The following is a 56,355-nucleotide window of genomic DNA, read 5'->3' as shown; positions in this document are numbered from 1 at the left end:
TAATAAAGGCTTCTTTTTTTCAGAAGCCTTTACTGCGGCAAAAATCTTTTCATTTTAAACAAGTATTTTCTTCAATCTCTTATAAAGCATTATTGCGATTATGCCTCCGACAGATGTCTGCACAAAGTCACCGGCCAATTCCAATGGTACAGCACCTGAACCGTATAGCAATCCTGCAGCTGCAGCATACCCTGCCATCATGAGCACAGCTCCCGCCGATACCGCAAAATATGGTTTATATCTTTTTGATAGCATACCCACAACAAATCCTTCTGCACCCTTGATCGCAAAAGTAATCGGCGCCCACACCGGATAGCCGCCCAGAACATCCGATAATGCAGAACCCACGCCGCCTATAACGGCGCCTGCAGGTCCGCCGTATAAAAGAGCCACCAGGTATATAACCGCTTCACCCAGGTTGAAATAAAGATTAAATGTAGGCACAGGAAAACGAAACACCGAAGTGGCAATAACCAGCAAGGCCATAAACAGCCCTAAAAATGCGATTTTCTTTATTTTTCCGTCCATAAAAACTTCCTCCAAATACAGCATATTTCATCATATAGAGTATTATTCATAATTTGCAGCCCCATTGACACTACAAACTTAATATATGATAATTGTTTAAATATACTATATATTATTGATTTTTCTCAGGAAAGTAAGTAATGCAAAATTTATTGAGAGGTGAATAATATTATGGAAAGTGTATCGTTACACTGTACAAAATGCCATAAGCCCTTCAGAGCGGATCAGGCAGTTTTCCGCTGCGATGCCTGCAATGAGCCTTTAGAGGCAGAGGAGATAAGCAAAGGCAGGATCAGGGAAGGAAATATGCTCAACCAAACAATTTGGGAGCGCTATGGGGATTTCTTCCCTTTCCTGGAAAGCGGCTTTAAAATATCTCTGGGGGAAGGCTTTACTCCGCTTGCAGAATCCAGGGCGCTTGCAGAGAGCCTGGGCATGCAGGGCATATACTTTAAAAACGAGAGCCAGAACCCTACCTGGTCCTTTAAGGACAGGGGAACCTCAGCCGGTATAATGCATGCAAAAGGGCTGGGATATAAAAGGATAGGGACCGTATCCACCGGAAATATGGCGACCTCGGTGGCAGCCTATGGCACCGCCTCAGGCATGGAAACCTTCGTGCTCGTAAGCAAAGGCATTTCGCAGGAAAAGATCAATCCCATAGCAATTTATAATCCTCACTTAATAAAAGTTGACGGCGATTATGGAGAATTATATTTTGAGAGCTTGAGAATAGGAAAAGAAAATGACATATATTTTGTTAATTCAGATGCGCCAATGAGGGTTGAAGGCTCAAAGACAATAGCTTACGAAATATGCGAACAGCTGGGCTTTGATATGCCGGATTATGTGATCGTTCCCACAAGCGCAGGCGGAAACATAAGAGGGATTGAAAAGGGCTTCAGGGAATTCAGGGCATGCGGCTTGATCGACAGGGCCCCGAAGATCATATGTGCACAAGCACTGGGGTGCTCGCCTATTTATGCTGCATACAAAAACGGCAGCGAAGAAATATCAAGAGCAGAAGATCCGCATACCATAGCCCACGCCATCGAAAATCCGTATCCGCCGAGCGGGAACCGGGTGCTGAAGCTTCTGAGGCAAAATGGCGGAATATCTGCCGCCGTTTCTGATGAGGAAATATTGAAAGCCCAGGCCTTGATGGCAGGAGAAGGCATATTCGGACAGCCGGCATCGGCAGTACCCCTGGCCGTCGTCATCAAATTAAAGGCAGAGGGCATTTTAAAGGGAAATGAAAAAATAGTATGCATCGTAACGGGCAGCGGCCTGAAATATACGGCTGCTCTGGAAATGCACGAGCTTAAATCGTCGGAATGCAAGCTAAAGGAGCTTGGCAATTTCATAAAAAATCTGTAGAATAATGAAGCATGAGTTATTTCTTGATCAACAAATAACTCATGCTTTAGCTTCATTTATGAAAACCTAAAAAACTTCTATGAGGACATCCATCACTCCGCCGCACACCATGCCTTCGGATTCGGCGACTTCGCCCGTCATATCCACATGCTCAATCATAAAGCCCTTGTCAGGCATAATGCTCCTTGCGCTGGATATAACACCTGCCTCGCTGCAGCCTCCCCCTATGCTACCGATGGTTCTTCCATCCTGGTAAAGGACCATTTTGGTGCCTGCCTTTCTGGGCGTAGAGCCTTTGGAGGATAATATGGTTATAAGGGCTCTGGATACCGGCGATTCTTCGGATATTTTTTCCGCCACTTCCACATCGAATTCAGGAAATACGAAGTCTTTGCCAAATTTATTCAGAGCGCTTTTGTTCTTAAAGCTGATAAGCTGTGCTGCTATGGAAACAGCTATCTCATCAGGGGTAACGGCACCTATGTCGATGCCTATGGGAGAGTTCACCGAAGCAAGCTTGTCCTTATCAAAGCCTTCGTTCAGCAATTCCTCCATCATGGCACGGACCCTGCGTCTTGAGCCTATCATTCCTATATAGCTGAGATCATGCTTTAATACCTCACGCAGCACTATGCCGTCATGCCTGTGGCCTCTAGTCACTATTACCGCAAAATCGGTTTTTCTGAATCCTGTCAAGTCAAAAGATTTTTCAAAGCTTTCACAGATAACTCTCTCCGCTTCAGGAAAACGGCCAACATTTGCAAAGAAAGGCCTGTCATCTATAACGGTAACAGAAAATCCTACTCTGGCTCCAAGCTCTGATACAGGCTTGGCTACATGCCCTCCTCCATATATGATCAAACGCGGCTTGGGTATGAAGGGCTCGATCAAGACACCTTTATCCCCTTCCGTATTTATTATCTCAAGCTTTCCCATATCTAAAGAAAGTTTGAGTTTTTCATATAAATCATCGCTCAGAGGATATGATTTTCTTTCTATATCCTCATCGGTTAGGAGTATTTTTTCTTCGATAGAACCATTTTTTCCGTCAAGCATGCTCAGAAATGTTAATACAGCACATTTGCTTCCGCCATTTACTTTATCCAACAATTCTTTATACAATGCATTATACATCTTATCACCCTTTGCTTCTCATCATTCATCCCAAACAGAAATACTGTTAATATTATACACTATTATCGCCTGCAAATTATCATCTGGATAATATTTTTTTTATTTCTTCATTATTAATTATTTCCTCAATGGAATTGATACCTAAATGCTTTAATATTTTCATGACATTCAAATTATCAAAGGGTGTCATTATCAAAGAATCCTCACCAAATTCATTGACCATCATCGCAGCCTTATGTACATCAATGTTTGTCCTTGGCCCTCCTACACATCCTCCTGGGCATCCCATCCCCTCAATAAAGTTGGCATCCACTTTTTTTCCTTGATAGAGATCGTCCAATATCTCCTTGCAGTTTTTGACACCGTCTGTCTTTTTAGCCCTGAGCATGATGACCCTGCTTGGCTCCAGCCTGTTAACAACCGTTTTGACCGAAAAGCTTACCCCTCCTGTCCTCGCATATATCCTTCCCCCAAAGGAGGCCTGATCCTTATAATCCGGCTCAAGCTCGCTCAGGTTGATATTAAGAGCATTGAATATCTCCTTTAGCTCTCTGAAATTCAATACATAATCTATGGCCCCTTTGAGATCCTGCTCTATTGCCTCTGCCTTTTTTGCTATGCAGGGAGCAATAAAAACCACCCTGGCATCCTCATAGAGCTTTTTTAGTATCCTACCCGAGGCGATCATGGGCGATACAGAGGGAGACATATGCTCGAGGATGCCGGGATAATTTTTCTTTATCATATTGAACCACACCGGACAGCAGCAGCTTGTCAGAAAGAAATCTTCTTCGCTTTTTACCAGATTATCAAACTCAAAGGCTTCTTTTATGGTCAAAATATCGGCAAACAGCGCAACCTCAATCATATCCTTAAAGCCCATCAGCTTAAAGGCAGTCCTGAGCTTGCCCATACTGACATCATCCCCGAACTGTCCGGCTATAGCAGGGGCTACAGCAGCATAGACAGGCACTTTGCTATCCTTCAGCAAATCGATGACCGGCATGAACTCTATCTTGTCGGCTATTGCTCCAAAATCACAGGAGGAAACGCAATGGCCGCAATTCAGACACTTGTCGTTCACAATGACGGGGCCTTTTCTTCTATATATTGAGGTTTCGTACCTGCATATATCGCTGCATTCGCAATTCGGTTCTTCGCAATGCTCACAAGGTCCGTCAAGCTTCGCAACAATGGGATGGCTGATCTCTCCGGCATTTTTTATTATGGTCAGCTCATGGCCGAATGCCTCGTTTCCCTTAGGGTCCAATCCCATTGCCAGCCTTATATGGTCCTTAATAAAGGGTATTTCCGCATCAGCAAAACCATATTTATCCACAATGTCCCTGACCAGGTCATCTAAATCCTCTGCGCTTTTTAGGTCTCCATTCCAATATCGCCTGACGAGCTCACTAAAAATATACATCCTCTTCTCGTTAAAATTGATATACTTTTCTCTCATATCCATCCTCCATGATAATGGTACATAATCTATGCCGCGGAACTCAGCCTCCGGCTTCACTCAGCATCCTGATCTATCAGTATCTTTTCTCATCCTTTAAATTCTTAGTCAAGTTTTTCAAATATCATTCGACATGAAATAGGCATTAAGTCCTATATTTTCTTAAATATCTATTTATTCATAATGAAACTTATTGTATAATGAAAGTCATGCAATAGGAGTAATGTAAAAACCGGGGGTTATTTTGAATGTTAAAAAATTACATAACTAATGCAATAGTGTTGGTTGCCTTCATCAGCATTATTTATCAAATATTCAGGAGTACGGGCCTCAATCCTTCACTGGCAGTGAGATACAGGCTTTTATCCGGGAGTATTTGGGGATTGATGGGAGTCACATTAATAATTTTCGGTATAGACCTTCCAAATAATCTGGTTGTTGACTTCCGCAACCTGGCAATATTTTTATCTGCAATCAGCGGGGGCTGGGCTTCAGCTATCCTATCAGCTATAATTATTTCTGTTTTCAGGCTGCTGTATTTTGGCATAAACCCGCCCTCTATTGCTACAGGGATAACAATAATCATATTAGTGGTTGTTTTCTGTATCATCGCAGGGTTAAAAATAAAAAATAGGATGAAATGGCTGATCTCTATCGGCATATCAGAAATAATAAGCAGTATCGCTTTCATAACAATAATCGATGATGTCAATTTCCGTATAAATATTATACTGTCATACTGCATCAGCCTTTCTATCATGTCATTCATATTATACTACTATGTTATATATATAGAAGGGCTTATGGAGTCTTTTAGAAGTTATATGCAGGAGGCAAACAGAGATTTCCTCACAGGCCTGAGTAATGTACGCCACTTTGATAAGGTATACAACAGCATCTTCGATAATACAAAGTTCAGATATGAAGTTATATCGCTGTTGTACATAGATATTGATTATTTCAAAAATGTGAATGACACTTATGGACATAAGGAAGGAGACATAGTTCTTAAAAAAGTAAGCGAGATATTGACGGAAACATGCCGTAATACCGATATTGTCTCGCGGAATGGCGGAGAAGAATTTTCCGTTATTTTGGGGGATTGCCCTCCCCAAATAGCTATGGAAATAGCGGAAAGGATTCGGAAAACCGTTGAAGCCACACCCATAGAATTATCAAACCAGACCAAGATAAGCATTACGCTGTCGATCGGAGTTGCTTCATACCCTAACCCTGTCCGCGACTTCAACATGCTGATGGAAAGAGCAGATATGGCGTTATATAAAGCGAAGCATACGGGACGGAACAAAGTCGTCTTTTCAAGCTAAGAGGGAATACTATGTATTCCCTCCCTCTACACCTCTATCCTGCCGTATACTCCGCCGCCGCCTACATTGATGTCCAGTTTGCCCTCTCTGGCTAGAACTATATTCCTGGCCATATCTTCCTTAACGACCTTTGCAATCTCCTCGAAGCTTGCCTCATGAATGACCTTCATTTCACTGCCAAAATGCTCTATCAGCTTATCTATGGTTTTGGGCCCTACCTTGGGAAGAAACTCAAGAGGTATCTGATAGTTGTAGGTTGGCCTGCCGGTCATATCAGGCTCATCCCTGTCTTTGATGACCTCCAGCCTATCCCGGGCCCCTACCACCACTCTGTGCTTATCCGAGGCAGGGCACTTTAATACCGGAGGCTCCCCCTTAATGACCTTATCGCATATCTCGCAATAGCTGCGATGATATTTGCCCAGTTTGGGATTCAGCCCGTAATTAGCAACGATCCTTCTTCCGTCTTTATTCCAGAGAGCCTTTAAAACTTCTGTATAGCTCGCATCCTCCATCTCAAATATATTGTACTCTCTTCCCATCTTGGGCAATGAGTGAGCATCAGAGTTGCTGATAAAGGTCTTGCCATCCAATTCGCTGAGCTGGCTTGCCATCATCGAATCTGCACTCAAGCCCAATTCTACCGCCGGTATCCTTCCAAAGGATCTGTCGTCAAATATTTCATGCAGCGATTTGCAGCAGTTGCCGTAGAAGCTTTTGTGCGGAGTAAAGGCATGAGCCGGTATGTATACGCCCCCAAACTCATCGACGATATCGAATAGCTCCTGGCCCGTCAACCGGCTCATCAGGCTGAAAGATCTGATATTTTTGATATGCTTGCTCATTTCATCCGAAAAGTCCGTGATGTGCTTCAATGTGGGGAAAAAGCATAGTGAGTGGGAGCTGCAACCATGCTTTTCGTGGGTTTCGATTTCCGCCCCCAGCATAAGACTTTGCCTGCCTCTGTACTCCATGCCTCCCCCGTTCTTTTCCACCAATTCTCCTCTTGAAACAAGGCCGTTGATATCCTCCAGTATATATGGAGATATGCAGTCAACGACACCTATAACATCTATGCCTTTCCTGTAGGATTCATAAGCTATGTTCTCAAAGGTAAGGTTATTTGCCGTTGCTTTCTTTATTTCTTTCCCGCCGGACGAACGGCCTATATGTACATGCAAATCAACGAAGTATTTATTCATCCCTGCACCACCTAAAATATATAATCATTGTCTGATAATATCATAAAGCTTACCATCTTATTATCCCTTATTATTGCTATTTTAAAAACAGCTTATTTATTGCTTTTGATCCTTGCCCAAATGAAGCAAGGGCTCTCCAATTTATGTATTTGAAGTCATAAATATTGTAATATATATTAAACTATCATAAAATCAAGTTAATCGACAAATATCGTCTGTTTTCGCTAAAGGAGATGCGCATATGAAAGAAAATATAGATAATAAGATAGCAGTGCTTTTACCATATGATGAGCTTTTAAAATTTGCACAGGAGATCGCTGATGAAGCCGATATAGGCATTATTATAGAAAAGATCAGCTCAGCCAACGTGACAGAAGTAGCACGCAGCATGAAAAAAAAGGGTGTAGAAATAGTGATCTCCCGCGGCAATCTGGCAAAAGAGATCAGAAATACAATTGATGTTGAAGTGGTAAGCATCGCTTTAACAGGATATGAGTTTTTGGAAGTGCTATACAAATATAAAGATTTTAAGCAACCAATCGGTATTGTGGAGAGCAAAGATTTCATATATGGATGTCAAAGGATCAACAAAATGCTAAAGCTTGATTTTCATTATTATCAAGTAAATAACATGAATGAATTTTCTTATCAGACACAATGCGCTATTGAAGATGGCATGAAGCTTTTGATCGGCGGAAGCTGGGGAATTGAAATCACAAAATATCTGGAAGACTATAATATTCAATACGAGATGCTTCGTTCACAAAAGCCTTCTGTCAAGCAAGCAATGGATACTGCCCTTTCTTTGTTTTATGCTAAGAGGCGTGAAAAAAACAGGCATGAACTGCTTAAGACCGTGCTGGACTTTTCAAAAAGCGGCATAGTGGTGGTAAATCATGCAGACGAAATCATCAATGTTAACCCTACAGCAGAGCAGATTTTCCGAATAGATGAAAGATCATGCGTCGGCCAGAAAAGCTGCAAAATGCTTCCGCAGTTACAATTAAACAATATAATTAAAACTAAAAAAGCTGAGTTTGGAAGCACAGAAAACTATTTTGGGGACTCTGTAATAGTTGATCGCGTTCCTATGGTGGTAAACTCCGAGATTAAGGGTGCTATTGCTTTCATTCAAAAGGCTGCAGAAATTGTGACCATGGGAAGCAATCTGAGAAGAGATTTAGCACAAAGAGGACTAACTGCCAAATACAGGTTTGATGATATTATAGGGGAGAGCTCAGCTATCCGTTATGCCATTCAGCTAGCCAAAGCATACAGTCATATCGATTCTACCGTGCTGATTACAGGAGAGACCGGCACGGGTAAGGAATTATTTGCTCAGTCTATTCATAGTGAAAGCAGACGCAGAAATAATCCATTTGTGGCTATTAATTGTTCGGCATTATCATCCAGCCTGTTGGAAAGCGAACTATTTGGATATAAAGAAGGCGCTTTTACAGGAGCAAAAAAAGAAGGTAAAGTCGGGCTATTCGAACTTGCTCACAAGGGGACTATTTTTTTAGATGAAATCGGAGAGATCGATATAAATATGCAAACCAAGCTGCTGCGCGTTTTGCAAGAGCATGAGGTGATGCGGATCGGAGATAACCGGGTGATTCCGGTCGATGTAAGGGTCATAGCTGCAACCAATAAAGATCTATATAAGGAAATGCAGAAAGGCAATTATCGTCAGGACCTATATTACCGGCTGAATGTGCTGAATCTCGGCCTGCCCCCCTTAAGGAAAAGAGAAGGCGATATCAAGATCCTGATGGAAAAGCTGAGAGATAAGATGAATAAAAAATTGAACTGCCGGATAGAAGGATTTTCCCCGGGAGTCATTGAGTTGATGGAGAATTATAATTGGCCAGGCAATATCAGAGAACTGGAAAATATAATAGAAAAATTATCGGTGCTTACAGCAAGCGGAATTGTAGGTGATGAAATGATTCCATTTATTGAAGATTGTATGCATTACGATGAAGCTAAGGAAATAGGGAAAGCTGAACAGACACTATGCATGATGGAAATCGAGGCAATAAAGGCTGCGCTGCAGCAAAATAATGGCAATAGAACCCATGCAGCACAACAGCTTGGTATCGACAGAACGACATTGATCAGAAAAATTAAAGCATATGATCTGTAGCATTCAATATTCCAAATCAAATATGGCAATATGCGACAGTTTGTGTTGTATATTGCCATATTTGATTTGGATTCTATAAAAATATGTTTATATATTTAAGCATTTACTTTTCATTTATTTAAGCAGAGAATTTGCTATTTTTCTGACAAACCATATGATCATGTGATTTACCGGACACTGTTTTGTTTTCGATTGGCATGATAATTGCTCACAATGATTATGACCGGTCAAAGTATATTATCTTCAAAAAATAGGCTGCCTATCAAAAGATATGATTTGGAGGTTTTGGTTATTATGAAAATATTAGATAGTGTAAAAAAGGTTCCTGGAGGGCTCATGGTAGTTCCATTGCTTTTAGGAGCTGTGATCAACACATTTTTCCCGGAAATCATGGCCTTGGGCGGCTTGCACAGCGCATTCTTTTCTAAAGCAGCAGCAACTCCCGCCATTGCTTTCTTCTTGGTGTGCGTAGGTGCACAGATCGATTTTAGAAATGCTCCTGAAGCTATCAAACGCGGCGGCGTTTTGCTTTTAACAAAGTTCCTTGCAGGAGCCCTGTTCGGTTATGCGGTTGCCAAATTATGCGGACCTGCCGGCTTTCTTGGCATTTCTTCTTTAGCTATTATCAGCAGCGTAACAAACTCAAATGGCGGTCTCTTCATGGCTTTGGCAGGTGAGTTCGGCGATTCCATCGACATCGCTTCCCAGGCTGTCATGAATATAAACGATGGACCGTTCCTGACATTAATTGCATTAGGTGCTACAGGCATGGCAGATATCCCGTTTATGAGCTTGATGGCAGCAATTTCTCCTATTCTATTCGGATGTATCCTGGGAAACCTTGATCATAAAATAAAAGAATTCCTTGCTCCCGGCCTCGCCATTCTAATCCCTTTCTTTGCATTTGGACTGGGCGCAGGCATCAAGCTTACTAACGTTGTTTCTGCGGGATTCTCGGGTGTCCTGTTGGGAGTTTTAGTCGTTGTTGTTAGCGGCATTCCGATGTTTTTTGCCGACCGTTATATCAACCATCGTCCCGGATATGCTGCGGCAGCAGCCTCCAGCGCTGCGGGAAATTCTGTTGCCACACCGGCTGCTGTCGCTTTGGTTGCCCCTGCATATGCCTCACTCGTGGAGATAGCCACTACACAGATTGCTGCTGCGGTTATTGTAACCACAATTTTGACACCATTGGTCACCACATTTGCTGCCAAAAAGTTTGGGTCCCCCAAGACAGGGATGGAGGCATTTGAAGCTAAATTTGGCAAGGTCGAGAAAACAGCAGAAGCATAAATATATTTATAAATTCAGTTGAAGGAACCAAGCCTGATATATTGGTCATTACTGCTGAAAGATGCAGTGCGAAAGGAGAAAACGATGAAAGCAAATTCAATCATGCTAAACAGCAAGGATAATGTTGTTACAGTAACATGCGAAATCAAAAAAGGGCAGACTATTGCATATTTTAAAGATGAAAATATGCATACGATTACTGCTGCAGATGACATTCCGATATGGAACAAAGCAGCGGTTGCCCCCATAGCCCACAAGGAAGCTGTAATAAAATATGGAGAAATTATCGGAGCGGCAACCAAAAACATTGTTGCGGGAGCTTTTGTATCTCATTTGAATATTATGAGCCTTCCGAGAGATTATGCTACAGAAATGAAATAGGAGGAATTAGTTATGATTTTTATGGGATATAAAAGACCCGACGGAAAAGTCGGTATCAGAAACCATGTTCTTATACTCCCTACCTGCGCATGTGCCAGTGAAACCAGCAGGATCATCGCTTCTCAGGTAAAAGGAAGCGTAAATATTATAATGCAGGCCGGATGCGCTGAAGTAAAAGGGAATGAAGACATCACACAGAGGGTTATTACAGGCTTTGCAGCAAATCCTAACGTTTATGGTGTAGTTGTAATAGGCCTGGGATGCGAAAACCATTCACATAAAAGTGTAAAAGCTTCAATTGAAAAAATTACAAATAAACCTGTTGTCTCTTTTGGCATCCAGGATGAAGGCGGGACTGTCAACACCATCAATAAGGCGGTCAAAGTCGCTCGAGCCATGGCCGAAGATGCTTCCAAACTGACAAGGGAGCCGCATGATATCTCTGGACTCATGATGGGCATTGAGTGCGGCGGCTCCGATGCGACTTCCGGATTGTCTGCTAATCCTGCCGTTGGCAACCTGAGCGATCGTTTGGTTGATCTGGGCGCTTCTACTATGATGAGTGAAACTCCTGAGTTTGTAGGGGCAGAGCATATTCTTGCACGCAGGGCTGCAAGCAAAGAAATTCACGACCAGATAATCGCCATCTGCCGTGATTATGAAACCCATTTAGCAGGAGCCAATCAGGATCTGAGAACGGGTCAGCCTACCCCAGGCAATAAGGAAGGCGGTCTTTCCACTATTGAAGAAAAATCCTTAGGCTGTATTTATAAAGGAGGCACAAGACCCGTTGTAGAGGTTGTCAAATATGCTGAAATCCCTACAGAAACCGGAGCCATAATCATGGATACCCCCGGATATGATATCGCTTCAGTGACTGCCATGATTGCGGGAGGATGTCAAATAATCGTGTTTACCACCGGAAGAGGCACTCCTACCGGGAATGCATTGGCACCAGTCATTAAGGTTACAGGCAATGAAGCCACCTATCAAAATATGATCGATAATATGGATATTGATGTCAGCGCTATTATCAGCGGCGAAAAGTCCATTGAGGAAATGGGCGGTATTTTGCTGAATGAGCTGGTAGAAGTAGCCAACGGCAAGATAACCAAGGCAGAAGCTTTTGGCTTTTCCGATATCTGTATCGATAGAATTTGCAGATTTATTTAATCTGCTTGATATTTGATTTGGATAGCTGGTGCATGCCGGCTGTCCGCCCTACTAAACAAAATAAACACGGAGGAAGAAAAAATGGAAAAATATATATCTGATAAATGGTATACAAGCAGTTGGAACTTTTTGGACATTGTTAGAGAAAACTTGAAATTCAAGGATAAAATCAAGATCCATGACGTTACATTGCGCGACGGGGAACAGCAAGCCGGATTAGTTATGACTGCTGAACAGAAGATAAGGCTGGCGGAGAAAATGGCCGAGGTTGGCATCCATAGAATTGAAGCAGGCATGCCTGCCGTATCCAAGCAGGATTCTGACGCTATTAAGGAAATAGTAAAGAGAAATCTGGGTCCGGAGATTTTTGGCTTTGCAAGATGTATGGTCGAAGATGTCAAACGAGCTGCAGATTGCGGTGTAAAGGGGATTGTAATTGAAATCCCGTCTAATGAGCAGATGATTCGGGAGGCATATGGCTGGACGCTTGATAAAGCAGTTGACTTATCGATAAAAGCCACCCAAGCGGCACATGAGGCAGGACTGTATACTGTGTTCTTCCCCATCGACATGACGAGGGCCAATATAGATTGGGTATTAAGCCTGGTAGAAAAGGTCGCTGCCGACGGTTATATGGATGCGCTGGCTATAGTGGATACAATGGGCGGACTGGCTCCCCATACGGTACCTTTTCTTGTAGATATAGTAAAGGAGCGAATCAAAAAGCCTATTGAATTGCATTTCCATGACGATTTCGGCCTGGGAAGTGCAAATAGCATTATGGGCCTTGCAGCAGGTGCCGATGTTGTGCATACTACAATTTCAGCCGCCGGAGAGCGGGCAGGCAACGCTTCCTACGAGGATATAGCAATGGCATTGCTTACCATGTACGATGTGAATATCGGATTGAATTACTCACAGATTTATCCTCTCTCCAAATTGTTCAGGAGCATGGTAAACTTCCCTGTAAGGGCAAATCGCGGGATCATCGGAGAAAATATCTTTAAAATTGAATCGGGAATTGTTGCCGGCTGGTATGAAAATGTCAAGAATACCAATCCGCTCTTGGTAAGTCCATATTTGCCGGAACTGGTGGGGCATGATCCTACGGAAATCGTATTGGGCAAGCACAGCGGCTCTCCTTCCATCGATCATTGGCTTGAAAAATATCATGTTTCGTTAAACGAAGAACAAAAAAATGAACTGCTTAATAAAATTAAGCTTAAGGCTTATCAAAAATGCGGATTGCTGGATGAAAACGATTTCTCCGGATTATTAAAAGAATATCTATAATATGCTTCTATGCATTATACATCGTCGTATATTATAAGAAAATATTCAACTAATACCTTTTTGCAGCAATGCAAATATTTTAACCCCTGATATCAATACCCTATAATGACCATTCTGGCATTATAGGGTATTAAACTATGACTTATATATTCCTATCATTATTCTGTTCATAACTAATGAGCTTTATGTCGGTACCGTTATTGATACCGCTTCGGCAGCCTCGGAAGGTGATGAAAGCGGCGGCTCAGCCCCATCTGCAGCGCCGGCTTGCGGCTTGCCTTTGCACCTGTCATCCTCAGAAATCCGTTTATACTCATAAGGATTCTGTTTCGGAAAACGCCTTATAATCGACCTGGCATAAAGCGCCGGATCATGCTTCATCAAATATTGATGGTCTGCCTGCGGGACTTTATCGCCTGCTGCAATCCGCCTTGAAATTTCCAAGCATGTCAGCATAACTTTCATTTTTTCTCTTTCTTCTTTTATCTGCTTGACGGAAATTTTCAGGAGCTCATTCATTCTTACCCTATGAGCTTCTTTCGCATTTCTCAATGTTTCCACGTCTTCTTCAGTCAACTCATATTTTTTCATTTCTAAAGCGTCAATCTCGCCCTCTGTTTTTTCGGGCTGCTTTATCAAATTTTGGTCAACAACATAACGATAAGGATTTATGTGCTCAATACGCATCCGTTTTCCTCTCCTAACATTACATAAATTCCCTATGGCTTTGCTTTAGTATAACACAAAATTCTACTTTTGGCTACATTAACCACTGAACTAATCTGCCGCTTCTACCTCTTCAGCGAAGATGTCATTATGCAACAATAAACAGCGTAAAGCACCCGCAGATTTTATCCGCGGGCGCTTTACGCTGTTTTTTAGTCGATGACAAGCTCCACAAAGCGGTGCAATATGGCCGATGCTTCCCCACGGGTTGCGTTGCCGGTCGGGTCAAAGGCGTTGCTGCCCTTTCCCTGCATGATGCCTGCCTGCTGGATGGCTGTTACAGCATCCTTTGCATAAGCGGCAATCTTCACGCTATCCGAGAATGTGACTGCAGCAGCGGAAACAGGCAGCTTATAGCCGGTGGCCTTGGCGTAGTTCTGCATCATAACCGCCATGTCCTGACGGCTGATAGAGAGTGCCGGGCCTAGCTTGCCGCTGCCGGTATTATAGCCGCTCACGTCTGCACCTGAAAGCTTGCCCAGCGCCATAAGGAAATCCGCGCGGGTGATGGCGGCATCGGGAGCAAAAGCAGTTGCGCTTGTGCCGGAGAGAAGGTCATAGCTGGTGACAAAATCAATGTCGTCCTTCGCCCAGTGCTTCGCCGTGTCGGTGAAGTCCGGAGCAGGTGCTTTGTAGCCTATGCCGTAAATGGAAAGGCTGTTCCTGCCGAAAATCACCCTGCCGTTGTCGTAGCTGGAGTTGGCCAGCATTTGCGGCTTGCCGTCTTTTCCGACGTACACGCCGTAAATGTTGCCGGTCTGCTCATTTCTTGCAGGGTTATATAGGATGCCCAGTGTGACCGTGCCTGTTTTGAAATCGGAAACATATTCCGTCTTGCCGTTTTTCTGATAGCTTACGGTCAGGTCGTATACAGGCCGGTTGCCGATCAGTGCCTTTGCCGCATTGGACAGCTTGGTAACAGGATTGGCCGCAATGGTGACGGTACCCGATGCCTGAGCCTTGGTTTCCTGAATGGCGATTTTGTCAAAGGAGAAGCTGACAAGCGGGGTATTCACGTCAAAGCGTTTCACGCCTTCCTTTTCCAGCAAAGCCAGGGTTTTTTCATCCAGCTTCACGCTGACGCTTTTCCCGTCTGTGTTAAACGCTATATTAAGTGAGACACCGATGCCGTCCGCTGCTTTGCCCTTGCTCTTCGCGTCTTTTTTCGCCGCATCAATCAGCTCCTTGACCTGCGCTTCGGTTATGGTAACAATTGCAACACCGTTCTTATCCGCCGCAGCGGTCAGGTTCATGGATGCCATGGTTGGCTGATCGGGCTTTTTGTATATAGTGATGTTTGATACCGGAGGCGTGGAAGGTGTATCGTTGCCGCCGCCATCGGAGCTGCCTTTATTGCCGCCAGTATCATCGCCGTTGTTGTCTTCCCTCCAATTAGCTGTAATCGTCAAATCGGAGGTCACATTGTTAAAGGCTTTGTCCCAGCCGGTGAAGGTGTAACCGCTGCGGCTTACTGTGGGTGCTGTGGCTGAGCCGCCGTGTATGACGGACTGTATCAGCTCGCCGCCGCCTGTGCGCGTACCGCCGTTTAAGTTGAAGGTAACGGTATAGGTTGCCGGTGCTTGTTCCAGCGTGAAGTTGATAGTATAAGTCTTTGTGTTTATCTTATCCTCGGCAGTTACCTCCACGGTTGCGCTGCCGGGCAGAAATGCCGCTTGTGTAATGCTTACAGCAGCTTTTGCATCATCCGCAGTTGCGCCCACTGTCGCCGCCGTGCTGCCGGGATTGGTGCCGTAGGGCAGCTCCACATCATATGAGGCAACATCAGGATCAAAACCGCTTACTGTGCTGCCGCCCACTGTCAGTCCGCTCAGATTGGCGTTGCTGCTGGGGATGTAACTATCTGCGATGTCGACGGTAAGCGTGGAAGGAGCCCCTTTGTCAAAGGATATCGTAAATTCCAGCCTGTCTCCTTCAGTGAAGCCCTGTGCTCCAAGATAGCTGTTCTTGATAATCAGCTCGCTTACGATAACGTCATAGTGGGCAGGCGTTGCCAAAGGCGTTGTGCCATATACCACATCTGTGACCGTACTGGCGCTGTTCCAGGTGATGGCGGTGCTTATGTCGCCGGGATTGCTAAGATCATAGCTCACGCCTGTGGGGCTGATTGTTGCATTGATCACAGGAGCCGCCCCTTCGATTATCGTCATGGTAAGGATCTTGCTGTCGTTTGCGCTGCCTTTACTGAGCTCAACGTTATACTGGCTGCCGCTGATGTGGCTGACAATAGCCGTTACCCCTGCGGCGTCGCCGGTAAGCAGGCTGTTCACATAGCTTTGTACCGCCGCTGTTTTATCATCCTGGGTTGCGCCGTAAGCCACATTGACAGTGCCATCTGCCAGCGCTGTTTTTGCCGCCGCTACCGCCTGCACATCCGTAATACCCGAAAAGGCTGTAGCCGTGATGGTTATGGTTTTCTGCACAGTGGTCTGGCTCTGTAAGCCCTTGGATACCGTGATGGTAAATACATAGCTCCCGTCTGTCCCGTTGGGGTTTGCGGAGGTTCCCGCAACCGGAACGGTATAGCTGAGCTTGTTGATAGTAATCGTAACGCTGCCATTGCCTATCGCTGTCTCTGCGGTGGATCTCAGCGCCATTATAATGATCGATTCGCTGGTTGCCGATTCTTGAGTCATGTTGCTGTAGCTTGCACCCTCCGCCGCTGACTTTGCCGTATCCACAATGGCAATATCCGGGTCAGGTGCTTCAGTCACCGTCATGGTAAGACTCTTACTATCGGCTGCGCTGCCTTTGGAAAGTGCAACATCATACTTACCGGTGCCGCTGTTGTAAGTGACTATCGCCTGTACCCCTGCGGCATCGCCGGTCAGCAGAGCGTTCACATAGCTTTGCACTGCCGCTGTTTTATCATCCTGGGTTGCGCCGTAAGCCACATTAACAGTGCCATCTACCAGGGCTGTTTTTGCCGCCGCTACCGCATTGGCGTTCGGAATGCCTGAAAAAGGCGTTGCGATAATGGAAATGGATTTCTGCCCGGTAGTCCGGCTCTGTGCTCCCTTTGACACGGTGACGGTGAATTCATAGCTGCCGTTTGTGCCGGATGGATTATCAGCGTCCCCCGCTGTCGGTGCGTTATAACTGACTTTGTTGATGGCAACCGTAACGCTGGCATTGTTTACCGCTGTTTCGGCTATGCTCTTGACATAATCTCTTACGGCTTCCTCGCTGCCGCATATTGCCTGGCTGACCTCAGGGTATGCGGCAGTTTCCGCAGCTATTTTTGCGGTCTCTACTATAGCGATGTCCGGGTCAGGATTTACCGTCAGGGTAAAGGTGAGCGTACCGATCTGACTGAAGCTGTTTTCCGCTTGCAGTGTAACCGGATAGCTTCCCTGCGTAAGACCGGCGGCGACATCCAATCTTTTCGCACCGTTGTTCCATGTGATCTTTTCGTCACCGGAAATTTTGGTTACTGTAATCGGTTCTGTGCCTGTAATAGTGTATGTGCCGGTAGATGTAGCAACATAGCCTTCCGTCAGGGTCATGGTTTCCGGACCGGTAATGCTTGGAGCCACAGGCGAAGCACTGACCGTTACTTTGAATATGTTGGAATAAGCCCAAATGCTGCCGCCCTTGACGCTGGCTTTGCAAAAGTAATAATAACTTCCGCCTGCCGTCAGGTCGGTCGGAATGGTAAAACTGGAGCCGGTCTGTCCGCTTAACGTATCCGGGCTTCCATAAGCAGCTAAATTCTTGAAATACCACTGATAGTCGATGGTTTCCGCCGGAGAAGCTGTTACTACAACCGACAAGGCACCGCTGATATGCCCTTGTGCCACTGTAACCTCGTCCGGTTGAGCGGCAAAAGCAATGCCGTTTCTGACAACAGGCTGGTACGCAGCCTTATTGCCCGCCTCATCTTGGACCACCACATTGAAATAATAGGCGGTATCGGCTCCCGGCCACGCAGCGTTATAGCTGCCGATATCTGTCGTTCCGCCGGTATTCTGCAGCGCTCCATATGCCTCGCAGCCCTCCACCGTCAAAATGTTGTCGAAAGTGGAGCGATAAATGTAATATTTCAGACCGGAAGGAATTGATACATTATCGGTTGCCTTCGTCCAGCTTAGAGCGATTCTTGGCGTAGGGAAAAAAATGGACTCAATTTGAATCACACCCGCAGCTCCCGGTACGGGAGCCCCTGTATCCGCTACGGCGGATACGTTCACCCTCGCCACATTGGATCGGACGGAAGTAGCCCCCGCGCTGACCTCGCAGAAATAGTAATAGGTTCCCGCTGTCAAGCCGGTGGGGATAGCAAAGCTTGCGCCGGTTGCTCCCCCAATGGTTGTGCCGCCGGAATTGGATTCCGCCGTGTTTTGATACCACTGGTAGCTCAATGACCCGGATGGTGTTACGCTGGCCGTTACCGAAAGTGATCCTGAGATGCTGCCCACGATGGCATTGGTAATAGGGGTAGGGTGCTGAGTAATGCTGATAATTGATGCGGGCGGCGCCGCACCAAAAATTTTCAGCGAGGGCAGGCTTCCTCCCGTAATATCCCATACACCGGTGTCCCAATTCAGGCCGGAGCTTCCCCATGTTGCGGCCGCAAGCCAATCTTCGGGGGCTTTGGGCGCCCCGTTCATATCATCTGCCGAGCCTCCCGCAACCGTGGAACCGTTCACCAGCATATTGCCGGAGGCATAATTGTTGACGATTTGTGCTGCCCCGGTTTTATAGCCAAACACTCTGCCGGTTTCACCGGACAAACCGATAACCGAGCCGTTTAACGCCGCACAGCCTGTGATTTGGGAGCTTGCTCCCGTGCCTCCCACAATGCCGCCCGCACGGCAGTTTGTAGTTGTCTCAGCGGTAACATTGCCTGTGACATAACAGTTTTCGATTATGCCGTTTGATACTCCCGCAATCCCGCCGACATATCCCTTGCCGGAAGCAGCTGCCGTGCTGATGCAATTTCGGATGATTCCCGGTGAATTTCTGCCTGCGATTCCTCCAACGTTGTTGTAGCCCGGCGCAGAAATTGTGCCGCTGACGGAGCAGTTTTCAATCGTGCCGTTTTCTCCTACACTTCCGACAATCCCGCCTGCATATTGTCCCCTTGCAAAGACATTAATATCATCCAGCCTGAGGTTTTTGATCGTGCCTCCGTTAACATTGCCAAATAAGCCATGGATGTTTACATCCTGTACTCCTGAAATTGTTAGACCCGTAATGGTTTTTCCGTTGCCGTCAAAGGTTCCCTTAAAAGCCCAATGTGTTCCGATAGGCGTCCAGCCGCTGCCGCTTTGGTAAGCAGACAGATCGATGTTATCGGTCAGCTTGATGGTTTTGCCTGTAAAGCCGTCTGACACAGACGGGGTCACATTTGTTAAAAGCAGCGCCAGCCCCGCAAGCTGGTCGGCAGTGCCGATTTCAAACGAGGAGGCGCTTGGATTCGCGGTGTACCAGCTTGTATCCGGTGTACCTGCCGCCAGAATCCCGCGCATCGGCAGCATTGGCGCTGTAATTTCGGCTTTCCCTTCCACCGCAAGCACGGTGGAAGAGAGCAGCCCAAACGATAGTGCAATCGCCATAACAAGGGACACGGTTTTCTTGAATGCTCGTTTCATTCCTTTGATCCCTCCTGTCATATTCCTGCACAGCAATAAGAAGTGTTTGTGCCTATGGGCGAGGCGGATAAATCCCATTGATGCAGATAATATAGTTCAGTGATAGATATGGCTGGACATTTGAATGCGGCGCATTCTGCCCGGCTGAACCTGTTGGTGACATGGCGGTATTGGCTCCTCCGGTCTTGTAGATATTGTAGGCTGTCCCCATATCATCTTCTGCTTTTGCTAAAACGGCATTCCCGCTGGGTATGTTCGTCCCTGCTTGGTCTGTGCTGGCCGGAATGGAATGGGTATGGGACGGTATCTGATTTGCGGTAAGTGTAACTGTTTCCACACCTCCGGTTTGTGCCAACATATAGTTAGAGGTTCCGGCGCTCTGCCCGGCTCCCACAATGACTCTCCCCGAAAGATTGGGGAGCATAAATGTGGTTCTGCCATCACCGCCGTATCTGTTTCCTATAAGGGAATAAAGAGCCTGATATTGAGCAATATTCAAAGTCTGCCCTTTGCAAAAAAGCCAGCCTTCCGGTGCAAAATCTATGGGCCATGCTATAATCGTTCCAATAAATGCTTCCATTCTTCATCTCTCCTTCATACTAATTAAAATTTACAACATCGTGAGCGCCAACGCTGCGCACAGAATCATGATGAAAATACGTTTCATTTTTTCCTCCTTTCACCGGGACATAAAAATCCCCCATGATAATTTTTCCATTTTATCATAGGGGAAAATCCATGCTTTTGGTAGTGACTTTTCACCCTCAAAAAGTCACGTTTTTTCGACTCACATGATGTATTTCGCAAGCTCGTTCCGACCGGATATACAGAGCTTTTCGTAAATCTCCAGCATGATGTTCTTGAGCCGTCCCACCGAAATATTGTACTGCTTGGCGATTTTGGCGTAAGGAACGCGGTGCGCCACAAGGATAGCGATATGGCATTCCCGCAAGGACAGGATGAATGTGATGTGATCCTTCGTGAACTCGTTATGAAAGGCGATCCAGTTCTTAAAGGTGCGCTTCCATTGCCCGATTACGGCGTCATAATAATCAGGGAACTCCCGCTCCAGACACCGCTCTACCAGCCCGCCCAGCAGGGTGGCGACCTCCGCAAAGGGCGTGATAAATCCGTGAGGCAGGCAGATACGCATAGCCTCCAGCAGCCAGCGTACAGCCGCATCCTCCCGCTCGAGATGATGACAGGCAATGGCACATACCACCCGCAGATAAATACCGGTGAAGGTAATCCCTTGCTCCGGCGCGCTCAAAGTCAGCGCGGTTTGCGCCACAGCCAGCATGGCTTCATATCTGTCTACACAAAAAAAATATTTGGATCGCAAATAGAGGGTATGCGGCTTTGCCATTATCGGTATAGCGCTGAAATCTCCCTCCTTCAGCCAGTCGGGAACCATATTCGGGGCCGTTACGCTCACAGCGACGCTTGCAAGCGCCAGCTCCGCGATGGCGGCCATATCGCTGCCTTGATTGGCTTCGATGCATCTCTTGAGATAACTGTCAATTTCTGTATAGGCGCGGTAATCCCCCAGACTGATGGCCGCCGCGACTGCCATCAAAGAGGCCCGGAGCCTGGCCGCGTCATCCCCCTCGGTCCTATCAAAACAGCGCATCGTCCGCTTAAAGTCGCCACGCAGATAGGCAAGCTCGCCCTCGTATTGAAGGCGAAGCCTTTCTTCGCTCACGGTATCCAAAATGGCCTCTGGATTATCATGCGGCATTGGGATAGTGGTGGAAACCAATATATTGTGCAGATCGGAAGACAGCGATTTTTGAGTCGTCCCTTCGTGGCGCCGGTTATCGGCAGGCCGCTGGGCGTCCGCTGGTATCAGCCACAGTTTCCCCTTTTTGACCGCATCGGGGATATGCCCAGCGGCCAAATGATAGTTGATCGACCGCCCGGAAACGCCCCATTTTTCTGCCGCTTCACTGGTTGTTATGTAATACATAGCACCACTCCCTGTATGATTTCTATAAGTCTATTATACTTCTTATATCGGAAAATTGTAAATAAAAGGGATATATAAAAATCTGCCGTAATATATCTAAAATTAGCGGCGAGCACACAAAAGTTATTTTCCCCTTGCTCCTGCATATACTGTATCAAGGCTCTATGAAACAATAAAGCGGGTGATATATATGGACAATAATAATTTTCGTACTTTCAGCGAATATATGAAAAAGGAAGACAATGCCCTTACAGCATCCATGGAGGATTACCTTGAAATGATATACAGGCTGGCCATGAATACCGGATTCACAAGAATCCATGAATTGTCGGACGCCCTCAACGTACAGCCTCCGTCTGCAACAAAAATGGTGCAAAGGCTGGGTGAGCTGGGCCTCTTAAAATATGAAAAGTATGGCGTAATAATCCTTGAGGAGGAGGGGAGAAAAGCAGGCGAGGCTTTAATCAGGCGTCACAACACCATCGAAGACCTTTTAAAGGTATTAGGCGTTTCTGAAAGGGCGGTCCTGCCAGAAACCGAAAAGGTTGAGCATACATTAAGCGATGAAACCATCAAATGCTTTGAGGAATATGTGGATTTCATCAAAAAAAACCCGGATGTAGCCATCCGGTTTAATGCTTTTAGAAATTCAGAAGAATGAATGATAAGTATTCTGGCATAAAAAACCCGTGAAATATTGCAGGATCTCTCCTGTATGCTTCACGGGTTTTATTTTGCCTCTCTTTCAGGTATGAGTATATACAAAGCTTTACGCCTGACTTCTCGCCATTCAGCGCCAGGCAGCTAACATCTGCTGAATATTTTCAGCAAACGCAGATAATGGTTTGCCTCTCTCAGTACATGATCTCCCAGCAGCGGCACAATAATTGACCTGATTCTGCACTCCAGCAATCCCTGTGTGCCTTGAGCCTTAAAATCACGAATAGCTAAGGTAGCTCTCAAGCTATCGCTTGTAACCTTGGATATAGGCACAGTCATGTCTATTGCTTGTTTTGCTTCGTTTGTCAGCACATCGAACTCATTCCCGAAATTATTAGCTGTGTTGAATAATTCGTTCTCTGTCGGATCAAGCAGGCCGCGGATGAATTTTGAATGCTCTGCCATGATCCTGTTCCAAAAGGCTTCTTGTTCATATGCTTCTCTTTGTATATCAATTTCTTCTCTGCTTTGAAGCCTTTGGAGCATCAGCACATAAAGCTTTGATTCCCGCATAATGTGATCGATCAAAAGCGGGTAATTGAAGGTGAACATTTTGCAGGACAAGACATTTGATAGAACCAGGGTTTTAAACTCTATTAAGGATGTGGTTAATACTATTGCCCTTTGATTCAACTCACATACCTTTTGCTCGAGTATGGGACTTACCTCCTCACATACCCCGCCCCTTAGTCCGGCTTCTTCCCGCGTTAGTTCGGTTGGTATATTCACTCCCGTATAAAATGTAGTAGCTCTTTCGGCGCTTAGTGTATATTGTGTGATCACTTCTCCGGATTGAAGCACTTCAGGATCAACAACCCCATTTGATAGTACAATTGCCTCTGCTAAAAGCCCATCGAATTCCATTCTCAGGGCATCTGCCCGTTGTGTAAAGCTTGCATCCCTCGGTGTAAACCCTACTTCAACGAAAAATGAATGCTCCTTCATAATCCTCAGGAAAAAAAGGTGCAATCCCAGTGATTGACGGACAAAGCCCGCGCTTGATAGCATTCTTGTTAACCTCCTATTATAAAATTATCATATTATGAAGGTATGTCCTTCCTGGTACCAGTCTATTAAGCAGCTGTACAAACGTTACACTTATATAGGATTATGATATATTTTTTTATCAAAGGCTATGGCAAGCGCTATTCCGTAATGCACTGCATTATTGCCCTTTCATGACCTTGAAATACTTCGACTTATACTTTTCCATACTGCTGGGCTTAGATATGGATTCAGCTGTCAAGTTGACGGACTATTCCCATCTGAAGAAACTAATTGCGGCGCCGATACAAATTATAGCCAGTATGATCATCAGAACAACCGGAAGCAAAACACCATTGACAGGTAAACCAAGGGATACTGCTTTAAGAAGTTTAATGCCCTGTGTCAGCGGCAGCAGATCCGATGCTTTTTGAAGCGCTGAGGGCATAACCTCGTAAGGCAAAGTAGCGCCTGAGAAAATGAGCATCGGGAAATACAATATGCTCGCCAGGACGCTTGCTGCCTTAATATCCGGTGCTACCCCTCCTACCAGCAGCCCTATGCTGAACATCGAAAGCATTACCAGAAAGTATGCGCCTAAGAATTGAAGCCATGAGCCCCTCAATTGGTAACCGAAAAAAGCTGCTGCCGTCCCATAAACGAGAAGAAGCGAAAGAACAGAATAAAGTGCGTAGACAGCGACATGCACCGCTAAAATGAGAGCGGGATTAATTGGCGTAACCTTGAACCGCTTCAATATTTTCTTATGCCTATAATCGGATACCACCAGGGGAAGTCCCATGACCCCACCGGCGCATATGGCAATCGTAGCCACGGCTCCGAAGGATTGCTGCAGAAAAGTGTACCCGGCCCCTTCAAAGGCAGGCCTGCTTCCGTAAATGATGCCAAGGATAACCATGACAATGACCGGCATGCATATTGCAAAGATGAACATATCCATACCGCGCAGGGATAATTTTAATTCTGTTTTAAATAAAGTTCTAAACGCTTTCATACTCTTTTCCCTCCTCATCCGTATACCAAAGATAGGCATCCTCAAATTTGTTATAAGGGCTGGCTTCGATCGCTTCCTGCACAGTTCCGTAAAAAATGCTTTTCCCGCTTTTCAAAATCATGATCTTGTCACACAGAGCTTCCACTTCGTCCATAAAATGAGAGGTCAGCAAAATAGTCAGGCCTTTGGCTTTTAAATCAGAGAGGCATTCCCAAACATCCCGCCTTGCTCTGGCATCCAGCCCTGTGGTCAGCTCATCTAAGAACACAACCTCGGGATTTGGAATAAGTGCCTGGGCAATAAACAAGCGCTGCTTTTGCCCTCCCGAAAGCTCGCTTACCTGGCTTTTCGATTTGTCCCAAAGCCCAAATTGTTTTAATAGGCCCCGATAGTCCGATGGAGCCCGGTACAGGGATTGCGTGACTTCGCATAGCTCAGCTACGGTTATTTTATCCTGATAATTTGCCTCCTGAAACTGGACACCGATCCTCTCAAACAGCTTTTTGCGGTCTCTTTGCGGATTCATTCCCAAAATGGATACCGTTCCGCTGTCCTGCTTTTTTGTGCCTAAAATACATTCGATGGCGGTGCTTTTTCCGGCACCGTTTGCACCAAGCAAGCCGAACACTTCACCACGGCAGACCGAAATATCTATGTTTTCAACTGCCTTGATAGTGTCATAGGATTTACACAATTGATTTACCTTGATCGTTGTTTCCATGCTGTAAAAGTCCTCCTATTCTTTTCTTTGTATAAAAAGAATAACACCAGAATCATGTCTGGTGTTAAAGTGTAGGGTTTGTTTTAAACTGCTTTTTCATTTTTCCAAGGTGAACCAGCATGTCCCGGGCATTATTTTCTGCATATTCCAAAGATGTAAGCAGCTTATCACATACAGAAACAATGTCATCATTTTCCCCCGGTGTATCAATTACTTCGCGTATATTGGCCCGGGAGTCGCCGGACAAAGCACAGAGCATCCGTAAGATCGCTGTCAGAGAGTAATTAGCGCATCTAAGAGAACGTATGATTTTCAGCCTGCGGATATCTTCATCCGTATATATGCGATAACCATTTTGCTTTCGTTTGACCGTCAGCAGCCCGTTCATTTCCCAGTTTCTCAAAGCGTCCATTGTTACCTGCAGATAGCTTGCCGCTTCTTTTCTGGTCAAGCAGGCTCTGTTCGCTTCTGTCCGGCTGCCTGATAATAGCTGCTCCGCAATTGCTATAGCTTCTTCGGCGTTTCTTCGTTCCTTCTTAATTTGGTGCAAATAGCCCTTTGTCAGATGAATCGCCCTGTCAAAATCTCCATCAGCAGAAGCCTTAATAATGTCAATTATCTTTTTTCGCAAGCCGTTTTGCAGAACCTCAACTTTTAGAGCGGTTCTCACAAACCTGATCTGCTCCATATGAAAATCCGTAAAAACACGGTAGCCGTTTGGTTCGCGTTCAGTCTTGGGTATCAGTCCAAGCCCCTCGTAAAGCCGCACCGTATTAGAATGGACCCCAATACTGCGGGCAATTTCGGCTGTTCTATAAGTATTCATTTGTTCAGGCCACCTCCGATCTTTTACCTATTATAGCATCCGGTAAAAGTCTGGTGTTATAGTGGAGGGTTCTAATATAAACTACGGCTAAGCTTAAAGCAGTTTTTGCAGAGAAGCTTTGATATTTTGATTGTATAAACCGCTGAAACATCGCCAAAACAAAATTTGATTTCCAATGGTATAATCTGATTCATAAATCCACCTCTCTTAACTTTCTAATGATTTCCTTGTACTCCCTATCAAGAGCCTCGATGTCATCATTTTTAGACGGCATGCTCAATTTCCCCAGTATTTCTGCCATGCGATGCTGAAGCACCATCCTGTCTGCTGATTTATCATTTTGCTGTACTGCTTCTTCTTTCTTCCGGTTGTACTCGCTGTATGTCCCGCCAAAGCATATGGTTTTCTGATTTTCAATAGATATTATATGATCGGCGATATTGCTTACAAATCTTCTATCGTGAGAAACAAATACCACAGTTCCGTTATAGTTCAGTATTGCTTCCTCTACCGCTTCCATCGAATATATGTCCAGATAATTGGTGGGTTCGTCTAAAACCAGCACATTAAAATCGCTCAGGATTATTTTTGCCAGGGCCGCTTTTACCCTTTCGCCTCCGCTCAGCAAAGAAACCTTTTTCATGACGTCTTCCTGTTTAAACAGGAGCCTGGCAAGCAGAATCCTTGCAAAGGTTTCATCATATATACTGCTTTCCATAACATTCTCCAGCAATGTCCTGCTGCTCTCTAGAATACTCATATTCTGACTGAAGTAGCCGATTTTGGCACCTATAGCTCTGTTTATTGCCGGATCCCCATTTATGATCATCTTGATAAGAGTGGTCTTGCCGCTTCCGTTTGGGCCTATCACAGCAGTTTTGCTATTGTTGAACACCTTGAACTGGGCCTCTTTGAAAACCACTTTATCCCTGAAGCTTTTATCAAGCCCGTCAGAGCTCAATATAACCTTGGAATAAAGCTGCCTGGTCTTTTGTATGTCTAAATTGATTTCCGGCAATTCCTTAGGTTTTTCTTTAGTTTCAAGCTTTTCGATCCTGCTCCTTATGGCATTAGTCCGCCTGTCAAGGGCTGCTTTTGCGGCCTGATTGCCCATCTTATGAAGCCGGGCTTCTGAATTTCCCATCCTTTTAGGAGCTTTTCGCATTGTTTTTGATTCGTTCGTCTTCTGCTCTACAGCTCCGTGCAGCCTGTTCTTTTCTAAAACATACTGATCATACTCAAATGCAGCCCGTTCTCTTTCTTTTTCTTTCAATTCCTTGTATTTAGAGTAATTGCCTTTATAAAGACGTACTTCTCCACTTTCGATCTCCAGTATCGTATTGCAAACCGTATCTAAAAACTCCCTATCGTGGGATACGACCAAGATTGCTCCATTAAACTGCACCAGCTCTTTTTGCAGCAGCTCTATCCCCTGGCTGTCAAGATTGCTTGCAGGCTCATCTCCAATGATCAAAGCATTCTCCTTGCCTAAAGCCTTGGCTATCTTGAGCCGGGATATTTCACCTCCGCTCAGTCCTTCATTGCTCAAACCGCTTACACCGAACCTGCTGGCCGCATAATCGTCTATGCCGGTTTTGTCCTCATCCCCAAGCTGGGTTATATAGGCATAAGTTTCGTAAATCTCCGATATCCCTTCACTGGGCGCGACCCTATTGGTCAGAATGTTAAGAAATGTGGTCTTTCCCGAGCCGTTTAAGCCCACTATGCCGATCCTGTCATTTTTATATATCTTAAAATCGTCAACCTTCAGTATCAATCTATCATTATAATACTTCTTGACTCCTCTCATCTGAGCTATCAACATAAAAAATCCCCTCCATGATTGCCGGAGAGGATATAGCATACTCTTATACAAACTTTCATAATACCGCACTAGAGCCCTGCTTAAAGAAGCATGCAAACAAAAAAGCAGTATTCTTACGTCATTTTACTTTTAACGCTATTGAAGAGAAAGTATTTATTAAAGGGCATAACTATCCTATCCAGCTTAATAACAAAGTTACAAATTGTGATCATCTCTAAGCAAAGAATAGGTTAGTTAATCATATCTCCTTTTATACCTTCCTTTCGAAATAATAGCAATTAGATTATATTATATTCAAAACTCTGTGTCAACGAGCTTTTCAAGGACACTCATTCGACGAAATGCGTTCTTTTCCATAAATGGAAATTATTTTTTAAAAGGGTGACTTTTTCAAAAAAAAAGGCGTCTTATATATTAGAGCTCAAATATATAAGAGCTCAAAAAAGTATTTTTTTAATATAAATGCTTGTATTTGTGATATAATTATATATTCCTAAAAAGCATTAAAACATTGCTATACAAGAATTTAAGCCACATCACAGTGAACTTTAGGAGGTGTGATCAGTGGATACTTTATTAAAAAAATTTCTTAAAAACAAAGACATGAAAAAGTTATATGAAGAGGCTAATAGTGGTAGTGAAGAAGCCCGTAAAATGATAAATAAGCAATTCAATAATTTTCTATACGAAATACATTTTTTAAGCTATATAAGCAAAACTATCTCATTATCATACAAAGAAATATATAGAAAAGTATCTAGCCAAAAAGATAAAGAGCTATACATACTTAACAAGGAAAACTTAGAAACCGGAACAGAATTAATAGATAGTATAATAGACAAAACGTCTTATTTTGAAGAGGAGATTCATAGGACAAGCAACACAAAAGAACTAAGTGATTACTTTGATGATCCATCAATAATCAAAGCAATAAATCAATTAACAGAAAGACAAAAGCTAGTTATTTTCAAACAAATTATTGAGGATAAATCATTATATCAGATTGCAAAAGAACTAGGCGTCACAAAACAAACTATATCAAAAGTGAGAAAAGCAGCGTTAGCCACTCTAAAAAAAACCTTAGGGGGTGAAAAGTGTGGAAGAGCTGATTAGCTTAATATCTAATGTTGGTTTTCCTATTGCTGTTACTGCTTTCCTACTTATTCGGATAGAAAAACAATTAGATCAAATAAACCGGATGCTTATAAATATGGTCGAATTATTATCTAAAAACGATTAATGAAAGGAGAATTCCATGGTAATAAATAAGAAATTAAAGGAAATACATACTAAATCATTAAAAGGAGATAAGGAAGCTCTTAAAGAGATAACGGATATATTTAGATGGCAATTATATAAGAATAGTTATATCAACGGTCATTTTGATGAAGATTGCTTTCAGGAGCTTAATATAAAATTATTAGAAGGGATTAAGCGATTCAAGTTTGATAAAGAGTATGATATTTTCAAACATGCATAGTATTAATCTAAAGAACCAAGCAATAGAGGTTAATGCCTGTTGTAGCTTGGTTTTTTAGATGTAATAGCATTCCAGATGATTACAATATTAATTAAACTCATAGTCCTTATAAAACCATATTCAGATCATATCACAATAATACACATTTTTGGATAGCATTTATAATCATGTATTATTGTGCTATAATCGTTTTATAAACATTAAAAGGAAGTGAATTAATGTTAAAAAGAATAATCCCAATTTTATTGGTTTTGTGTTTTGTAATAAGCGGGTGCACAAATAGTAATAGCGCAGCTAGTCAAAATCAAAATATTACCGATATCAAATTTATAATACCAAAGGGACCACTTCATGAGTGGTCTATAGATGAAAAGCCCATAAAAGACTGTACCCCTAGTATTGTGGTAGGTGAACTGCTTAAATATCCTCATATATATCCCGAAGGGACTAAATTGCTTTCTTTAGAGGTCAAAGAAAAAATTGCATACGTCAATATGAGCCATGAATTTAATTCTTATAGCCTGGGCTCTACCGGTATATGTAATATAATCTACACCATCACTGATACCTTATGTTTGAATAAATCTCTCGGCATTGACGGAGTAAAGTTTCTACTTGATGGAGAGGAGGTACCTATAATTGGAGAATTTGAGACAGATAAAGTAATTGTTCCGGATATCACATTAACAGATGACAACAAAATTAAATTACTTGAATAATAAATTTTTCTAAGGTTGACTTTTAACTCTGTTTTTTCTTCTTATAAAAATGTAAGGTAAATGATTCTGCAGAACAAAAGCCTAATAAATTATAAAGGAGAAAAAACATGAAAATATTTGTAAGATTTGGTCACGATATTCTTAGAAACGGAAGCTTTACTGGCGCTCCCGGTACTTTATTAAGTGAAAGAGATGTAATTGAAAGCTATGCTCCATGGGTAGCCCAAGAACTCTACTATGCAGGCCATGACGTAATGACATATTCAACGCTTAACCACTCTGACGATGCTTATGCAACTGCTAATGAAGCTTTGATGGCTGGTATACGAGAAGCAAAAGATTGGGGTGCCGAATTGTTTGTTAGCTGCCATGCTAACAGTACCGATGATTCTTCTGTATCATACAGCATGTGTTACTATAGAAACGATTCTTTGTCCAAAACACTTGCTACTGCAGTGAGCAAGGCAGCTGCTACAACCTTGGGACTCACAAACAGAGGAGCTGTTTATAAAAGTGGGTTAGCTGAAACAAGCAGCACAATGAATATGAGCTCAATCATCATTGAACCTCTGTTTGTAAGCAATACTTCAGATTGCCAAAAATTCTTGGACGTTGGAGGCGAAGCAGTAGGGACAGCCATTGCAGAAGCCATACTCAGCAAAATTTAATCAAGTTTATAGAATTTATAAAAATAAGTCGGTGTAACAAACCGACTTATTTTTTACATAGGATATAACAAAATCTTAGCATATGGTTTTTCACATTATCCTTTCATTATTGTGCTATAATCATTTTATAAACATTAAAAGGAAGTGAATTAATGTTAAAAAGAATAATCCCAATTTTATTGGTTTTGTGTTTTGTAATAAGCGGGTGCACAAATAGTAATAGCACAGCTAGTCAAAATCAAAATATTACCAATATAAAATTTATAATACCAAAGGGGCCCCTTGATGAGTGGTCTATAGATGAAAAGCCCATAAAAGACTGTACCCCTAGTATTGTGGTAAATGAACTGCTTAAATATCCTCATATATATCCCGAAGGAACTAAATTGCTTTCTTTAGAAGTCAAAGAAAAAATTGCATACGTCAATATGAGCCATGAATTTAATTCTTATAGCCTGGGCTCTACCGGTATAGAACATATAATCTTTACCATCACCGATACCTTATGTTTGAATAAATCTCTAGGCATTGACGGAGTAAAATTTCTACTGGATGGGGAAGAAGTACCTATAATTGGAGAATTTGAGACAGATAAAGTAATTGTTCCGGATATCACATTAACAGATGACAACCAGATTAAATTAATTGTTAATTGAATGATAGATTTTAAAGAAGATAGCTTTCTATGACCGTTTATTTTTGATAGAAAGCTATCCTTTTTTTAGGATACAAGTTGCATTTAATAGTTTAAACTCAATTATTTTAAAAAAATTTTTTTCTTATTTTTTATATATTTCTTGGTACAATGACATTATCAGTCTTGCAGTTGATCAGCTTTATTAGATCCTTAGGGGCTAATTCAATTTGATGCCCTATCTTGCCTGCGCTCACAATAAAGGTATCCATCGCATCGCAGGAGCCATCCAATACCGTCTTGTATTCTTTCTTCATACCTATCGGCGAGCAGCCTCCCCGGATATAGCCTGTAATCTTGTTAATATCCGCGACCTTGATCATCTCGACAGCTTTTTCACCTACCGCCCTTGCCGCCGCTTTCAGATCAAGTTCATCAGCAACGGGAATGACAAAAACATAGTACTCTCTGCTGGTCCCCTTTGTCACAAGGGTTTTATAGACCCTTTGAACAGGCTGGCCTATTTTGTCCGCAACCGTAATGCCGTCAACCAGGCCGTCGCTATGGTCATATTCATATGTGCTATATGAAATTCCTGCTTTATCAAGGATGCGCATAGCATTTGTCTTTATATTTCCCAAAGCTTACCCTCCTATTATCTCATCAGATATTATTCAGCAGCATTATACCACTTTATGCCATGCTTGTAAAACGGCTGTGATAAACAGGATACATCAGGCATAGTCACAATTCTATAATATTAACTCGACAAGAACATTGCTTGCTTCGGCTTTCCTTAGAGCGAGACTATATCCGCGGACTTTTATTTCAATGGGATCACCCATGGGAGCATATGCCTCAACCAGTATTTCCGTACCCGGCATTATGCCCATTTCCATCAGCCTATGCCCCAGCGCACCCTTTGAAGTAAGCTTGACCACTTTGGCCCTTGTTCCCGGCAATACAGCATCAAGCCTTTTTAATATTTTCATGCCCGATTTTGCCTTTTCTCCGCTCCGCTGCGCTTCTTCCAAAGGATACCCCAGCTGCTGCTCCACATATGATGAAAGCTTCTCCATAGTGGCAGGGCTGATGGCATGCTCCATAAGACAAGCATCATTTTCTGCAGTTGCAAGGTCTACTTTGAGCACATCCACCAAAAAACTCATCAGCACTTCATGCCTCTTTGATATTTCCCGGGCAAGGGCAGAGCCTCTTTCCGTAAGCTCCAATTGTCCGTACTTCTCATGCTTTACAAGTCCTTGATCTTTCAGCAGCTTGACCGCCTGATTAGCGCTGGATTTTGCAACGCTCAGTCTTTCTGCCAAATCGGTGATCCTGGCAGCATTCCCAGCTTCTTGAAGCTGCAGGATCACTTTCAGATAATTCTCCAGCGATGATGAAACAGATATGCTCATGCTCTTACCTTCCTTAACTTAGCCTGTTGTGCTAGTTGATAACAAGTATAAAGCTTCAAGGCTAAGACTTTGTAAGCTTGTATAGGGCTGCGTCAAAACTCGCATGCAGCGTTTATCATTACTGTTAAGATTCAAGCAAGTTATGAGATTTTCCGATTTAACAGCATATAGGCTCAAACAGTTGACGCAGCTTTTCCTATACTTCGCTAACAAACTCTAAGCCTCTTCACAAAATACTCTTTTATCAGCTACCACAACGAGTTAACTTACTGTTATAATATATATTCATTATAACCATATAAGCTACAGATTTCCACTTTGCTCTCTAAGCTTATTCCAGATCTCATCTGATCTTTCCGCCACTATGGGATCAAACTGAAGTCCCTTGTTAGCACGGACTTCTTCCCTGCATTGCTCCCAGGTCATTGCCGATCTATAGGGGCGGCGGGAAGTCATGGCATCTATGGAATCGGCAACTGCAATAATCCTTGAGCCAAGCGGTATCTGATCCTGCTTCAGCCCGGAGGGATAGCCCTTGCCATCCCATCTCTCGTGATGGTGGAGCACTATTTTTGCTATATTTTTTAAACCCTTTGATTTATTCAGGATATTAAAACCTATCTCCGGGTGTGCTTTTATCTGGGCCCATTCACCGGGAAGAAGCTTTTCTTTCTTATTCAATATATTCTCAGGAATGCTCAGCTTGCCTATATCATGCAAATGGGCCGCCATATGTACGTCCTCCAGAGCCACACCTTTAAGCCCCATGGCTTTGGCTAAATAATAGGACATGTCTGCCACCCTGGAGGAATGGCCGCTTGTATAGTGATCCTTCGCTTCCAATGCTGCCACCAAGCAGTCGATGACCTCATGATAAGCCCCCCGCCCCCAAAATCTATCCAACATATGAAACATCAATTTTATCTCACCGCTTATGCATTTTTTATTCGTGATGCTTTTATGACAATATTTCTATATAAGCACCATCCCTCTTTGACTATTCTTCTTTAGAATGCTGTTGATCTCACAAGGAGATAAATTGGCATCTATGGATTGTCATCATGCCCGCATTCACATTTTGAATGGCATCCCGAGCAGCTTCCGCCGCATGCACAGGATTCATTCTTAATCCTTTTGATGGTCTTTATCGATGCTAAAATCATCAAGCCAAATATGATCCCGCCTAAAATATAATTGATCATTATATACGCCACCTTTTAAACATTATTATTAAGTCATTCCTTTATATGATTTCTGCTTCAACTTCTGTCAAAGCGGTTTGCTTATCCGAGGCCGACCGCCCTGCCGATTTGAAACACCAATGTCCCCAATATCCATGCAAGTCCTGTCTGATATCCGATGGTTATAAAGGTCCATTTCCATGAGTTGAATTCTCTCTTCATAGCGCCGATGGCTGCAAAGCAAGGTGCTGCAACAAGAGTAAAGATCATGAATGAAAATGCGCTTAAAGCCGTAAAGCTCTGGGCAATGCCTGCAAGGAGAGTCGGATCATCTTCTGCAACCTCGCCTATTCCATGAAGTATGCCCAACGTAGCCACCACTACCTCTTTAGCAATCAGCCCCGTCACTGTGGCAACAGCAGCTTTCCATTCTCCGAATCCGAGAGGAGAAAATATCGGGGCAATAGTTTTGCCTATGGAAGCCAGCATGCTGTTTTCCGCTTCCACCATTGCAAATGAGAAATCAAAGGATTGCAGCATCCAGATGACTCCGGAGGCAGCAAATATTATTGTACCCGCTTTTATCATAAAGGCTTTGGCTCTGTTCCACATGTGGATGAGAACACTTTTCAGTCTTGGAATCCTATATTCGGGCAGCTCCATTACAAAGGGCGCCGCCTCTCCCTTTAGAATCGTATTTTTTAATATAATACCTGATAATATCGCTACTCCTATCCCGATTATATATAAGGAAGGGGCTATCCAGGCCTTATCGGAAAAGAAGGCTGCGATGAACATGGCAAACACCGGCCATTTTGCTCCGCAGGGTATGAAAGGAGTCAGCATTATCGTCATCTTTCTGTCCTTTTCATTTTCTATGGTCCTGGTGGCCATGATCCCCGGGACAGAGCATCCGGTTCCGATCAGCATGGGGATAAAGGATTTGCCCGAAAGGCCGAATCTCCTGAAAATCCTGTCCATGATGAAGGCAACTCTTGCCATGTAACCGCTGTCTTCCAGCAAGGAGATGAAGAAGAATAAAATCATCAGCTGAGGAACGAAGGTCAATACCCCTCCGACTCCGCCTATGACGCCGTCTATGATAAGTCCGCGCAGCCACTCGGCGGCTCCTGCTCCCTCAAGCCAGCCTTCCACTGCACCGCCTATGACATCTCCCACGAGCCACTCCACTTTCCCTATGGTATAGTCTCCCAGTGTAGAAATGGAAATATGATAGACAAACCACATTATTACGAAAAATATAGGTATGGCCAGTATTCGGTTGGTGACTATTTTGTCAATTTTATCGGATAGAGTGAGACCGCTGCCGGACTTCTTCTTTACCGTCTTGCCCACAATGCCGGAAATAAAATTGTACCTGTTATCAGCGATTATGGTCTCCATATCATTGTTATATTGCTTTTCAAGCTTTTCACGGCAATTCGCAACTGCCGTCAGCAAAGATGCAGGAATATCAAGCTTCTCCTTCAGCCTCTCATCATCTTCAAGAAGCTTCAGCGCAACCCAGCGGACATTATACTTGCTGTCCAGCTCTTTCGCTGCAATGGCCCCGATGTCAGAAACGCATTTTTCTATATCGTCATCATATATTTCTTGTGAGGCTTGCTCCCTTCCGGCTGCCGCTGTCTGAACCACACTCAGAGCTTTTTCCATCAGCTCCTTGACACCCTGCCCTTTGCTGGCCGAAGTAGGAACGACAGGGATTCCCAGGTATTTTTCCAGCTTTTCAATGTCTATCTTGTCCCCTCTGGCCTCTATTGCGTCCATCATGTTAAGGGCTGCAACAACGGGCACTCCCAATTCCATAAGCTGAGTGGTCAAGTAGAGATTCCTTTCTATATTTGTTGCTTCGATAATATTTATGACCAGATCCGGCTTTTCATCGATTATATAATCCCTGGCTATTATTTCCTCCATGGTATATGGAGACAGGGAATAGATTCCCGGCAGATCAACAATCCTGACATTCTCTTTAAGCTTCTTAGCCTTGCCTTCTTTTTTCTCTACGGTAACTCCCGGCCAGTTTCCGACATGCTGGGTGCTTCCCGTGATCTCATTGAACATGGTAGTCTTGCCGCAATTAGGGTTTCCTACCAATGCAAAGGTATATGACATTTTATAACCTCCCTTTAATTGAAAATCATTCTCAATTGATGCTTTAAAAAAATGCTGCTTCTCCGCAGCCTTAATCATTCCACAATAATATTTCCAGCTTCTTCTTTCCTGAAAGACAATTCATATCCCCTGATATTGACCTCGATGGGATCTCCGAGAGGAGCTACTTTGCGAATCATAACTTCCGCGCCTTTGGTCACGCCCATATCCATCAGCCTTCGGGTTGTTGCTCCTCCCCCCTTTACTTTGACAATGACAGCCTTTTCGCCGGGCTTCAGATCCTTAAGCTTCCTTTCCATATGCTTTTCCTCCTTCCATTTCTGCTTTAACACTGAAATTCAACCGTCAGTTGTTGTGCAATACCCCTATCAATAGCTATTCTTGTTCCTTTTATGCAAACGATCAGATTCCCCTTTATCTCTGAAAGCACCGAAATAGGTGTTCCCGGTATAATTCCCAATCCCTCAAGAAACTTTTTGGTTTTACCCTTTGCCCTGCATGTGTTGACCACAGCTTTTTTGCCTACGGGAAGCATTGTTAAAGGCATAATAAACACTCTTTTTAAGATTTTAATGATAATGATAATTATTCTCGCTGTTAGTTCTACCTAACATTCTAGCAGTAAAATATTTCACTGTCAACAGTTTAACAATAAAATTTTCTTTGAAGCGGCGGCCAAGGGCCCCTCTGCCATGCAGTTCCCAAAATATGCTCTCTTGCATATACTTACATTGTAACGATATTTGAAATAGGTGATCGATATAAAGCTTAGTCCGGATATAGATGTGAAAGATTTGGAGCTTATCGGCAAAGGCACCCAGGGCAAGGTATACAGGATAGACTCCTACAGGTGCATAAAAATTTTTAAGAGTAAAAAAGAGTGCAAGGATGAATTGGAAACCCTGCTGATGGCCCAATCCTATGCACATTTCCCCAGGCTTTATGAATCCGGTGCAAACTACATCATAAGAGAGTACATCAACGGCATCGAACTAGATGAATATTTGAAAAGGGAAAAAAAGCTAGCGCCTCAGATCTCAGGTAAGCTGATAGAGCTATATGAGGCCATGGCGAAGGTCGGTTATCTGAGGCAGGATGCAGCAATATTTCATATATTCGTAACGCCTTCCGGAGAGCTTAGGCTTATCGATACTGCCAAGGCGATGAAGAAAAAATCCGCAGTTCCCAGCTTGCTTATCAGCGGCCTTGATCATCTTGGATATAAAGATATTTTTTTTGATTTTTTAAAGGTCAACAGGCCGGACCTGCATATCAAATGGATGAATTACTCAAGGAAGAAATACAGGAAAAAATACTGAAGTATTGATTTTATTAATTATTTAAGGAATAAAGGGTAGTGTACTATGTTTATGAAAGCTGATCTTCACATTCATTCAACTGCATCTGACGGAGGATTTGATCCGGAGCAAGTGATAATGATAGCTAAAAGCAGGGGCATAGACACCATCGCTATTTCTGATCATAATTCAATAGATGGACTGGATAAAGCCTTTGAGGCAGGCCAAAAACACGGCATATCGGTGATTCCTGCCGTCGAATTATCCACAAGGTTTAATGATGAGAGCATTCATATCTTAGGGTATTTTAAAAATGATAAATTCAACAGCGCTGCTTTTAAGGATATTTTAAAGCAAGTAAAAAAGCATAGTCTCAGCAAGCTTAGAAAAGCCCTAGGGGTATACGGCAAGCATCCCCACTCCAATAAATACCTTTCCTGTTCTGAGGGTATTCACCTTCTGAGGACCTTTGATGCAGCGGTAGTATTAGCTCACCCCGTTAGGATATCGGAGAAAAACCTTCTCAGCATACTGAGCTTGCCCTTTGACGGCATAGAAGCAAAATACTGCCGCAATAGTCCTCAATATACGGACTTTTTCATTGATATAGCGACGAAGCAATTTTCTTTCTATACGGGAGGTTCAGATTTTCATACAGACAAACCGCGGGATTTAAAGCATTGCTTCATTGGGAATCCTTATCTTGACTCGGATGAAATAAAAAATTTTCTCGAAAGCTCCGGAGCATTGGTCAAATGCCGCTGACAACAGATAGGCGCATCCGCGTTCTGTGTCAACGGCGTTTGAATTCTTATATGCTCTTACATATACCTTTCCGCAATCTTGGCCAACGGGCTTCTTTCGACCTTGCTCAAGGTTACATGTCCGCTGATTTCAAACTGCTTCATCTTTTCTATGGTATAAACCAGCCCGTTTGAACGCTCGTCAACCAATACATTATCGATCTGGCTATCTGTCGGATCACCAAGAAAAACGAACTTGGAGCCGAAGCCCGCCCGTGTCAGCATCAGCTTTGCCAAGTGGGGTGTGATCTCCTGGGCTTCATCCACAATTACAAGGGAATCGCAGAGGGTCCTTCCTCTCATGTAGTTAAAGGTTTTCATATCTATTACGCCCTGCTCCCTGTATTGGTCTATAAAGCCTTCCACAGAAAAACCGGATTTAACGCTGTTATCTCCCTTTGATGATTTTTCTTTCTTCTTTGCCCTGGTGCCGAAAAGATTGTCTACCGCGTCATAAAAGGAGCCCATCCATGGTTTGAGCTTTTCCTGCTCGGTGCCCGGCAGAAAGCCTATATCATTGCCTGCAGCTACTACAGGCTTGACAAATATTATCTTTCTGAAAACGCCTTCCTCTATAACTTTCTGGAGAGCCACTGCCGTGGAAAGGATAGTTTTGCCCGAGCCTGCACCCCCCGCCAGGGATACAAAATGGATGTTATTATCCATGAGGAGCTCAAAAGCCATCTTCTGCTCCATATTCAGCGGAGTAAGGCCCCATGCGCTGCTGTTGGCATATTTCAGCGGTACGATCTTCTTGCCGTCAAAAATTGCAAGGCCTTCATGGCTTGTATTATCAACGCTCTTGATCTGCAAAAATTGATTGGGATATAGGGGTTCTTTGATTTTTCTCGGGGGCTTCAGGCCATTGCCATAAATCTTTTCGATATCTGAACTGGAGAGCTTTACCTCCAGATATCCCTTATAAATTTCATCAACTGTCACCTTGTCGTTCTCATAATCTTCAACCCTGATGCCCAGGCTGTTGCCCTTGATGGACATATATACGTCTTTCGTGACCATGATGGTAGGTATATCCTTATCCTTCTGCTGAAGGTTCCACGTAATGGTCAGCAGCTTGTTGTCATTTTTGGAAAGATCAAGGCCGTCCGGCATTGAATCGGCATTCATATGATCCATCTCAATCCTGAGAGTTCCGCCTCCGGGAAGCTTTACTCCTTCCAGAAGGTTTCCGCTCTGGCGCAGCTTGTTGATTTCTCTTGCGGCGTTCCTGGCATGGAAGCCTAATATTCCATCCCGCTTCTTCAGGTTATCCAGCTCTTCGATGACCAATAGGGGAATGATTATATTGTTATCCGAGAAACTATATATGCTCAACGGATCATGGACGAGTACATTGGTATCCAGCACATAATTCTTTAACATCCTACAGCCTCCACTTTCTGATCTGAAAATTCATAATATATTTCTTATGCTTTGGTAAAGCACGATTTTTTCTTGTTAAGCTTCTATATTTTTTAAAAACAAACTGTTATTACATTGCTTCGCTTTGTAATAACAGCCCGTCAATAATCCTATAAATCTCATTCCATTCTTTTACCCTTGTGATATTGTCATTCAAAGGCCCCCTGTTGTAGTTGGCATCTATCAGCAGGACTTTGAAGCCTGAGGAAGATAATTGGATTGCATTTTCGTAGTTATCTTCAACAAATACGTCGCAGTCCAACTCCCTTGCTGTATCTACTTTATAGTGGCTGCCCAGAACGAATAAACCGTCATAGGGAATCCCGTTTTTTCTTAAATATTCGTGTGTGAGCATCGTAAGGCATTTATCCCTTGCTGTGACAAAGTAAATATTATGGAGCAAGCTCAGCCTTTTGATGAATGATTTGGCATCCTGTCTTATCTTTTGCTCCCAATGCAGCTTAAACTTATACCTTTCATAGAATTCAGCATAGTCCTCTTTAGAAACGCCCAGCACTTTGTGGACATAGTATTCGGTCACATCCTTTTCGCTGATGTTTTTATCGAAATATCTATTGCACATGTCGAGCCAATAGTATGCTTCAGTTATTGTGCCGTCGATATCGATGCATATGTTTAAGTCCTTCAATTTAGCACCTCCTTGTTTTTAAGCATAACTTCATAAGGTTAAGAGCATATTAAATCCGTATTAAAATTATTTAAATTATTGTGTATTACAGGTAGATAATAGGCAGGAAATAATTGGTGTAAAATGCGGAGGCTGTTCCGATCAGCGCTCCTATCAAAACATCAGTAGGGTAATGAACCCCCAAGTATATCCTTGACATTCCTACCAATCCGGCCAGTACAAAGGGATATATCCCAAGCTGGGGAAAAATGAGCGAAATGGATGCCGCAATGGAAAAAGCAGCAGTGGTATGTCCGGATGGGAAAGAATAGTCGTATAATGAAATATCAAATGTATTGACCCTGGATAGAGAAATATTTGGCCGGGGCCTGTTGACAATCTTTTTGATGCAATGGATCAGCAGATGGCTAAATGCGAGCGATATGCTTATATTCCACCCGTAATTCCATCCATAATTCAATTCTCCGGCCCTGCCAAGCATCAGCGCCGCTGCCGCAAGACCTATGCTGACCACAGCACCGCCCAGATGCGTGACAGCAGGCATTATCAGATCCAAAGCCCTGCATTTTGCTCTATCATTGATCATATAAAATACGGCTATATCCCCTCTCTGGATATAACGAAATGCTTTGCCCATAGTCTCACCTCTTTCCTATCTCCGCCTTCATGCTAATTTTAGGATATCATGTTCATGTTAAATATGTATTAACATGATGTAAAACTTTATGCCTGTCACCGGAGTTAAGAAAGCAGCGATTCATATAATCTGACATGATCCTTTATCGCTCTGTTCCAATTGAATTCCTTTTTAACCCTATTGCTCTTATTTATTAAAGCTTCTGAATCATCACCGCTGTTCAAAGCTTCCAAAATCGCGTACTTAACCTCTTTTTCCTGCTTTGCATTCACCAGCAAAGCCTTATCGCCCACCGTCTCAATAAAGGATGCCGTATTGCTGCATATGGCCGGCACTCCGCAGCTTATGGCTTCGATTGCAGTCATCGGGAATCCTTCATAGTCTGAAAGGTTCACAGCGCATTTTGATGCATTATAAAAATACGGCATGTGTTTATATTCTACAGTTCCCGTAAAAATCAGCTCATTTTCTATCCCAAGGTCCTTTGCCAGGCCCTTTAATTCCAGATAATATTCCTGCCTCTTGCCGTCAACTTTGCCGGCAAGCACGAGCTTTAAACCTTTAAAGCTCATTTTTATTTCTCTGAATACCCTGAGCAAGGTTTCAAGATTTTTTCTAATATGTACGCTGCCCGCAAATAATATTATGTCACCTTGAATATGATAATTATCCTTTAAAAACTTCATGCAATGCTCTTTGTTCATAAGGCTGAACTGGCTTGAACAGCCGGGATATATGACATCTATCCTGTCATTGGGCAGAGCCAGGACATTGGCAAGCTGTTCCTTTATGGAATCTGAAACGGCAATTATTCTGTCCGCTTCTTCTGCAGCCTTTGGGAAAGTCTGCAAAAACCTGTTTAAATATTTCTCATCGACCATTTCGGGAATAGTAAATGCGATCAGATCATGGGCTGTTATAACATATTTGCACGCACTCTTTCCCTTTCCATCCGGCGGAATGCTCAAGCCATTGTTTGGGGAGTGAAACAAATTTATTTTATTGCCTGTGATATGATCCTTGATGGCTTTTAAACCATTTAACTCATCTCTCTTGCTTAGATTAAAGAAATTTATTTTCCCGGTGTTTTCCCATCCGTCTATATGGGAAGACTCGTCCCATATCAGATCATAGCTCGGCTGAGGATACATTTCAAACAGATTTTGGAGCAGCTCACATGTATAGGTGTATAAGCCTGTTCCATGCAATTTCGTTACGCCGATGCCGTCAATGCATATTCTCATCCCCTCATCCCTTTCATAGAAACTCAGAGTCTAAGCTCATATCGCAGCCGGTGATCATGTCAGCCTTTGTATTTTTGCCGTATTCCTTTGCCAGGGATACCTCATCAGCGATGCTGTATTTATAATCTCCCTTATCGATTCCGTCACCTTTTATTTCGAACTCGAAAAACTCAGAATCTTTAGGAACATCCTTAGAAAAGCTTCTTATGTAGGCACCCTTTTTCCCTCTTCCGCCATCATTATATCGAGCATCGATCATATAAAGGCAATAGCTATATATATTTCTTTCATCCAGCAATTGAAAATAAGCATCGGCTATAAAAAGCTTTATATTCTCGATCCATGCGCCTTGCGGCAAATCCATAAATGTATTGAAGGGCCTTTCCAGGTTCAATATTTTGGCTTTACCTTCCCCATCCTTATCGGTATAAATTATCTTCAATTTCTTTACCCCGTCAAGAACATATATTTTACCCTGAGGGGCATTGATCAATCTTTCTGATTTCAATTCCAAATCTATCATTATCTGATATATGGATTCTATTTTTATCCTTTGTTCAGGTATAAAAATGGTTTCATGATCCGAATACTCTATTATCTCCCCGCGATTCACACCGGGCAGCTCACTCTCGGGTGTTATTCCGATGATATCAATAAAATTTCTAACTATCCCCATAAGACAATCCCTCACCTTATCCTCGGCCTGTAGCTTATTTGAATATCTGCTGCGGTGGTATTGGTCAGCTGTTTCTTGCAAAAGTCCCTTAATGATATCGAATAAATGTTGCAATACCCCAATTCATCCGAAACATAATATATTTTATTTGAATCTATTCCCCAGGCCAGGTCACTGATTTTGGTTGTGCAGAAGTTCTTTGTAATATTGATTGCACATTTGTTCTTAAATTCGTACAAGTAAACATCATCGACGTCATTTTTATTGCTCTTCGCTCCGATAAGAGCTGCATATTGATTATCCGGAGAAATCCTGATAAGCTTTTTAGCGAATATATCCAAGCCTGTAAAAATCCTTTCAGCCTCCAAGCTGTTTATATCTATCACAGACGCTTCATCCTGCTTATTCCCCTTGCCCGATATGAAAACGAGCTTATCATCATCCATCCAATCAAAGTCCTTAATATAGCCGCAGGCCGTTATCTGACTGCTGTCAAGACCCTTTGCATCCGAAATCCAAATATTTAATATATTGCTTGTCGATCTGATATAAGCCATTCTCTTCCCGTCAGGCGAGCATTCGGGTCTAAAGCTTTTTATCAGTCCGTTTCCCCAGGTGATCTGCTCATATTCTGAGCCTCTGACGTCCATTGAATATATTTCCTTGCTGATGCCCTTAACGGCTGAGAATATGATCCTCCCTCCGTCAGGCGACCAGCAATAACTGCTTATTGCTTCAAAAATTCCGGCCTGGGTGAACACTCTTTTTGATGAGGTCCCGGGGTCTATAAGGCATAGCATGAATTTTCCCAAGCAATCCGACAGGCAGGCTATTTCCTGGCCTGAGGGCGACCATTTCGGCTTTATATTCTTATGATCGTCGTCATAGGTTATTTGATGAGCATGCCGGCCGTTTTCATAGGCAACAAACAAGTTGCTCCCAGAGGAGCTATGTTGATATGAGTAGCAGATCTCATAGCTTGGGATATATACAAACTCAAGGAACAGCACTATGCTCTTGAATATTTTGCGCTCATCCACCTTCCTGGCAAAGACATCTTCAACGGTTATCTTGGGCTGAAGGAGTTTATTCCTGAGCAAAGCTTCGATATCCGTCCCTTCGATCCGCTCCGGCACCACAACATAAACGCTTTGATAATGTTCCTTCTCAACTCCGTGGATGGACCGGCATATCAAGTCTGCTGCATACAGTATCTTCTGCTTTATCTTCAATTCAACAATTATCTTCTTTCCCGAAAGATTCTGCCCCTCCCGGGATCTGCCCTTTATCGTATTGATCACTTTCATCGAAAGGATCTCGGGGTCAATGATCGTAGTGACTATCTGTTCAATATCGGGTTTCGGCCTGGGTATTTCTATTTTCTCCTTTAAAACAAATTGGGTGAAACACCTTTCCTCTTTTACATTGCATTTATAGTACTTCGATATTTCATATCGGTTCGCCAAGCTTTTCTTTCTCTTTTCATCCGGTTTACCCGACCCCAAATTGAATGCAGATGAAGCTGCATTTATGAGAAGCACAATGTTTTTAAATACTTTCCTTTTGCTGATGAGCTTTACATATATGTCTTCGATATAGGGAGTGACGATCACAGGGCTGCTGCAATCTATATCATCATCCAAAACGATATAATCCGAAAAAAGCTTTTCAAACTCTGCCGTATGTACAGGCTGGCCTTCCACATCAGCTGCATATTCAATTTTTTGGATAAGCTTTCCCTGCACAATTATTTTCTTCCCTAAGAGTACCTGCCCCTCATTGGACTGGGCTATGGGGGTCTCTATGATCTGTGTTCCGGTTATCTCCGCATTTACCCTTATGCTAAGTATATGCTCCGCCTCCGGCTTGTTCTCCGGAATGCTGAAGGTTTCTTGGATTTGAAGCTGCTTAAAGCTTCCGGACTGCTCGGGAATAACGTCATCTATTCCAATGATTTCAATCAAATCATCAAGAAGATTTTTCACGGCGTGCCCTCCTATAACAACTGCTAATACTCAAACAACCTATTTGACTACTAAGATTATATGATTTATTCTCGTCCATATATTCACATTCAAGCTTTATATTGCCAATAATTTATGCATTCTCTTTTACATGATGCTCCACATCACTTGGGATGTGAAGCAATTTCATGATTTTTATAATATGTCCCAATTTCAGTAACACATTTTTAGCTTTTATATATATTAGTAATGCAAAGGGACAATTATACAACCTATTAAATTTTATTAAAGAAAGGTGGACTTTATGTCAACTACTGTTTACACTCATGAATCCCGGAAAGATCCTGATTATGATTCCATTCAGGATTACCAGAAAGAACCATGTGAGAATGTCAAGGGAAATGCTATCGATGTCGAGCTCAGACCCAATGATTGTGAGGTAAGAGCCGATATCGTCGTCGACAGGGAAAGATGCATAAGATTATGGGGGCAAATAAAGGACTGTGAGGGAAAGCCTGTCAAAGATGCACTTGTAAAGCTTTTAAAGCCCATTTGGAAATACGGAAAGATTGAATACGTTGGAGTTGCACACACAACGACAGATTGCCTTGGTTTCTACCAGTTTAATATCTGTCCGGATGAAAACAACAACAAATTCAGAGTGATTGTAAGCAAAGCCGCCAAAGGCAATGAAAGAGTCATTTATACAGGCGGCGGCAAATGCAATCCATGCGCCGATCGTCAAGAAAAACCGGAGGAACCGTGCGGCTGCTAATCTTTGTTCTCTAAATTGTCCCAATGCCCTTCAATGTAATTTTGTTTATGGAGGAGGAGTGTATGCCCAATCTTGTAAAGGACCTTATCCAATATATCGGCATATCACTGAATACCTCTGAAAGTCTGAATTCACTCAAAAAATTGAATGTCAGAAAACGCAGACGTAAAAAAATGCGCAGGAGAAGATTAAACGAAAATGCAGCAGGACTGGAAGCAAATAAAGATAATTGGGAAAACCCCATAAAGCTTTGGGGGCAGGTAAAGGATTGTTACGGCCACGCTGTAGAGAACGCCCTTGTAAATCTTCTAAAACCTGTTCCTCAGGACGGCAGCATCGAGTATATCAGAGTTGCGCACACCACAACTGATCGCTTTGGCGTTTATGAGTTTGAGCTTAGTCCGGATAACGAAAACACCAGGCTTATAGTGATCGCAAGCAAAGCCGGCAGTGGAAACGAAAGAACTATCGAGGAAAATAGCGACTTATGCAATCCTTGATAATAATAACCTTATAGGAAAAAAGGCTCCAAGGAAATTGGGTAAGGTTCCATCTCAGTCGAGATACCTTATCCAATTTTCAGGAGTATACCGAATAGCTAAGTGATTCAAGTCGTATGATGTAAAAGCAGCGGCCCCTTTTTATTCCGCTGTGACAAGGATCGTTATATTCTTGAAGATGCATCTCTTATTTATCTGCTTGGCAAATATGTCCTCAATATACCCTGTCACAATCAGAGGGCTTCCCGCCGCATAATCCCCCCCTAAAACAATAAAGGTGCAAAAAGGCATATTAAAATGTGCAGCATAAACAGGCTGGGACGGCTCATCTGCAACATATTCTATCTTTTGCCTTACCTCTCCCTCAACGATCAGCTTCCAGCCTGTTAATCTTTGGCCCTCCAGTGATACTGCCGGGTTCTCTGCAGCACCAGGAGTCCTGATTACCCTTGTACTTGTAATTGCAAGCTCTGCCATGACCTTTATGATCTGCTCGATATTTGGTTTGGCTATCGGAAGGCACACGGTCTCCTGAACACTGAACTGTTTAAAGGCTGTCGGGTGATGCGGAAATACATCTGCTATTCCGGCATATTCAATAAGATCATTAACATGATTCACCATATAGGACTGCCCCCCCATGTTTTATTATCTATAAACAATATGCTTATAAGCAATAATTTTTACCTGTTATTTATATCAATTTATTTATATTTATGGTGATATATTATCTGCCCGAAGAATATTTTATATTGATGCCGCATCTGATATGAAGCCTTGTATATGTTTTGACTTTGATTATAAATCATAAAAGATGAGCGGGCTTTCCTATATCATTTATGAGCAATAGAATTTATTAGGAGGTTAATCATGGGTTATCGTATTTCTAAGTATCAAATATGCCCCGGAGAAAATGAACAGCTCGAACTCACCGCTAAGCTTCAACGCGAGCCGAGAAGCGTAGTTCACGGTATTGTAAAGGATTGCGATGACAAGCCGGTAAAGGATGCAGTTGTCATGCTGTTTGAAATCTCAGATCCCTGCAATCCATGCTCACTAAAGCCATTAATATATACATTTTCCGATGAATGCGGCCAATTTATTTTTGGTTCCCTGATACCCCATAAAAGATATCTCATCAAGGTATGGTACGACAATGTCAAAATCGTACCTGTTATAATAAAACCCTCTGCCTATCAGGATGAACATTATGACAACCACCCTGAAGCTGTTCCAAAGGATAATTTTTTTGAAGCAGTGGAATCATGATATGCCTCAAAACTCTAAGCCTTTATGCACTCCTTTTGTTTAAGAATTTAATCACATACACTTTCTAATTTCATATTATATTGTAGGCCCATTTGTAAATTTCCTATTTACAACAGCAGCAAGGAGTGATTATTTTAAAAAGATCATTTAAAGGAACCCGCAATATAGAGCTGCCCTTTCTTTCACCTTTTATAAAAATATTTAAGTATTAAGAGTCCGCCAGTTGTAGCTTTATCCTTCGATACATAAGAAGGGTGGTGAAATTGTGGGCTGGAAACTGGAAGAATATAATTTTAAATTGACTGGAAACGAAGAAAAAGACATCTGCATTACTCTGGAGCCTGAAAAAAGGGCCGCTATCCATGGTGTTGTAAAATTCCCGAATGACACTCCGGTAAAGGGTGCTCTGGTCAAGCTGTTTATCAAAAAACCCAATAATCCCCTTGAGCTTATCCCTGTTACATTTACCTTTACCGATGAATGCGGTCAATTTTTATTCGGTGTTGAGTCAAAGGTTGACTATGTTGTCAAGGTATTCTATTACGAGCCTGAGCATCGTGTTCTTGATGAACCGGTCGCCCCTCTAGAGGAACTTTAGTTCTTTAATTGCCAGTGAAGCAGGGCTGTCAGCCCTGCTTCAGCTTCATATCTGCCTGATATTTATTTGATTTCCTGTCCTATCCCTTTCTCTCTCGCAGCTTCAAATATCCTCTGGGCTGCAAAAAGGTCAAACAAGGCCATGCCCACTGCTTTGAACAATATTGTATCCACGCTTTTGCCCTGCTTTGCATTTATCAGCTCTCCGAAATGAGATATCCTGTCTTTTTTGATCCATCCTTCATTGATGGGCGTGATCAGGTCTCCGGACTCATGCAAGGCATGGTATGTGTCTATATATACATGCCGGCAGATCTTAAAAAGGCTTTCCGGATACTCTCTCATATTCGGTTTGAAAGACCCTATGCCTATAAAGCATTTTCCTTTTAGCAGTTCTTCATCATCAGGGATCACAGGCCTATTGGAGTTAGTGGCAGTGATGACTGTCTCAGAGTCTGTCAGGAGTTCCTCTGCACTTTGGCAGTATCTTATATCCACATCATAAGGTATCTCTGGCCTGACCCTTCCTATAAAGCTATCCATGACCTCCGGCCTATTGTCATATACGCGCAAGACTTTTACCTTCCTTGCGCTGCAGGCAAAAACAGCCTGATAAAAGCCCTGGGTGCCTGCGCCAATGACCCCTACGGTGTTCGTTTTGTCATTTGCAAGGTATTTGACGGCAACTCCTCCCAGCGCACCTGTGCGCAAAGCTGTCAAAGTCTTTGCATCCATGATGGCTGTAGGCTCTCCCGTTGCCATATCGTTCAATATCATAACTCCGTCTATGGCAGGCTTGTCCGCTGCACTATTGCCCGGAAATACGGTGAGGATCTTTGTACCGAGGCCTTGAGCATTGATGCAGGGCATGAGCAGCAGTGCGTTCTGTCCCATATCCTCACGAAGTCTGGAAGGCATTTTATAGTTCCCGATTTCATAGGCTTTGTAGGCATCTTCTACAGCTTCCATTATCTCTTCATATGATGCAAGGCTCTCTAGAATATCTTCTTTGTTTAGGTAAATCACATTATCCCTCCTTTCCTTATAGATTTATGGCTTCAGGCGGAAAATAAAGCATCTTACGCTTCGCTCTCCGCCGTAGCACTTTTTTTGCTGAAGAAGCCGCCGTTATCCATGATCCGGCTGGCTTATCAGTAAAAAAAATACATTTGAGTATTTCTCTTATATTCTCCAAAGCTTGTACAAATTCATCTTAAAATGTCATATTTTTCAATTATTCTGTATCAAAACGGCAAAACAGTTTATATAAAGGCGGGGCAAAAAGGACTGCCTGTCCCCCTTGCCCCGCCTTTGCCGGTATCTTTCTATACTCTCCTTATTACCCTGCCTGCTGCATTGCCGGTATAAATTCCGTCGTTTATGGCTATCTTCCCGTTTACGATAACATAGTCAATTCCAACGGGATCTTTGAATGGGTCTTCATAATCTGCACCATCAATTACTGTATCCGGATCAAAAACAACAATGTCAGCATCCATACCAACTTTTATAATACCCTTATTATAAATATTGAATCTGGCTGCGGGGAAGCAAGTCATCTTATTTACAGCTTCCTCTAAAGACAAAGTTTTTTCTTCTCTTACATACTTACCAAGGACCCTTGGGAAAGTCCCATTAGTGCGCGGATGGCACTTCGCCCTGGGAGCTGCCGGAATAGAATCGGAAGCTATCATCGTAAATGGACTCTTCATTATATGCTTGATATCGTCCTCACCTATCATATAATAGCAAGCAGTATCCGAACCTTTATTAGCAACAATGATATCACAAAGCGCATCCAGAGGCTCCTTATGCATCATCCTGCTGACTTCCAGAAGAGTTTTTCCTTCATATTCAGGGGTCTCCGGTGTATATGAAATAAGCACTCCTTCCGCTCCGTTGCTATGCTGGTAGAAATTTTCCCAGTCATCGCCCGTATTGATTTCTTCAATTATTCGTGCCCTTATAGATGGTTCTTGAAGCCTTTCTATAATCTTCTCTATTCCGCCTTCATGCACCCATATGGGAAGACATGCTCTCAATGTGGTGCTGGATGCAGTATAAGGATATTGGTCAATGGTAACATCGACTCCTCTCTGCCTCGCCTCTTCGATTAATTTTACAGAATCTTTTACAATGCCCCAGTTCTTTATGCCCATGGCTTTATGATGGTGCACCTGAACAGCAATGCCGGCATTTTCTCCTACATTGATAGTCTCCTGAACAGATTTTAACAGATTCTTTGACTCGTTGCGCATATGAGAAAGGTAAACACCGTTAAATTCCTTTAAAGCTTTAGCAATCTCCTCAATCTCTTCGGGTTCTGAATACAATCCGGGAGGATAAATAAGCCCGGTGGTCAGTCCAAATGCACCATCTATCATGGCCTGTTTTACCTGATTTCTCATCTCCTTGAGCTCTGCTCCGGTGGGCTTTCTTGAATCAAAACCCATTACATTGATCTTAACAGTACCATGACCAACATATGCCCCGATATTTGTCCCAAGCGGCAATTTATCGATCACATCTAAAAATTCGCCCAAGGACTCCCAGTTATACTCGGGTTCCACACCTGCTTTGGCAAAGCCTGCATACTTATCCAACAAGGCAACCTTATCACTGCTTATTGGTGCTGCACTTATTCCGCAGGGACCGATCATCTGTGTTGTTACTCCCTGTTTTAACTTAGTTGACATCTCCGGATCACGTAAAAGTACAAAATCAGAATGGGTATGGCAGTCAATAAACCCGGGAGAGATGACCTGCCCCTCTGCGTCTATAGTATCATCGGCAATATATTCTCCTGACAGCTTCCCTACAAAGGAAATCTTGCCGTCCTTTATCCCTATATCTCCCCGAAACCATGGATTCCCGGTTCCATCCACAATCTTTCCATTCATTACGAGTAAATCAAAATATAGCACAAAATCACTCCTCAATCATTTTTATCAAATGCCGGTATGTTATATACACACCAGCATTTGATAAAATCCATAATCCAATATGAATTAATCGGCAATGCTCTTTGGATATGCTTTGCCAAACCAGATCATGACCACTCCTTTAGGCGGTTTACGCGTCGCTAAGCTTATAACAACTGTTAAAATACCCGATACTATTAAAGCTATAAAAATAGCATTCATGCCCATAGTTATCGGCAGGATATTGCTGGCACCAAGAATGTAGGTTATCATCCCTCCGGCCATCCCTGCCGCTGCACCATACTCATTTGCCCTTCTCCAATAAATGCCCAGTAGTAACGGCCAAAAGAATGACGAACCAAGACCTCCTATTGCAAATGTTATGAAGTATTGCAAAGCGGCCGGCGGTTTAATGGCTGCCAGAAATATGCCGATACAAATCAGCACTGTAGCAAAAATGGTTACTTTCTTTAATTTTTTACTATCTGCTTTCGGATTGATGAATGCTTGATAAGCATTTCTAATAAATGTTGAACTTATTACTATAACCATAGAGCCTACTGTTGACTGGATAGCCCCAGCAACTCCCGCCAAAGTTAACCCTGCCAACCATGGAGGTAAAACAGTCATAGCGATACTTGGAATTATTTGGTCCGGGACCGGTATGTCTGTAAATATAGTACGACCTAAGCTGCCTGTCCAAATAAGCATTAGAGTCCACAGTGTAACGAAAAAAACGCCTATAATAATTGCCTTATGCATAGCTTTTGTGTCTTTATAAGTCAGAGTCCCCATTGCTCCATGAGGAAGGCCTATATATACAAGTCCATAAACAATCCATAAAGAAAACTGATATGCAGGACTCCAATTCCATGGAGTCACTAAATTCGGGTCAATATGGATCAATTTCTCATAAACTATTTCCAATGGGCCTAAATGCATTAAAGTTGCTATAAATAGAGTGACAACTGCTATTGTCATCACTATACCTTGAAATGCTATGGCAATTGCCACGCCTTTCACGCCGCCTAATGCTGCGGTTATAAGTACAACTCCTGCAAATAGAATCAACCCGACTATATAAGGCAGCCCTGTCATAGATTCAAACAATCTTGCTCCGCCTATAAATTGGGCAACCACATAACTTCCTAAGAAAAGTATGATCGCTAAAACTCCAAAGAGAGCAATAAACTTGTTGCCATTATAACGAGAAGAAAATAAGTCAAGATATGATTGAGCATTTATTCTGCGCGAAACTATTCCAACTTTCTTGCCGATCTCCCCCAAAACAGTGAAATTCATAAAGTTTTGAGAAAATCCAGCCATCACCCATGTCAAACCGACACTATACGCAAGCCCGGGGCCCCCAAGAAATGTGCCCGCACTGCATAAAGACGCAGCAACCATCAATGCAACTACCAATGCACCCATGCCGCGTCCTCCGGTATAGAACTCGTCAACATATTTGTCGAGAGATGTCTTATCCATTGACCGCTTAGAATATAAACCCATACCAATCAAGACCATGGAATAAATTATAAAAGTGATGATTATAAACATACGAGCATTAGAACTGATTTCAACTGCCACTATATTCACTCCATTTCTAAATTTTAGTTTTTACCTTTTCCTCTATTGTCCCTTCATCTCCTAAGTCCATATCAACAAGTATGAACTTAGTAATATAAATTACTGTCCCTAAGAAAATCAGGCTTATTGATATGACAGCAAACCACCATGCGGGCAGGCCCATGATATATGTATAATCCTCAGGATTTCCTCTGCCTAACAGGTATGCAGCCGCAACTGATAAAACTGTGAATAAAATTTGAATAATAAAAACCAGCTTCATTTCCTTTTCACAAATAATAAAGCGCTCATCCATCTCAATTTCCTTAAAATCATAATTGGTATCATAATATTCTTCCTTTTTCATTGACAAAAACCCCCTTTCAAATATACAGATTAAAAAGGTAGTAAACAAAATGTCTCATGCCATGCAGTGATATGCTCTCAGATAATTCAGTTGTATTGAAGTGAAAAATTTTATGTTGATTTGCTTTGATTCATGATATCCAATGCTTGCAATATTTTGCTCTTATATTTCTTGCCTGACCTCCTTCCGTTTAAAATATCTGTCAAATAATTCTCATTAACACCTACTTTTTTAGCTAATCTTCTTTGTGTTAATTGCAATTCCACAAGCTTTTTCTTTACCTCTATTCCAAATTTTTTATTACATGCATTCCCATTAGTCTTCCCTCCTCTAAATCTGAAATAAAAACGAGAGTATAACAGTGGTACACAAAATCAAATATATGATAAAATTATAAAAAGTGGTTATATTAATATTCTAATGTCATATTGACATATTGTCAAGGTCATTTTGTCAAATTGACATACAATTTGTATTATGGGGGTATAGCAGTGGTACAGCTTGATTCTCTTGGAAAAAGAATCACTTATTTGAGAACAAAGAATAACTTGACTCAAAAAGATTTGATGGAACTTCTTAATTTTGATAACCTCAGCAGATATGAAAATGACGAACGCAAACCAAGCTTAAACATTATTATTGAATTAGCGAAACATTTTAACGTTTCTACAGACTGGTTGTTGCTAGGTGAAAGCCTTAATGAAAGTAAAAGTGATTTCTTTGATAGTAATATAAAACTTTCCGTAGAAGAACGTAATCTTCTTTGCTTATTTAACCAATTATCAGATTTGGAAAAAGGCATCATCATTGGCAGGATGGAGGAAATGATAAAAAATCATAGCAGATAACAAACAAAGTCATTTAGAAGGCTTTTATTTTTAACCCAATATGACACGATTTCTTATCTAAATTTTTTAAGCTGTCTCAAATGCTTTAAAACAGCTATGTTAGTAATCAACTTTGCAAATGAACGTTTATCTAAGCGGCATCTTTTAAAAATAGATTATTCATTTTGCATAAAGCCAAGGAGTTTTTGTTATGTCTTTAAAAGAGATTCTCAGTGAACGCATCAGAACGTTACGCATAAAGAAAAATATTAAACAGTCTGAACTGGGTGAAATTGTTGGACTTACTTACACTGCCGTCAGTGATATTGAACGAGGAAGAAGAACTACCACCTTAGAGAAATTGGAAGCTTTGGCTGATTATTTTGACATTGATGATAAAACAGACTTTATTGCATTTCGAATTTCTTCGTAACCAGTACATCTGCAGATATTCGACTGTAACCATTCTTCGATTACGTATTCATCCGCATCGGGGTGTAGTTTTGCGAGGGAATGACAAACCATTAAAAAGCCAGATGTACAATAACCGCACTGAAATCCCCAATTTTCAATGAAGGCTTTCTGAATAGGCGCATTGTTAAGCCCTTCAACTGTTGTTATTTTATGGCCGATAGCTTCTACCGCCAGCATAAGGCATGACTTGACGGGCCAGCCGTCAACCAGCACTGTACATGCACCACAGTCACCATTTTCACAGCTTGGCTTTGCTCCGGTTAACCCAAAATGTTCTCTGATAACATACAAAAGGATATCCGATGGGAAAACTGCAACATCCTTTTTTTCTCCGTTTATATCAAGTTCAATGATGCTCTTGCCTTCTATTTTAAGCATTGCGGCATCCCTCCAATGTTTCCAATGTACTGATCAATGTATTCATGAGCACGAATTTCCTGTAGCTGCTTGTGCCCGACAGATCATTCAAGATAGGTGAAGGGAGAGACTTTATTGCATTAGCTGCTCTTACTTCCAGCGGGTCATCTTTTGCATTAAGACATTCTTCCACCTGAGAGGATCTGAATGGGAAAGGGCAGACGCCGCTTGATGCAAATCTGATGCTATTATCTTTCTTTATTGCTGCAATAGATATTAACGGATAATCGATTTTCTCGTTTTTTGTCTTTTTTACATGAACAAAAGGTAATGTTGCATACTCTTTTCCTATTATAAATTGGACTATAAATTCACCTTTCGAAAGCAGGAGACGTTCATTGAAAACTTCGTGAATAGAAACTTGCTTTATCTTATTTCCTCCGGCTATAACAACATCACTGTCGGATAATAGCAAAGGCAATACAGACTCCCTATATATAATTGTTCCGCCAATATTACCGCCGAGAGTTATCTTGCACTGCATAGTATGGTCAGCTATTCTTCCGCTTGACTTTCCCAGCAATGGATATAACTTTGATTCCGATATTCTGGAAAGTGTAACGGAAGAGCCAATCACTAATTTGTCACCTTGAAATTCAAGAACATTATTCTCCGGAATCGCTTTCAGGTCAATAACAGCTCTGGTATGGATATTATGCACTCTCGCCATACTTATGATCTCTGAGCCGCCTCCATAGTAAAGAGGGTTTTTGTTTTGACAGTCCAGCTGCTTAAAGATTTGAACGGCTTCATCTATTGTATCCGGTCTGTAGTAATCAAAATTATATGGAATCATACTATGCCTCCAGTCTTTGTCTTCCAGATATATTCCGGTGTGAGAGGTAATTGGTCCAGATCAATTTGTGCCGCTAAAGATAGTGCATTTGCTAAAGCGGCTGGAATTCCGATAATTCCGTGTTCAGCTATTCCTCTTGCACCATAGGGAGAATCTATTTGAGGAGTTTCAATAAAATCAACTATATATTTTGGTTCTTCACCTATGTGCATCACTTTATAAGTACGCAGACTGGTAGTTAATACTTTTCCTTGCATATCATAGGAAAAACTTTCACGGCTCCCAAGACCAAGGCCCATGCACATTCCGCCGGTAACAAGGCCGCGTGCAGTTTTGGGATTCAGAACTCTTCCTGCATCGATTACTGTTGCTGCTTTCAGCAGTCTATATGTAAACTCCTTTGTATCAAACTCCACTTCTACGGCTTGCACTCCTACAGCCCAAGCCGGACCAGGTTTTCCCTTGCCGGTTTCCTTGTCAAGTTGAGTTATGCGGCTCATAATAAAGCTGCCACGCCCCAGAGTCTGTCCTTCTATAGCATTGCCGTTCGGGTATTTATATCCGTGAATTAAATCCTTAAATGCTATATATATGCTGGGGTCTTGTTTCAGAAACACTTTTTCCTCCGCGACAGCCAAATCTTCCGGAGGACACCTCATGGCTACGGCAGCTAAGCCTTTAAGCTGTCCGATCAAGTCCTCTGCAGCCCTTAACGTCGCCTTGCCGGCCATAAATGTCGTCATACTGGCAACAGTTTTCCAATGCTCAGGGCTGATCTGTGTGTCTACTTCCAGTTTGACATGGATTCTGCTTATATCCATTTTCATTTTTTCAGCAAGTATCTGGGCTAAAGTGGTTTTCATTCCAGGTCCGCATTCAACTGCACCACTGTTCAAGTTAATACTGCCGTCGGTGTTGAATGTCAGAAACACCCCTGATACGGCATCCGTTGGAGAATCGGATGTCTTCCAGAAGCAGCTGATACCTTTTGCCCTAATTTTATTGTTTCCTAAGTCGATCCTTGCTCCTTCATTCCAATTTATTGATTCCTTTAACTTTTGAAGGCATGCTGTAAGGTTGCCGATATTGCTTAAGGTTGTTTTAATCTGAGTTGGAGTCGTCATTTGCGGAGCAATGGCATTTTTGATTCTCAATTCCAGCGGATCCATTGCAAGTTTACGGGCTAGCTTTTCTAATGACCT

The 56,355-nt window shown here is 42.7% G+C and carries 57 protein-coding genes (1 of these 57 cut by a window edge); 22 read left to right on the top strand and 35 right to left on the bottom strand.

Going from position 1 to position 56,355, the window contains the following annotated elements; all coding sequences use genetic code 11:
* Positions 1-54: 54 nt before the first annotated feature.
* Positions 55-528, bottom strand: a complete 474-nt coding sequence (locus tag LJD61_RS14655) for an ECF transporter S component (protein ID WP_255228299.1) — start codon at positions 526-528, stop codon at positions 55-57.
* A 171-nt stretch (positions 529-699) separates the two neighbouring features.
* On the opposite strand from LJD61_RS14655, the gene thrC reads away from it, so the two are divergent.
* A complete protein-coding gene (gene thrC / locus LJD61_RS14650; protein ID WP_255228298.1) occupies positions 700-1,905 on the top strand; it encodes a threonine synthase in 1,206 nt (401 codons plus the stop codon).
* A gap of 66 nt (positions 1,906-1,971) precedes the next feature.
* Here the strand turns inward: thrC and LJD61_RS14645 are convergent, their stop codons facing one another.
* Together LJD61_RS14645 and LJD61_RS14640 are read right to left on the bottom strand one after the other, a co-directional pair.
* Positions 1,972-3,039, bottom strand: a complete 1,068-nt coding sequence (locus LJD61_RS14645; protein WP_255228297.1) for an XdhC family protein — start codon at positions 3,037-3,039, stop codon at positions 1,972-1,974.
* Positions 3,040-3,118: 79 nt separating this feature from the next.
* Positions 3,119-4,501, bottom strand: coding sequence for a [Fe-Fe] hydrogenase large subunit C-terminal domain-containing protein (locus LJD61_RS14640; RefSeq protein WP_255228296.1), 1,383 nt, complete (start codon positions 4,499-4,501; stop codon positions 3,119-3,121).
* A 248-nt stretch (positions 4,502-4,749) separates the two neighbouring features.
* On the opposite strand from LJD61_RS14640, the gene LJD61_RS14635 reads away from it, so the two are divergent.
* On the top strand, positions 4,750-5,829 hold the full coding sequence (locus tag LJD61_RS14635) for a diguanylate cyclase (protein WP_255228295.1): 1,080 nt from the start codon (positions 4,750-4,752) through the stop codon (positions 5,827-5,829).
* A gap of 26 nt (positions 5,830-5,855) precedes the next feature.
* On the opposite strand, the gene LJD61_RS14630 is transcribed toward LJD61_RS14635, so the two are convergent.
* A complete protein-coding gene (locus LJD61_RS14630; protein WP_255228294.1) occupies positions 5,856-7,031 on the bottom strand; it encodes an endonuclease Q family protein in 1,176 nt (391 codons plus the stop codon).
* A gap of 241 nt (positions 7,032-7,272) precedes the next feature.
* Here LJD61_RS14630 and LJD61_RS14625 point away from each other — a divergent pair, with 241 nt between their 5' ends.
* From LJD61_RS14625 to LJD61_RS14605, 5 genes are all read left to right on the top strand, one after another.
* Positions 7,273-9,177, top strand: a complete 1,905-nt coding sequence (locus LJD61_RS14625; RefSeq protein WP_255228293.1) for a sigma 54-interacting transcriptional regulator — start codon at positions 7,273-7,275, stop codon at positions 9,175-9,177.
* A gap of 294 nt (positions 9,178-9,471) precedes the next feature.
* Complete coding sequence (locus LJD61_RS14620; protein ID WP_255228292.1) at positions 9,472-10,470, top strand: 2-keto-3-deoxygluconate permease; 999 nt, start codon at positions 9,472-9,474, stop codon at positions 10,468-10,470.
* An 84-nt stretch (positions 10,471-10,554) separates the two neighbouring features.
* Positions 10,555-10,851, top strand: coding sequence for a UxaA family hydrolase (locus LJD61_RS14615; RefSeq protein ID WP_255228291.1), 297 nt, complete (start codon positions 10,555-10,557; stop codon positions 10,849-10,851).
* 12 nt (positions 10,852-10,863) lie between these two features.
* On the top strand, positions 10,864-12,024 hold the full coding sequence (locus LJD61_RS14610) for a UxaA family hydrolase (protein WP_255228290.1): 1,161 nt from the start codon (positions 10,864-10,866) through the stop codon (positions 12,022-12,024).
* Positions 12,025-12,105: 81 nt separating this feature from the next.
* Entirely contained in the window at positions 12,106-13,317 is a 1,212-nt protein-coding gene (locus LJD61_RS14605; protein ID WP_255228289.1) for a LeuA family protein, read from the top strand.
* A 183-nt stretch (positions 13,318-13,500) separates the two neighbouring features.
* On the opposite strand, the gene LJD61_RS14600 is transcribed toward LJD61_RS14605, so the two are convergent.
* The 4 genes from LJD61_RS14600 to LJD61_RS20580 all read right to left on the bottom strand — a co-directional run bounded on the left by LJD61_RS14600 (position 13,501) and on the right by LJD61_RS20580 (position 21,621).
* Positions 13,501-14,004 carry a hypothetical protein gene (locus LJD61_RS14600; RefSeq protein WP_255228288.1) on the bottom strand — a complete coding sequence of 168 codons (504 nt, stop codon included), beginning with the start codon at positions 14,002-14,004 and terminating at the stop codon, positions 13,501-13,503.
* Between the two features lie 191 nt (positions 14,005-14,195).
* Positions 14,196-19,580 carry an S-layer homology domain-containing protein gene (locus tag LJD61_RS14595; RefSeq protein ID WP_255228287.1) on the bottom strand — a complete coding sequence of 1,795 codons (5,385 nt, stop codon included), beginning with the start codon at positions 19,578-19,580 and terminating at the stop codon, positions 14,196-14,198.
* Between the two features lie 127 nt (positions 19,581-19,707).
* The gene (locus LJD61_RS14590; protein ID WP_255228286.1) at positions 19,708-20,235 is read right to left on the bottom strand and encodes a phage tail protein; all 528 of its coding nucleotides are present in this window, start codon (positions 20,233-20,235) and stop codon (positions 19,708-19,710) included.
* A gap of 207 nt (positions 20,236-20,442) precedes the next feature.
* Positions 20,443-21,621: a hypothetical protein gene (locus LJD61_RS20580; RefSeq protein ID WP_333783135.1), complete on the bottom strand. Its 1,179-nt coding sequence runs from the start codon at positions 21,619-21,621 to the stop codon at positions 20,443-20,445.
* Positions 21,622-21,811: 190 nt separating this feature from the next.
* Between LJD61_RS20580 and LJD61_RS14580 the strand changes: the two genes are divergently transcribed.
* A complete protein-coding gene (locus LJD61_RS14580) occupies positions 21,812-22,282 on the top strand; it encodes a metal-dependent transcriptional regulator (protein ID WP_255228285.1) in 471 nt (156 codons plus the stop codon).
* A 143-nt stretch (positions 22,283-22,425) separates the two neighbouring features.
* Here LJD61_RS14580 and LJD61_RS14575 read toward each other — a convergent pair whose 3' ends face one another.
* The 5 genes from LJD61_RS14575 to abc-f form a co-directional block, all read right to left on the bottom strand.
* Positions 22,426-23,349: a DUF2935 domain-containing protein gene (locus LJD61_RS14575; protein WP_255228284.1), complete on the bottom strand. Its 924-nt coding sequence runs from the start codon at positions 23,347-23,349 to the stop codon at positions 22,426-22,428.
* Positions 23,350-23,596: 247 nt separating this feature from the next.
* Positions 23,597-24,340 (bottom strand): ABC transporter permease, encoded by a 744-nt coding sequence (locus LJD61_RS14570; RefSeq protein WP_255228283.1) that lies wholly within the window; start codon positions 24,338-24,340, stop codon positions 23,597-23,599.
* A complete protein-coding gene (locus tag LJD61_RS14565) occupies positions 24,327-25,061 on the bottom strand; it encodes an ABC transporter ATP-binding protein (RefSeq protein WP_255228282.1) in 735 nt (244 codons plus the stop codon). Before LJD61_RS14565 ends, LJD61_RS14570 begins: the two co-directional genes overlap by 14 nt.
* Before the next feature lie 64 nt (positions 25,062-25,125).
* Complete coding sequence (locus LJD61_RS14560) at positions 25,126-25,887, bottom strand: MerR family transcriptional regulator (RefSeq protein ID WP_255228281.1); 762 nt, start codon at positions 25,885-25,887, stop codon at positions 25,126-25,128.
* Positions 25,888-26,077: 190 nt separating this feature from the next.
* On the bottom strand, positions 26,078-27,712 hold the full coding sequence (gene abc-f, locus LJD61_RS14555) for a ribosomal protection-like ABC-F family protein (RefSeq protein ID WP_255228280.1): 1,635 nt from the start codon (positions 27,710-27,712) through the stop codon (positions 26,078-26,080).
* Positions 27,713-28,276: 564 nt separating this feature from the next.
* On the opposite strand from abc-f, the gene LJD61_RS14550 reads away from it, so the two are divergent.
* From LJD61_RS14550 to LJD61_RS14525, 6 genes are all read left to right on the top strand, one after another.
* Positions 28,277-28,825: a sigma factor-like helix-turn-helix DNA-binding protein gene (locus LJD61_RS14550; protein ID WP_255228279.1), complete on the top strand. Its 549-nt coding sequence runs from the start codon at positions 28,277-28,279 to the stop codon at positions 28,823-28,825.
* Positions 28,809-28,952 carry a YvrJ family protein gene (locus tag LJD61_RS14545; RefSeq protein ID WP_255228278.1) on the top strand — a complete coding sequence of 48 codons (144 nt, stop codon included), beginning with the start codon at positions 28,809-28,811 and terminating at the stop codon, positions 28,950-28,952. The genes LJD61_RS14550 and LJD61_RS14545 overlap by 17 nt, the downstream gene beginning before the upstream one ends.
* Before the next feature lie 15 nt (positions 28,953-28,967).
* A complete protein-coding gene (locus LJD61_RS14540; protein ID WP_255228277.1) occupies positions 28,968-29,192 on the top strand; it encodes a helix-turn-helix domain-containing protein in 225 nt (74 codons plus the stop codon).
* 218 nt (positions 29,193-29,410) lie between these two features.
* On the top strand, positions 29,411-29,911 hold the full coding sequence (locus LJD61_RS14535) for a GerMN domain-containing protein (RefSeq protein ID WP_255228276.1): 501 nt from the start codon (positions 29,411-29,413) through the stop codon (positions 29,909-29,911).
* 107 nt (positions 29,912-30,018) lie between these two features.
* A complete protein-coding gene (locus LJD61_RS14530) occupies positions 30,019-30,579 on the top strand; it encodes an N-acetylmuramoyl-L-alanine amidase (protein ID WP_255228275.1) in 561 nt (186 codons plus the stop codon).
* 152 nt (positions 30,580-30,731) lie between these two features.
* Positions 30,732-31,235, top strand: coding sequence for a GerMN domain-containing protein (locus LJD61_RS14525; protein ID WP_255228274.1), 504 nt, complete (start codon positions 30,732-30,734; stop codon positions 31,233-31,235).
* A gap of 130 nt (positions 31,236-31,365) precedes the next feature.
* Here LJD61_RS14525 and ybaK read toward each other — a convergent pair whose 3' ends face one another.
* The 7 genes from ybaK to LJD61_RS14490 all read right to left on the bottom strand — a co-directional run bounded on the left by ybaK (position 31,366) and on the right by LJD61_RS14490 (position 36,495).
* Positions 31,366-31,854: a Cys-tRNA(Pro) deacylase gene (gene ybaK / locus LJD61_RS14520; RefSeq protein WP_255228273.1), complete on the bottom strand. Its 489-nt coding sequence runs from the start codon at positions 31,852-31,854 to the stop codon at positions 31,366-31,368.
* A gap of 111 nt (positions 31,855-31,965) precedes the next feature.
* Positions 31,966-32,631 carry a metal-dependent transcriptional regulator gene (locus LJD61_RS14515; RefSeq protein ID WP_255228272.1) on the bottom strand — a complete coding sequence of 222 codons (666 nt, stop codon included), beginning with the start codon at positions 32,629-32,631 and terminating at the stop codon, positions 31,966-31,968.
* 303 nt (positions 32,632-32,934) lie between these two features.
* The gene (locus LJD61_RS14510; RefSeq protein WP_255228271.1) at positions 32,935-33,546 is read right to left on the bottom strand and encodes an HD-GYP domain-containing protein; all 612 of its coding nucleotides are present in this window, start codon (positions 33,544-33,546) and stop codon (positions 32,935-32,937) included.
* A 131-nt stretch (positions 33,547-33,677) separates the two neighbouring features.
* A complete protein-coding gene (locus tag LJD61_RS14505) occupies positions 33,678-33,833 on the bottom strand; it encodes a FeoB-associated Cys-rich membrane protein (RefSeq protein ID WP_255228270.1) in 156 nt (51 codons plus the stop codon).
* 81 nt (positions 33,834-33,914) lie between these two features.
* Positions 33,915-35,948, bottom strand: a complete 2,034-nt coding sequence (gene feoB / locus LJD61_RS14500) for a ferrous iron transport protein B (RefSeq protein ID WP_255228269.1) — start codon at positions 35,946-35,948, stop codon at positions 33,915-33,917.
* A gap of 74 nt (positions 35,949-36,022) precedes the next feature.
* Positions 36,023-36,247, bottom strand: a complete 225-nt coding sequence (locus LJD61_RS14495) for a FeoA family protein (RefSeq protein WP_255228268.1) — start codon at positions 36,245-36,247, stop codon at positions 36,023-36,025.
* Between the two features lie 26 nt (positions 36,248-36,273).
* Entirely contained in the window at positions 36,274-36,495 is a 222-nt protein-coding gene (locus LJD61_RS14490; protein ID WP_255228267.1) for a FeoA family protein, read from the bottom strand.
* Positions 36,496-36,700: 205 nt separating this feature from the next.
* On the opposite strand from LJD61_RS14490, the gene LJD61_RS14485 reads away from it, so the two are divergent.
* Positions 36,701-37,267 (top strand): RIO2 family protein, encoded by a 567-nt coding sequence (locus tag LJD61_RS14485; protein WP_255228266.1) that lies wholly within the window; start codon positions 36,701-36,703, stop codon positions 37,265-37,267.
* Positions 37,268-37,312: 45 nt separating this feature from the next.
* Positions 37,313-38,011: a PHP domain-containing protein gene (locus LJD61_RS14480; RefSeq protein ID WP_255228265.1), complete on the top strand. Its 699-nt coding sequence runs from the start codon at positions 37,313-37,315 to the stop codon at positions 38,009-38,011.
* Positions 38,012-38,067: 56 nt separating this feature from the next.
* Here the strand turns inward: LJD61_RS14480 and LJD61_RS14475 are convergent, their stop codons facing one another.
* From LJD61_RS14475 to LJD61_RS14450, 6 genes are all read right to left on the bottom strand, one after another.
* A complete protein-coding gene (locus LJD61_RS14475; protein WP_255228264.1) occupies positions 38,068-39,432 on the bottom strand; it encodes a PhoH family protein in 1,365 nt (454 codons plus the stop codon).
* Between the two features lie 109 nt (positions 39,433-39,541).
* Positions 39,542-40,120: a 5' nucleotidase, NT5C type gene (locus LJD61_RS14470; RefSeq protein WP_255228263.1), complete on the bottom strand. Its 579-nt coding sequence runs from the start codon at positions 40,118-40,120 to the stop codon at positions 39,542-39,544.
* 85 nt (positions 40,121-40,205) lie between these two features.
* On the bottom strand, positions 40,206-40,757 hold the full coding sequence (locus LJD61_RS14465; RefSeq protein ID WP_255228262.1) for a phosphatase PAP2 family protein: 552 nt from the start codon (positions 40,755-40,757) through the stop codon (positions 40,206-40,208).
* A gap of 104 nt (positions 40,758-40,861) precedes the next feature.
* Entirely contained in the window at positions 40,862-42,001 is a 1,140-nt protein-coding gene (locus LJD61_RS14460; RefSeq protein WP_255228261.1) for a glycosyltransferase family 4 protein, read from the bottom strand.
* Positions 42,002-42,014: 13 nt separating this feature from the next.
* Entirely contained in the window at positions 42,015-42,677 is a 663-nt protein-coding gene (locus tag LJD61_RS14455; protein WP_255228260.1) for a hypothetical protein, read from the bottom strand.
* Between the two features lie 11 nt (positions 42,678-42,688).
* Positions 42,689-44,662: an SPOCS domain-containing protein gene (locus LJD61_RS14450; RefSeq protein ID WP_255228259.1), complete on the bottom strand. Its 1,974-nt coding sequence runs from the start codon at positions 44,660-44,662 to the stop codon at positions 42,689-42,691.
* Between the two features lie 283 nt (positions 44,663-44,945).
* Here LJD61_RS14450 and LJD61_RS14445 point away from each other — a divergent pair, with 283 nt between their 5' ends.
* Entirely contained in the window at positions 44,946-45,416 is a 471-nt protein-coding gene (locus LJD61_RS14445; RefSeq protein ID WP_255228258.1) for a hypothetical protein, read from the top strand.
* Between the two features lie 62 nt (positions 45,417-45,478).
* Positions 45,479-45,916: a hypothetical protein gene (locus LJD61_RS14440; RefSeq protein ID WP_255228257.1), complete on the top strand. Its 438-nt coding sequence runs from the start codon at positions 45,479-45,481 to the stop codon at positions 45,914-45,916.
* A 141-nt stretch (positions 45,917-46,057) separates the two neighbouring features.
* Here LJD61_RS14440 and LJD61_RS14435 read toward each other — a convergent pair whose 3' ends face one another.
* Positions 46,058-46,540, bottom strand: coding sequence for a DUF3794 domain-containing protein (locus LJD61_RS14435; protein WP_255228256.1), 483 nt, complete (start codon positions 46,538-46,540; stop codon positions 46,058-46,060).
* Between the two features lie 246 nt (positions 46,541-46,786).
* Here LJD61_RS14435 and LJD61_RS14430 point away from each other — a divergent pair, with 246 nt between their 5' ends.
* Complete coding sequence (locus LJD61_RS14430) at positions 46,787-47,185, top strand: carboxypeptidase regulatory-like domain-containing protein (protein WP_255228255.1); 399 nt, start codon at positions 46,787-46,789, stop codon at positions 47,183-47,185.
* Positions 47,186-47,450: 265 nt separating this feature from the next.
* A complete protein-coding gene (locus LJD61_RS14425; protein ID WP_255228254.1) occupies positions 47,451-47,783 on the top strand; it encodes a hypothetical protein in 333 nt (110 codons plus the stop codon).
* A 62-nt stretch (positions 47,784-47,845) separates the two neighbouring features.
* Here LJD61_RS14425 and LJD61_RS14420 read toward each other — a convergent pair whose 3' ends face one another.
* The 5 genes from LJD61_RS14420 to LJD61_RS20820 all read right to left on the bottom strand — a co-directional run bounded on the left by LJD61_RS14420 (position 47,846) and on the right by LJD61_RS20820 (position 52,926).
* The gene (locus LJD61_RS14420; protein ID WP_255228253.1) at positions 47,846-48,808 is read right to left on the bottom strand and encodes an ornithine cyclodeaminase family protein; all 963 of its coding nucleotides are present in this window, start codon (positions 48,806-48,808) and stop codon (positions 47,846-47,848) included.
* A 299-nt stretch (positions 48,809-49,107) separates the two neighbouring features.
* A complete protein-coding gene (locus LJD61_RS14415; RefSeq protein WP_255228252.1) occupies positions 49,108-50,706 on the bottom strand; it encodes an N-acyl-D-amino-acid deacylase family protein in 1,599 nt (532 codons plus the stop codon).
* An 84-nt stretch (positions 50,707-50,790) separates the two neighbouring features.
* On the bottom strand, positions 50,791-52,293 hold the full coding sequence (gene panF, locus LJD61_RS14410; RefSeq protein ID WP_255228251.1) for a sodium/pantothenate symporter: 1,503 nt from the start codon (positions 52,291-52,293) through the stop codon (positions 50,791-50,793).
* 16 nt (positions 52,294-52,309) lie between these two features.
* On the bottom strand, positions 52,310-52,639 hold the full coding sequence (locus LJD61_RS14405) for a YhdT family protein (RefSeq protein ID WP_255228250.1): 330 nt from the start codon (positions 52,637-52,639) through the stop codon (positions 52,310-52,312).
* A 110-nt stretch (positions 52,640-52,749) separates the two neighbouring features.
* Positions 52,750-52,926 (bottom strand): helix-turn-helix domain-containing protein, encoded by a 177-nt coding sequence (locus LJD61_RS20820; RefSeq protein WP_255228301.1) that lies wholly within the window; start codon positions 52,924-52,926, stop codon positions 52,750-52,752.
* Positions 52,927-53,130: 204 nt separating this feature from the next.
* Here LJD61_RS20820 and LJD61_RS14395 point away from each other — a divergent pair, with 204 nt between their 5' ends.
* Both LJD61_RS14395 and LJD61_RS14390 read left to right on the top strand, forming a co-directional pair.
* Entirely contained in the window at positions 53,131-53,487 is a 357-nt protein-coding gene (locus tag LJD61_RS14395; protein WP_255228249.1) for a helix-turn-helix domain-containing protein, read from the top strand.
* Between the two features lie 190 nt (positions 53,488-53,677).
* Positions 53,678-53,899, top strand: coding sequence for a helix-turn-helix domain-containing protein (locus tag LJD61_RS14390; protein WP_255228248.1), 222 nt, complete (start codon positions 53,678-53,680; stop codon positions 53,897-53,899).
* Here the strand turns inward: LJD61_RS14390 and LJD61_RS14385 are convergent.
* The 3 genes in view from LJD61_RS14385 to LJD61_RS14375 are tightly spaced (each overlapping or abutting the next) and all read right to left on the bottom strand, a layout consistent with a single transcriptional unit that may run on beyond the window.
* Positions 53,845-54,318, bottom strand: coding sequence for a (2Fe-2S)-binding protein (locus tag LJD61_RS14385; protein ID WP_255228247.1), 474 nt, complete (start codon positions 54,316-54,318; stop codon positions 53,845-53,847). The genes LJD61_RS14390 and LJD61_RS14385 overlap by 55 nt on opposite strands.
* A complete protein-coding gene (locus LJD61_RS14380; protein WP_255228246.1) occupies positions 54,311-55,153 on the bottom strand; it encodes an FAD binding domain-containing protein in 843 nt (280 codons plus the stop codon). Before LJD61_RS14380 ends, LJD61_RS14385 begins: the two co-directional genes overlap by 8 nt.
* Positions 55,150-56,355 carry the 3' portion of a xanthine dehydrogenase family protein molybdopterin-binding subunit gene (locus LJD61_RS14375; protein WP_255228245.1) on the bottom strand. Its footprint extends 1,131 nt past the window's final position, so the window shows 1,206 of its 2,337 coding nt (coding positions 1,132-2,337); the start codon falls outside the window, past its right edge; its stop codon occupies positions 55,150-55,152. Before LJD61_RS14375 ends, LJD61_RS14380 begins: the two co-directional genes overlap by 4 nt.

Source organism: Lutispora saccharofermentans, from assembly GCF_024363565.1.
Taxonomy (GTDB): Bacteria; Bacillota; Clostridia; order Lutisporales; family Lutisporaceae; genus Lutispora; species Lutispora saccharofermentans.
The sequence above is the reverse complement of the archived record's forward strand: the minus strand, read 5'-3'. Positions and strand labels throughout refer to the sequence as shown.

Excerpts from the sequence above, each read along its gene's own strand:
- LJD61_RS14655 (WP_255228299.1), bottom strand. The coding sequence starts at position 528 with ATGGACGGAAAAATAAAGAAAATCGCATTTTTAGGGCTGTTTATGGCC.
- thrC (WP_255228298.1), top strand. The coding sequence starts at position 700 with ATGGAAAGTGTATCGTTACACTGTACAAAATGCCATAAGCCCTTCAGA.
- LJD61_RS14645 (WP_255228297.1), bottom strand. The coding sequence starts at position 3,039 with ATGTATAATGCATTGTATAAAGAATTGTTGGATAAAGTAAATGGCGGA.
- LJD61_RS14640 (WP_255228296.1), bottom strand. The coding sequence starts at position 4,501 with ATGAGAGAAAAGTATATCAATTTTAACGAGAAGAGGATGTATATTTTT.
- LJD61_RS14635 (WP_255228295.1), top strand. The coding sequence starts at position 4,750 with ATGTTAAAAAATTACATAACTAATGCAATAGTGTTGGTTGCCTTCATC.
- LJD61_RS14630 (WP_255228294.1), bottom strand. The coding sequence starts at position 7,031 with ATGAATAAATACTTCGTTGATTTGCATGTACATATAGGCCGTTCGTCC.
- LJD61_RS14625 (WP_255228293.1), top strand. The coding sequence starts at position 7,273 with ATGAAAGAAAATATAGATAATAAGATAGCAGTGCTTTTACCATATGAT.
- LJD61_RS14620 (WP_255228292.1), top strand. The coding sequence starts at position 9,472 with ATGAAAATATTAGATAGTGTAAAAAAGGTTCCTGGAGGGCTCATGGTA.
- LJD61_RS14615 (WP_255228291.1), top strand. The coding sequence starts at position 10,555 with ATGAAAGCAAATTCAATCATGCTAAACAGCAAGGATAATGTTGTTACA.
- LJD61_RS14610 (WP_255228290.1), top strand. The coding sequence starts at position 10,864 with ATGATTTTTATGGGATATAAAAGACCCGACGGAAAAGTCGGTATCAGA.
- LJD61_RS14605 (WP_255228289.1), top strand. The coding sequence starts at position 12,106 with ATGGAAAAATATATATCTGATAAATGGTATACAAGCAGTTGGAACTTT.
- LJD61_RS14600 (WP_255228288.1), bottom strand. The coding sequence starts at position 14,004 with ATGCGTATTGAGCACATAAATCCTTATCGTTATGTTGTTGACCAAAAT.
- LJD61_RS14590 (WP_255228286.1), bottom strand. The coding sequence starts at position 20,235 with ATGGAAGCATTTATTGGAACGATTATAGCATGGCCCATAGATTTTGCA.
- LJD61_RS20580 (WP_333783135.1), bottom strand. The coding sequence starts at position 21,621 with ATGTATTACATAACAACCAGTGAAGCGGCAGAAAAATGGGGCGTTTCC.
- LJD61_RS14580 (WP_255228285.1), top strand. The coding sequence starts at position 21,812 with ATGGACAATAATAATTTTCGTACTTTCAGCGAATATATGAAAAAGGAA.
- LJD61_RS14575 (WP_255228284.1), bottom strand. The coding sequence starts at position 23,349 with ATGCTATCAAGCGCGGGCTTTGTCCGTCAATCACTGGGATTGCACCTT.
- LJD61_RS14570 (WP_255228283.1), bottom strand. The coding sequence starts at position 24,340 with ATGAAAGCGTTTAGAACTTTATTTAAAACAGAATTAAAATTATCCCTG.
- LJD61_RS14565 (WP_255228282.1), bottom strand. The coding sequence starts at position 25,061 with ATGGAAACAACGATCAAGGTAAATCAATTGTGTAAATCCTATGACACT.
- LJD61_RS14560 (WP_255228281.1), bottom strand. The coding sequence starts at position 25,887 with ATGAATACTTATAGAACAGCCGAAATTGCCCGCAGTATTGGGGTCCAT.
- abc-f (WP_255228280.1), bottom strand. The coding sequence starts at position 27,712 with ATGTTGATAGCTCAGATGAGAGGAGTCAAGAAGTATTATAATGATAGA.
- LJD61_RS14540 (WP_255228277.1), top strand. The coding sequence starts at position 28,968 with ATGGTAATAAATAAGAAATTAAAGGAAATACATACTAAATCATTAAAA.
- LJD61_RS14535 (WP_255228276.1), top strand. The coding sequence starts at position 29,411 with ATGTTAAAAAGAATAATCCCAATTTTATTGGTTTTGTGTTTTGTAATA.
- LJD61_RS14530 (WP_255228275.1), top strand. The coding sequence starts at position 30,019 with ATGAAAATATTTGTAAGATTTGGTCACGATATTCTTAGAAACGGAAGC.
- LJD61_RS14525 (WP_255228274.1), top strand. The coding sequence starts at position 30,732 with ATGTTAAAAAGAATAATCCCAATTTTATTGGTTTTGTGTTTTGTAATA.
- LJD61_RS14515 (WP_255228272.1), bottom strand. The coding sequence starts at position 32,631 with ATGAGCATATCTGTTTCATCATCGCTGGAGAATTATCTGAAAGTGATC.
- LJD61_RS14510 (WP_255228271.1), bottom strand. The coding sequence starts at position 33,546 with ATGTTTCATATGTTGGATAGATTTTGGGGGCGGGGGGCTTATCATGAG.
- LJD61_RS14505 (WP_255228270.1), bottom strand. The coding sequence starts at position 33,833 with ATGATCAATTATATTTTAGGCGGGATCATATTTGGCTTGATGATTTTA.
- feoB (WP_255228269.1), bottom strand. The coding sequence starts at position 35,948 with ATGTCATATACCTTTGCATTGGTAGGAAACCCTAATTGCGGCAAGACT.
- LJD61_RS14495 (WP_255228268.1), bottom strand. The coding sequence starts at position 36,247 with ATGGAAAGGAAGCTTAAGGATCTGAAGCCCGGCGAAAAGGCTGTCATT.
- LJD61_RS14490 (WP_255228267.1), bottom strand. The coding sequence starts at position 36,495 with ATGCCTTTAACAATGCTTCCCGTAGGCAAAAAAGCTGTGGTCAACACA.
- LJD61_RS14480 (WP_255228265.1), top strand. The coding sequence starts at position 37,313 with ATGTTTATGAAAGCTGATCTTCACATTCATTCAACTGCATCTGACGGA.
- LJD61_RS14475 (WP_255228264.1), bottom strand. The coding sequence starts at position 39,432 with ATGTTAAAGAATTATGTGCTGGATACCAATGTACTCGTCCATGATCCG.
- LJD61_RS14465 (WP_255228262.1), bottom strand. The coding sequence starts at position 40,757 with ATGGGCAAAGCATTTCGTTATATCCAGAGAGGGGATATAGCCGTATTT.
- LJD61_RS14460 (WP_255228261.1), bottom strand. The coding sequence starts at position 42,001 with ATGAGAATATGCATTGACGGCATCGGCGTAACGAAATTGCATGGAACA.
- LJD61_RS14455 (WP_255228260.1), bottom strand. The coding sequence starts at position 42,677 with ATGGGGATAGTTAGAAATTTTATTGATATCATCGGAATAACACCCGAG.
- LJD61_RS14445 (WP_255228258.1), top strand. The coding sequence starts at position 44,946 with ATGTCAACTACTGTTTACACTCATGAATCCCGGAAAGATCCTGATTAT.
- LJD61_RS14440 (WP_255228257.1), top strand. The coding sequence starts at position 45,479 with ATGCCCAATCTTGTAAAGGACCTTATCCAATATATCGGCATATCACTG.
- LJD61_RS14435 (WP_255228256.1), bottom strand. The coding sequence starts at position 46,540 with ATGGTGAATCATGTTAATGATCTTATTGAATATGCCGGAATAGCAGAT.
- LJD61_RS14430 (WP_255228255.1), top strand. The coding sequence starts at position 46,787 with ATGGGTTATCGTATTTCTAAGTATCAAATATGCCCCGGAGAAAATGAA.
- LJD61_RS14405 (WP_255228250.1), bottom strand. The coding sequence starts at position 52,639 with ATGAAAAAGGAAGAATATTATGATACCAATTATGATTTTAAGGAAATT.
- LJD61_RS14390 (WP_255228248.1), top strand. The coding sequence starts at position 53,678 with ATGTCTTTAAAAGAGATTCTCAGTGAACGCATCAGAACGTTACGCATA.
- LJD61_RS14385 (WP_255228247.1), bottom strand. The coding sequence starts at position 54,318 with ATGCTTAAAATAGAAGGCAAGAGCATCATTGAACTTGATATAAACGGA.
- LJD61_RS14380 (WP_255228246.1), bottom strand. The coding sequence starts at position 55,153 with ATGATTCCATATAATTTTGATTACTACAGACCGGATACAATAGATGAA.